Raw genomic sequence first — 55089 nt, 5'->3', positions numbered from 1 at the left:
CTGGCAGCGTGTTTTGTGCGGGCCGGTCACACCGTGGTAGAGGATCCGCCAGGCGGCCTCCGGACCAGCTGCGGGCGGGCGTTCACCCTCGGGCTGGGCAGGCGGCACACTCACCACACGTCATCGTCGTCATCGTCCTGCGAAACCACCGGCGGAGCGTAGGGTCCGTATCCGCCGGAGCCCTCCTCCTTGCCCGCCATCGGCTTGGAGGCTGCCTTCACCGCCACGGTGGACGCCCATCGAATCGCTGCCGCCAGCGCCTTGGGGCTGTTGGCGTCCAACGGCTCAAGCTCAGGGTTGGCGAGGAACTCCTTGAGCACCGCCCGGTCGGCGTCCTCACCAATGGCGATGGCGACCCGGACCGCTCGCTGTCCCCAGGGTGTGGCGTCGATCGCCTTCAGCCCCGCACGCCAATCGTCGGTCGGCTGCCCGTCGGACACCAAGGCGAGTACCGGCTTCAACGCCCGCGAAGGCATCGGCGGGATTTCCAATTCGCGGGCGACCATCTTCAGCGCCTCGCCCAGGTTGGTCATGTTCTCGGTCCTGACGTCCGTCCAACGGAAGTCGTCGATCGGGACGGGCGTGGCCTGCTGCCACTTCGCACTCGACGAGAACGTCAACACCCGCACCAACAATGAGGCCGCCGGGTTGTCGTGCGCCACGGATTGCATGGCCGGAAGGGCCTCGCGGATGGCGAAGTTCAGCGACCCGATCTTCCCGTTGAACTCCATCGAGTACGAGCAGTCGAGAATCCAGAAGAAGTGGACCGGCCTGGTCGCCATCGGACCGCCGGGCATGTCGCTCATGGTGGTTCTTCCCCTCGAATGGCGTCTCCCCGACGCCGCAGGCCGGATTGGACGATCAGGTGACGCTGTGGGCGAGCAGCAGGCCCGCGACTGCCAGCACGCCCAGGGCGGCAACCGAAGCCGCGACCACGAACAGCACCAGGACGACTCTGCGTTGCCGCGCGATGTGCTCCGGTACGTCCACCGTGTCCTCCGTCCGCCCGCCCACGGTGCGACCTGCGCATCAGCCGGTCCGGGTGATCAGCGGTCTGAATCTACCGCACGGCGGGTGGGCCGTCAGAGACTTGCTCCAACTGGTCCGAACGGCCCGTCTACCGGCGTCATCTCGATCTGCTCCCGATCGGAACACGCGGCCGTCTCTCGCCACCGGCTCCCGGCGCCCCTCTGCCGTCCGGAACGAGCGGGCCGACCGGTAGCCCGGTGCGGGACAGCAGCCAGAGCACCGGGGCCGCGGCAGCCATCGCCTCGGCCTCGATTGCCTGAGGGCCGGTCGCGGCACGGGAACTGACAGCCCAGTACCTGGTCTCGCCGAAAGCCCGGCGCAGACCCCGGACCAGGCCCTCCAGCCCCACCTCGCAGAGCCACTCGCCCACCCCGGCCCCGACCGGCACCGGCCCGCAGCTCTCCAACCCGTCCAGCACGTCCCGTTTGGTCACCGCCACGGCCACCGGTGTGCGCGCCCGGCGCCCGGACATGGCCTGGATCTCTCCGGCGAGCCGGTCGAAGGTCACCGTCGGCTGCTCCCGCGCCGGCCGGGCCAGCGCCGTCTCGTCCTGCTCCCCGGCAGACAGCCTGCTGCGGAACTCCCGGTCCGCGAGCGCGTCGCAGACCAGCAGCAGCCCGTCCACATGGGCAAGGTAGCGTTGATCACGCAGCGAGTCGGTGTTTCTCAGCGTCTCACCCATCGGGTCGTACAGATACAGCAGCCGACGTCGGCGCCCCTTCGACACCCGGACCATGAAGGCCTGCGGCAGCGTCTCGGTGGTCGCCCAGACCCAGTCGCCAGATCGCAGCAGCTGATCGGCCCGCTCATAACGGTCCTCGTCGGCAGCGGTTCCAAAGTCGACCGCGAGCCCGGACCTGCGGGTTCCCGCCAGCAGCCCCGTCACCGCGGCCATCAGCAACATGGTCTTCCCCGCGGAATCGGCACCGATCAGCGGCAGGTGCACCAGTCGGGCCGAGCCGAGCCCCTCGGGCAGGACCCGACTGCAGTGCGGGCAGAGCGAGACCAACCGCCCTCGGCGTCCCGGCGAGAGTGTCGGCAGGCTCTGCCCGCACCGGCAGACCCGACGGAACATCCCGTACCTACCTGGCCGCAGCGCCGGGTGCCGCCGCGAACAGCCCCCGCACTGGTACACGGGCAGGTCGATGGCTTGCCAACACCCGGGGTACGGGCAGCGCATGCGAATCCCGCGTGCCCTGAGCCACACCCGCTCCAGACCACGCGCCACGAACGCCGCGGTTGCCAACGAAGCCACGGCCAGCGCGAGCTGCGCCGCGAACAGCAGAAGCAGGGCGACCACGACTATGGCGGCCATCACCGCGCCCACCACCGCACCCACCGCGACGCCCAGACCAACCAGCCTGGCCAGCTTGCGGACGGCCCAGTTGTCGATTGTCCGCCCCGCCCGATTGAGCCCCTGCATCCGGCGCCAGCCGCGGTCGTTCAACCATGCGTCGACGAGCCGGCGCCACCAGGCCAGAGCTCCAGACCGGGCGGCAGTGCCGCCGTCGACCCAGACCTGCCGCCACCAGTACGACGCGTACGCGGGTTCGGTGCCGGAGCCCGGTGGCACAATTCGACGGTCCGGGCGGCCGGCCCGCCAGGGGCCCAGGCGTCGCCCGGCGGTCTGGGCGAAAGTGCCGTAGAACTCGGGTGCGCTGACCACGGCAGTCACACCGCCGATCACGGCGACCACGGTCAGCAGCGCCAGCGCCGCATCCCGCAACACCAGCCAGAGGGTGGGGTTCATCGTCCGTCCTCCCGGTCCGTGCCACGGCGAGGCGGTGGGGCCAGGTCAGGTGAGGGCCGATGGCCCGGCGGCCCGGCGGCGCGCCCCGGACCGCGGCGCAGCCCGAAGCGCTCCGCGAGGCCCGGGCGGTACCACCCCTTCCACCGCTCGGTCCACGATCCGCCGCGGGGGACCACGAAGGGGGCCCGCCCCACCAGCCGCCCGATCTCGGCCAGCTCGTCCGGCGAGAACCTGCGCAGCAGCGGCTTCAGGACCTCGGCCAGCAGCCCTTCCCTGGTCCGGTCCCACAGCTGCGAGGCGCCGGGCATGGACTGCCACGCAACGAAGCAAGCGGCCGGATAGCGCAGGTCCGACCGCATCCGGTCCAACATCGAGCGCCCGCCCGCCAGCCGCTGGTACGCCGATAGCAGCCCCTCGTCTCCGCTGTTGGCCAGGGTGGCCAAGTCCTCGGCAGACAGCACCTCGGTAACGCCGGGCCCAGCCGGTACGGACGGACCGAAGCCCACCAGCACCCGGTGTGCCACCGCGTCGTCGAGGCGTCGGGCGATGGCCGGTTCGAGCGGCCAGGCCCGGTGCGCCAGTGCCAGCGCCCTACCGGTGAAACCTGGCCCGACCTCACCGGAACGCACCTGGGCGGCGTACAGCAGCACGTCGAGTGCCGCGGCTTCCCGGCCCTCGGTCATCCCCCCGGCAAGCAGGGCTGCCGCGAGGACCGGGGCGTGGACGTCGTCCGGCGGGCTGCCGAGTGCCACGGCCACCAAGTCGCGCTGCAGGCCGGCCGAGCACAGCAGATCGGGGCCGATCACGGCCAGCAGGTCGCGAGCGTCGACGGCGCCCGGCGGCACGGTCGGCCAAGCCAGTCGGTAGACCGTCCGCAGCAGAGAAGGATCCTCGGACACAAGGCCGACGACGGGCGAGTTCAGCAGATGACGCAGCAGCGGCAGCCCGCCTCGGCCAGAGGGCGCCGCCAGTACCGTCTGCAGATGCGGATATTCGCTGAAGTCAGCCCATGAGATGCAGATATGACGATCCGCCAAGGCGGCCGAGACGGCCCACGGATCGCCTTCCAGGGCCATGTCGTTGAGCCGGTCCAGCACCGGGGAGCGCAGCGGAACGCCGTACGCCCGGTCCAGCAGGGCAGCCGCGCGCTCCGCCGACCGGCCGTCGGAGCCGACCAGAGCCGCCGCCAGGTGGCCAGCCACCCGGCCCGACTCCGGACCGAGCTCGACGCCCAGGCGGTCCGCGAGTTCGAGCAGCATCAGAACGCGGTCGAACGACGCGACGCCGTCCGACACCGCTGCTCGGAGCGCGGCCCCGATCTCGGCCTCAAGCACCATGGTCGCCACCGCGCTCCGCCGAAGCAGCAGCGGGTCGATGGTGACGGTTGACGAAGGGTCGCGCAGCACGACACGGACCGCTGCGGCGGCGACCGGGTCGGCGACGCCGTCCGACCACCCGGCGGCGCGCAGCGCGATGCCGAGTCGTGCGAACTCCGTTGCCGGCTGTGGCTCTTCGCCGGCCGCGGCAGCCACCAGGCCTTCGACGAAGGTGCGCCAGAAGTCCTCGTCGTGCTCCCGGGCGTGGCCGCAGGCCCAATCGACCGCCGCATGCAGCCCGTCCACCGCCAGGCTGATGCCCGCGCCCAACGCCAGCGCCGCCAGTCGGCCCGTGCCGAACTCGTCCGAACGGTCGGCTGTTCCGTGCTCCCGCTGCCCGGCCGCAGCCCGCTGGAAGAGGTCGGGCCGCCCGGCCAACCAGACCCGGGCCGCGATCCGGGCCCAGAGACTGGACCGATCTGGGCTCGACGGGCCGCCCGCTCCATGGTGCACGCGATACTGGTGGTTGAGTTCGGCCGGGCTGAAACCGAACTCGGCGTCCTGCCGTACTCCCACCACCATGTGCTTGGAGCGATAGGGGCGTCGGGTGTAGGTGATGAACGTGAGCTCGGCCGCGTACCGGGCGGGCAGCGCACCGCACGCGAGCGCGACCCATCGCGCGACGCTCGCCGGCTCCTGTTCGACCAGCACCAGTTGGGGGCCGGCCTGCTCGGCGAAGAGCTCCTGCACATCCGCCAGGAAGACAGCCAGCCGGTCCGCTCGCTCCCGGGCGAAGCGGGTCAGCACCTCCCGGCCGAAGGTGCCACCGGCCGCGAACTCCGTCAGCGGTTCGGCGTTCGACCTCCCCGGGTCGGTGGACTGCCAGGACGGCGATCCCCATGCCTCCACCGGAAGCAGCCGGCCGGGCAGCATGGCACCGCGGGGCAAGTGGACGGCGTGGGCATGGAAGTTGCCGTAGCGCCCCGTGTAGTCGGCACCGGTGTAGACCGTCCGGCTGAGCAGGCTGCTGCCGTCCACCAGCCGGGTGAAAGCCAACGTCACCGGGAAGGACGCCAGTTCGGCATCATCGGGTCGAGCGGGGGCGTCGCGCGGCGGCTCGTACCCCAGGACCGGCTCGGCCTGCCGGAGGATCTCGGGACCGATCCCCGCCGACACCGCGGTAAACCGGAACCCCGAACCGTCCGAACCGGGCGGCGCAGAGGTGTAGTGCAGCTGCTCCAGTGCCACCGTCATCCCCTTTCGTACGACCATTGCGTGTCGGCCCGTCCGAGCCGCAGGCGCGGGCGCCGTCCGCCCTGGGTCACTTCGTCCGCCTGACCGGGAGCAGCCCACGCAGACCGAGTAGCCAGAACAGGGGATCCTCCACCCGAACCGGCTGCGGTCCCTGCTTGGGTGCGTCAGCGGGTGCACCGGCAGGCGGCGGCGCCCCCAGGGCGGAGAGCGCGAACAGCGAGAAGGTCTGGAAGTCCCGGTCGAGTTGCCGATACAGCGCCCCGCCGTCCCAGTCCTCCAGGAGTGCCCGTACCTCATGGTGGACGCCGAGCCGGTCCGCTTCATCCAGCTTGCCGCCCATATGGGTGGCGTTGGTGGCCACTGGTGAGCCGGGCGGCAGGACCGTACGGAGCTCGTCACTCTTGGTCAGCGCCACGGCCAGCGGCGTCGACACCCGGCCCTGGGAGTTGCCGCGCCGGTGACCGCGCAGCTGCTCGGCCAGGTCGGCCACGATCTGGACCGGCGACGCCTCGATGTCGGGCAGCCGGCTGCCCTGTCCGGCGAGCAGGTCACGGACCGCCCGCAGCTGAAGCGGATCCACCATCAGAATGATCCCGTCGGCGGCGGCCAGGTAGGCGGTGTAGCGGTCCATCGCCTCGGCGCTGGCTAGGTTCTCCCCGGCGGCGTCGAAGAACACCAGCGAGGTGTGCCGACTCCCGTTCCCCCGCAGGCCGGCCCGCGGCAGGCTCAGCCGGAACATCAGCGGGTCGTTGAAGCTCATCGCGGCACTCTGGGTAGGGGCGGGCAGCCGCAGGCCGTCGTACAGGTCCTCCTCCATCTCCTGGAACCGGGCCTGCGTCGATGCCCCCATCGCGGGCAGCGCCGCGCCGAAGGGACGGCCCGCTCGGCCGCGCAGCTCGTGGACCAGCACCGTGGTGGCCGTGCTCTTGCCCGCCGTCTTCGGGCCGACCAACGCGATGATCCGGCTCTCCTGGTCGCAGTAGTCGGCGGGCAGGTCGCTGTGGCAGGTCCGGCAGACTCGGACCGGCGTGGTGACACCGCAGCTCGGGCAGGCGGCGCGCCCCTTCCTCGCGCTAAGCCGCCCCGGCGGATCGAACAGCGGCCCCCGCAGCGCGGCCCGCTGGCTGCCCCCACTCGCGGCCCGTCCGGTGAAGGTGGCCCACACCTCGTCCGGCTCGGGCCCGCACGGGTTGCTGCCCCGTACTCCCACCGATGACATCAGGCAGCGGTACTGCAGCTGGGAGGCGTTGTCCCGGCTGAAGCAGTAGGGGCAGACCACATCGGTCATCTCAGCGAACCACCAAAGCATCGAGTGGAGGGTCCTGCAGTCGGGCACCGGCGGCGTGTGGGCCGGTCAGAAAGGCTCGCAGGACGGAGGGACGGGACAGCTCCCGCAGGTCGAGGCGGGTAACGAACGGCGCGGCGGACGTCAGCTCCTCCCCCGAGACGTGCAGCAGTTCAACGCCCTGCTCCGGCCGGAGCGGGCGAATGGGGCCGGCCAGCGCGACCAGCCGGAAATCCGGACAGTGCGACTCTTCGTCCGTGCCCGGTCGGCTGGCCCGGATCTCGACCGGCAGCAACGCCGGGGCACGCCGGCGGGACCGGCCCAGTGTCCAGGAGACCTGGACGCAGGCCGGCAGTACGAGGTCGGTCGAGTCCGTGATGACCAGGTCGGCGGCCTCACTGCTGACCGGGGACACCGTCACCCGGCACAGCCGGTCGTCGACCGGCAGGGTCAGTCCGTCACGGAGGTAGCTGCTGCGCACGACCTTCTGTGCTTCGGTCCGTCCGCCCTGGGTCCAGCTGACGACGACCTGCTGCGCCGAGTCGGGCCAGGCGAACGAGACCCGGGCCGTGCCGTCGGCGGAGCGCACCACTGCCAAGCCGTCGACGGCACCGCGGGTATCGAGCAGAAGCGTCGGCCCCGCGACGCTCCGCCGCCCCAGCGTCGTGATCGCGGTGAGCCGGGTGAGCACTCCGGGTACCAGGTCGAGCTCAACAGCCTTGCGTTGCGACGGCACTGAGCGACCGGCCAGCGGCGCCAAGCCGTCGGTACGGTGCGTGAGGTCCTCACCGGCGGCCGGCGGCAGCGCATCGGGCCACCAGACCAGCCGCACCTCGCCACGTTCCGGCACGGCCCACTCCAGCCGGACCGCCCCCTCCGTCGTCGCCCGGCTGGCCGACAACGCCTCCAACTCGTCCGGCCACTCCTCCACGAGCACCCGGGCAGACACCCCGTCGGACCAGACAAACTCACCGTCGGGGGACGGGTAACCGCAGCGCACGGTGTACACGTAGCCGCCCGGTGTCACCCCCTCGTCGACGAATCCCTCGTGCTCGCAGCCGACCCACGAGGGCGGCTCTAACCCGTCCGCACCGGGCTCGGCCTGCCGCAGTACCTGCACGGCTGCCGCCGCCCGTGGCACCTGCCATCCTCCCACCACCCGCCGACGTCCCGGGCTCAGATCGAGCCCGGACACCTCGGGTGTGACCGGGCACGGTTCACCGACCAACGCCCGGCCCACTACCTGCCCGTCCACCACCGGCAGCACGGCGTAGCGCACCGTACTTCCGAACTCCGGTCTGATGTCCAGAAGTTCGGCCTGGCCACCGACGCCGATCTCGACTGCACGGCCCGGCTCACCCGCCGAATACCGCAGCACCCTGTACGACACCGCCGGGCTGCCCGGGGAGCGCGACACGGCATCCTCCCAAGTCAACCGGACCCCCTGGACGGTGGGAACCGAGCGGATCTCGGGCGAACCGGTCGCCGACGACAGCCGGCCGGAGGCCCGGACCAGGGCGGACACGGCGGCCGGTTCATCGGCGCCGAGGCGTACCGCCCGCAGGCAGCAGGCGACCGCCTCCCCGAAGCGGTCGCCCCGTTCCAGTGCTGCTGCCTCGTCGAGCAGGGCGCTCAACTCCGCCCGGTCGGCCGCGATCCGATGCCGAAGCTGTTCGAGCAGATGATCGCCGGACGCCGCGGGCAGCCGGTCGGCGAAGGCAGCCGCCTGCCGCAGCCGTCGGGACCGCCAAGCGTCCAGCAGCCCCTCCGCCGCCTCCCGGTCCGCGCCCCGCCAGGCAACGGCCGCCGCCACCTCCGCAGCCTCCTCCGGATGCACGCCCAACTCCTGGGCAGCGTCGGCCCCGATACCCTGCGGATGCTCCCGGAGCAGAACAAACAGCTGATAGAGCGCCAGCCGCCGAAGACCCATCCGGTCGGACTCCAGGACCGCATGCACCCGGCCCAGGACAGCGGCTGCGGCATCGCTCCGCGGATCCCCCGACGCCCGCCACCCGTCCGCAATCTCCCGTACGTACGCCTGGTCGGCCAGCCGCCACCGCCTGGCCCGGCCGGGAAACCACAAACCGTCCAGCACCCGGAATCCGGGCCTGGCCTCACTGATCGGGCCCGGCCCTGGAAGCACCAGAACCTGCACGACATGCCGGGCCCCGAGCACGCGAAGGTCGTCGGCCAGCCCCGCGTAGTCCACCACCGCGGGAAACGCCGGCAACCCCACCCCCGGTCCCCTGCTCGCCCCCGCCACCAACCGTGCCCCGCCTCCGCGCCCCGGCAGGCCCGGCCCCGGCATCGAAGCCGCACAGCCCCTGCCCGCATCAACTGACTCCGCCACGCCGACCTGAGCGATGACTCTGCCACACCGACCCGACCGAGCCCCCATCACAGCAGATGTTCAGCCCCGACGCCCCCTCTTTCACCCCATCGATGAGATCCCGCGAGCCGACGGAGGCCGGGCCATGCCGCCGGTCCTCCGTACGCCGTGGAGTCCGCGTCCGAGCCCGAGACAAGCCGTCGGCTTGTGAGTCCGCCCTAACGATCCGAACCGATCACGCCGCTCGTGTGTCGGCCTGGGCCAGATCACGGAACCCCCCAACCGGCCAGTCGTGCAGCCAGCCTCCCGACCATCCCGTCGATTGCTTCGTCGAAGGCGGCATCGCCGGGCTCAGACTCAGAACCACACGCGGACGGGATGGCAGGCACCCGGCCGGGCGATAAGCCCTGACCGCCGGTGCGGCTGCCCCTGGTGGCGCATGGCGCGATCCCGGTAGTAATGGACCAGGCAATAGTGAAGCCGCAGGTCGCTGACCTGCGGCTTTCCTTATGGAGCGGGCGACGAGAATCGAACTCGCGCTCTAAGCTTGGGAATCTTTGGGCTTCCGGGCCGAAAAATGCCCCTGCCCTGCAGTGATGCCAGCGCATTGGACTCTTCGGAGACCCGACACAGACCGCTGCTACCCGGCGTTCACCACCCGTTCTGGCACGGATCTGGCACGACGCAGCTCGGCCCGTTCGGCTGCCGTTGCAGCCTGCCTGCAGCTGCGTTCCGCCTTGCGCCCCCAGCCACCAGCGCCAAGGCCCGCTGCTGACGGAGCCACCGACTTGCCAGCTGATGATGGGATCCCGACATCTCACGCCCATCTTCGCTGACAGATTTTGTGATCTCTATGCGCCGAACGGGTGACGGAAGGTAGTGTCAGGGTTGCTCAGGCCCAAGGGTGTACTGGCCTGCAACTGCACTGGTACTACATGATCAGAGGCATGAGCGTTTCCACGAGCTACCCGATCCAGGACCTTCCGCTGCAGTGGCGCTCTGCCCCCCGGCGGTGGGGTCATTCCTTGCATAGCCTGTGCAGCTACTTTGCCATGTTCCCACCGCAGTTGGCGCACTTCTTCATCGACTGGCTCACTCAGCCAGGCGAGTCCGTCTATGACCCGTTCTCCGGCCGGGGAACTGTGCCGCTCGAAGCCGTGCTCCAGGGCCGCCGCGGATACGGCAGTGACGCCAACCCGCTGGCTGTCGTCCTCTCGCAGGCCAAGACGCGGGTACCGAGCAAGCGCACCCTGCTTAAGCGTCTCGCCGACCTCGAGGCCGGCTTTTCACCACGTGCAGTGTCGATCGCCAACGAGCCTGCCAACATCTCCATGCTCTATAGCGACAAGACGTTGCGGCAGCTGGTTTGGCTCAAGGAGCGGCTGGACCGGACGAACGACACCGACTGCTTCTGGATCGCCACGATCCTGGGGATGCTCCACGCAAACCACAACAAGTCCGGCCCCCAAGGCTTCTCGATCAGCATGCCGAACACATTCGCGATGGCCCCGGGCTACGTGGCGAAGTACATCCAGGAGCACGGCCTCGTGCGGCCCGAGGTTGATGTCTTCGCGATGCTGAGGACCCGGCTGGAGCGCCTAGAGCTCCCAACTGCCAAGCGGGAGGGCGGCAAGAGTTGGGTCCACGATGCCACGACCGCAGCACCATCATGGCTCGTCCAGCGTCGCCCCAAGTTGATCTTCACGTCCCCTCCGTACCTGCAGGTGATCAAGTACGGCAAGTACAACTGGGTCCGGCTCTGGTTCCTGGGCGAGACATCCTCCGAGGTCGACCAGCGGCTAATGGCCTCGGCCTCGCTCACCCGCTATCTGGAGTTCATGAAGTCGGTCTCGGCGAACCTCCAGCAGGTCGTCGCCGAAGACGGCTACGTGTGCTTCGTCATCGGGGACGTCCGCCGCGGCGACGAAGACCTCAACCTCGCCCAGGCCGTCTGGGACGAAGTACTGCAAGACCAGGGCTGGCACCTGCACGGGATCATTGCCGACGAGATCCCCCAGGACCGCAAGGTCAGTCGCATCTGGAAGAACAACAGCGGCCGGGCCACCAAGGTCGACCGGCTTCTGCTGCTCAGCCCCACACCTCAGAAACTCCCGGACGTCGTCCCGCCGTCCTGGGCACAGAAGCTGTCATTCGCGAACGCGCGCAGCTAGGACCTCTCAAGAGGGGGAACCGCACCATGACCATGCTCGAGGAGCTCAAGCAGCTCGCCAGCGTCGATCTTTTCGCGGAGAGCCGCAAGGAAGACGCCTTCGTCGGCCGGCCCTTCTACCTCGACTTCGACCGTCTGCGCCTGATGAGCAACGACAAGTGGAAGCAGAGCGTCGGCGGAGTCCCAGCTGGCGCCTTCCTCCTCGCGCTCTACAACGGAGAAGCCGGCATCGACGAGGCCATCTTGCTGCGGGTACTGCGCCCCACCAAGCTGCCGACCGACGACGACATGGTGATGGCCATGGTCGACCACTACAAGGAAGCCCCCCGGGACGACAGCGGCACCCCTCTCGACTCCTACACCCGTGCCGAGTTCCAGTTCTCGGGCCTCGAGTGCCGCGTGATTGGCACCTTCTACCGGGACGAGACCCGCACCACCCGTTTCGCCGGCGACCTGGACAACTTCTACGCCCCGCACAACTACCGCGTCGTCAAGCCCAGCGGCAAGATCCTTGAATACCTCGTCAACTTCCGTGAGCAGGGCATCCCTGGCGGCAAGGGCGACGAGCGGATCGGACGGGTCCGTTACAGCTCCAGCCTCAGGCACCACACCGGCGACGAGGTCCCGGTCTACGTTTCCGCCCTGGACTTCCTCGGCAAGCGGACTGCCCTGTTCGGCATGACCCGCACCGGCAAGTCCAACTCCGTCAAGAAGATCATCCAGGCCACCGTGGGGATCTCCGGCTCCGGCGTGAAGATTAAGGACGAGGAGATCCTCCCCGTCGGCCAGATCATCTTCGACATCAACGGTGAGTACGCCAACGCCAACCAGCAGGACGATGGCACCGCGATCTTCCAGCAGTACCCGAACGACGTCACCCGCTACAGCGTTCTCGACAAGCCCGGCTTCAGGGTTATGAAGCTCAACTTCCACAACTCGATCGTCGAAGGGCACGGACTGCTGTCCAGCCTCCTCGACGACGACAAGAGCACCTACACCAAGGCGTTCTGCGCGATCGACTGGACCGCGCCCGACCCCAGCGACTTCTCGGCCAACACTCGCTACGCCGTCAAGAAGGCCGCCTACCAGGCGTGTCTGAAGGCTGCCGGGTTCAGCAACGGCGGCAAGAAGATCTACTTCAAGGTCAGGCAGCAAATCAGGGAAAGCGGCATCCCAGGGTTGGCCGGCGTCGACCCGAGCCAGGGCATCTCCCTCGATGACGCCATCGCATGGTTCGAGGCCGCGTGGGAGCACTACGACGACGCCAACGGTCCCTTCCAGGCGTACAAGGCCAAGGAGGGCCGGGACTGGGCTGACGAGGACACCCAGACCCTGATGCGCTTCCTCACGCGCCGCTCGAAGCCCGGCGGATCCGCCAACGAGGCTGGCTTCCGCAAGCTGATCAAGCACCGCCAGCTGCACACCGACAAGGCCACGAACCCGTTCGAGGAAGAGATCGTGGGCCTCCTGCGCGCCGGGAAGATCGTGATCCTGGACCTGTCGCAAGGCAACCCCGATATCCAGCGCACCTACTCCGACCGTGTCTCGCGCGCGATCTTCAACGAGGCGATGGACCGGTTCATCAACAACGGCCTCACGAACTTCATCCAGATGTACTTCGAGGAGGCCCACAACCTCTTCCCCCGCAAGGACGACAAGGACCTCACCCAGATCTACAACCGCATCGCGAAGGAGGGTCAGAAGCTCCGGCTCGGCCTGTGCTACGCGACTCAGGAGGTCAGCTCGATCTCCGGGAGTATCCTGAAGAACACTCAGAACTGGTTCGTCTCGCACCTGAACAACCGCGATGAGCTGCGGGAGTTGGACAAGTTCTACGACTTCGAGGACTTCACGGAGAGCCTGCGGCGCACCACTGATAAGGGCTTCATCCGGCTCAAGACCGACTCGAATACGTTCATCGTGCCGATTCAGGTCGACCCGTTCAAGGTCGCGGGGGTCTGAGCATGGCCTACTCCAGCTTGCATGGGCGCAAGCCCATGGAACGTGCCAGCAAGATCTCCCACACCAACATCATCGCCTCGCAGGAGGTCAAGGACCTCCTCTCCGAGTGCACCATCCCGCGGCCTGCTGACACTGAGACCGTCCAGGGGCTCCTCGCCCGGGTACCTCTGCCGACGACCCAGACCATCAAGCACGTCATCGCGGTGGACGGCAGCTTTCGCGAGGCACTGGTCCGCGACGAGTTCCCCTCGGCTACCGTCACATTCTTCGCGTTCGGCCCACTGATCTTCAAGCTCGACGACCTGCGGCAACTCGACCGTGAAACGTTCATCGCGCCCGAGGACCTCGCCAAGCTCAAGAAGATCCAGCGCTACCAGCTCGCTCTTCCCACGCGCAACATCTCCCGCAACGGGCTCGGACTCCAGGACTCGATCCGCCTGACGCTCCACGAGTTCCTCGCCCGTCCGGTCGACGGCGACAAGTCCCTCTACGACACCCTGCGCTGGCTGCTGTTCCGTCGCTGGACGACCACCCCGGATGCCCGTCGAACGCTCCGCCACTGCCCGAACGAGAGCGTCAACGGGTGCAACCGGGAGGAGATCGTGCTCACCCCGGACACCCCTTACCGCTCCGAGTGCACGAACTGCGGCGGCCCCATCTTCCTCGCCGATGTTCTGCGCCTGCACGAGCTCGTCGACGACGAGCAGGGCGCCAGTCGGATCACGTCCTACCTGCTCTCAGCGCTGGAGACCCTCGCGCTGGTCCACGTGATCCACGCGCTGTGGGAGATGAAGCCGATCCTGCTGCGGGAGTTCTTGTTCATCAAGGACGGCCCGCTCGCTCTCTTCGGCCAGGTCTTCACGCTGGCCGATCCCCTGCGCGACTTGGCAACCTTCCTTGCCACGTACCGTGATCCATCCGACCCGAGCAGGATCCTGCCGCTCCTCAACGTGGTAGGCCTCGAGAAGAGCGGCTCCTTCGTGGAGCACGCGATGCACATCGAGAAGAGTCTCGAGAAGGCGCTCGCGGAGGCTAAAGCCGAGGGGGACTTCGCCGGCGTCGTCTTTCCCCTGTCGAACGAGTACATCTACAAGTACGTCGTACCCGGCGATCCCGGCGGCACGATCTCGTACGGACAGAACACGTACTGGGGCGGAAAGATGATCTTCAAGGCGAAGGACGGCAGCACCTACGTGGCAACTGTCCCGACCCTCGGCGGGCACAAGTCCGACCCAAAGTTCGAGGACTATATAAACCTCGCTGATGTGCTTGCGGGCGTCTCGGAGCTTCGCTGCTCGATGTACGACAACGCGTTGATTCCCGTCGCACTTGCGAACCGGCTCGTTTCCCTCTCGGAAGTTCCGAGCAGTCGCATCCTGGAGAGTTTCGCCCGCAGCACCATCCGCGGGTAGTCAGCAAATTCCCGGCCAAGGCTGGCCGAGGCCCGATAGGAACCTCGGCCGGCCTGCACAAGGCAAGGGGCACCTTGCCATAGCGCCAGGCGTCGGTTCGATCCTGATTCCGCTGTCATCGACCGCATACCGCAAGTCGACCCCTCTTCCCCAGTCGCTTCCATCAGGCAGGGCAGGCAAGCAACCCGTGTGGATCTGGCCCGTTCCATCACTCGCTAGAACAGTGAGGGCTGCGGATCAATATCAGATGTGACGGCCTCATTATTTAGGTCGAGTGTCAGCTGGCCGTTCAACTCGATGCGCTGCAGGCTGCCCGAGCAACTCACCAGATCGCGATGGAGATCGCGATCACCGGGGTCATGCCGCACGACAGTGTGGCTGGTCGGGTGGACGGCCACTGAGCGGTGGCAGACCGGGCAGTTTGTCTTGGGGTACTTCACGTCTCCAGAATGCTTCCCGCGACTGACAGTTGGGGAAGCGACCTCACTGTAGAACGCCAGTGCTCGAATCCGACCCGGTGGTCGCCCTCCATCAGTCAGTACGGTGCGGGTTACGGAAGCGACTCATGCCACGCCAAGCGACGCTCACATGCTCCATATTGTGAAGAGTGGGTGGCTCCTGTGCCTACGGGCGAGTCGCTCCGTGCTCCAGGTAGACGGTCGCGGACTGCGTCCTGGCGACGCAGGCGGCGTGGACGCGGCGGGCGAGGCGGGGGATGAGAAGTTCGTTGAGCTGGTCGGTGGTGTGGAAGGCGTAGTCGCCGATCTCGACCTGGTCGACGGTGATGTTGTCGAGATCGTCGGCGGGGAGGACGCCGCCATCGAAGACGAAGAGGAGCTTGTCGCCCTCGGTGGGGTGGGGTGCCCAGTCGGCGACGAGAAGGCGGCCGATCGGCGGGGTGATGCCGAGCTCTTCCTTGACCTCACGCGCCGCGCCCTCGCTCGGGGTCTCGCCGGCGTGCAGGTAGCCGCCGGGGATCTCCCAGCCGGGCTTGTAGGTCGGCTTCACGAGGAGGACGCGGTCGTCCTCGTCGAAGAAGAGCACGCCGGCGGCGGTGCGGGGCTGGGCCACGACCTCGTGGAACTGGGAGTCGCTCATGGCGACGACTGTAGCTGCCCAGCCGCGTCACGCGACGATCTGGAGCCGCTGCGCGACGCCTGCCAGCAAGTAGCTGGGTTTGCCACGCTGTTGGCGGACCCAGTTGGTCACCAGGTGTCGGGGGATGAAGTGGTAGCGGACTTGCTCGGGGGCCAGCTCCTCGGCGTCCAGCACGAGGGCGAGGGCCTCGTCCATGCGGTTCTGCGCGCTGTAGGCGCGGGCGATTTCGAGCGAGTGCCGCACTCGGCGTTCGAGCGGCAGGGCCGAGGAATCCACGCGCGGCCCTTGATCGAGGGCGATCTGGACGTCGCCGAGCTCCATGGCGGTCGAGATCCGGTGGATGGCCACGTTGGTGGGCCCGAAGGCCGTCCACATGTGGTTGGCGTCGTGGCCGAGGCGCTGGGCTGCCCGGTCCGCCTCGGCGAGGAAGTCGCGCACCGTGCTCCGGTCCTCGATCCTCGCAGCGGCCATCGACCCGACGAGGAACAGGGTGCCGTAGATCGACAGGTAGGTCGGGGTACCGTCCTCCAAGCCGGCCTCCAGGAACGAGGCCGAGTTCATGACCAAGTCCCTGGCGGCGGTGAGGCGTCCGTTGCTGAGCAGGCAGTGGGAGACCGAGCGGAACAGCGAGCCGGTGACGACGATGTTGCCCGACTCCTGGGCCGCTGTGAGGCCGCGGTCGGCCGACATCCAGGCGAGGTCGGCTTCGCCTATCTTCGTCAGGACCATCGCGGCGCCTTGGTAGGCCATAGCGAGCAACGCCTTGGCCTGCTGCTGTTGATCGCCCTCGTACATGCGCACCGCGCGCTGGGCCTGGGAGAGGATGTCCGGGATGAGTCTGGTCGCGCGGGAGTATCTGGCGTCCTGGTAGGCGGACCAGGCGGAGCCCACCTCGGCGCGCAGGATGTCGAGGTCGGGCGGCTGTTCGGCGTCGTCGGCCGCCAGGAACGGCGACAGCTGCTTGTAGTCCATGAGCGCTTCGCGCAGCTTCGAGATGGCTCCGCCCTGGGCATCGCCGGGCCAGTCGAGGAGTGACGGCTCCGCCAGCAGGTCGCCGAGCCGGATGTCGAGGGCATCGGCCAGCGCCCTGATGACCGAAAGCCGATCGAGCTCGATACGGCCGTTCTCGACCTTGCTCAGCCAGTCGGCCGTCCGCCCGACGAGGCCGGCCAGAACCTCCTGGGGCATGCCCCGTCGACGGCGGTACCAGGCGACGCGCTCGCCGATGCTCAGCGTCTCACTCATTCCAGGCATGCTCCCAGCCTGAGGGCGTCCCCGCTGCCTACCCCGGAAGGATTTTCCGGGTTCCCCACCATCCATCCTCCTAGCGTTCTGACTCGCCCTCAAGCAGCTCTGCCTGACGGGTGATTGGGTAACTAGGAGGGTTGATCGCGGTGGCACGTCAGGACCTTCGAGCAAAGGAAGCCATCGAGGTGGCCGGCTGCCTGTCGGTGCAGATGAGCTTCCTGCACGCTCACGCCTCCGTGCCCTTGGCCCGGGCGCTGATCAGGGGGGTCGTCGGCGCATGGGAGTTCGACAGGCCACTCGTCCAGGACATCGAGCTGGTCGCATCCGAGCTCTGCACCAACGCCGTTCTTCACGGCGCGGCGTCGTGCCTCGGCTGCTTCGACGTCCGCCTGGCACCTCAGCCGCGCGGTCTGCGAATCGAGGTCATGAACGCGGGGCCTGGGCCCGTCGACCGGCCCGCCCCGTCCGCCCTGGCCGAGAACGGCCGGGGGCTCCTCCTCGTGAGCCGGATGTGCGAGAGCTGGGGCGTCGACGCGACGAGCGACGGCACCGTGGTCTGGGCCGAGCTCAGGACCGATGCGGCATGACCAACTACCAGCCGCACGAAGACATCTACCGCGCTGCTCACCGGGATCCCGTCGAAGCCGTACTCACCTGGCTCTGGGCGCTCGGCCACCTCATCGTCCTCGCCCTGCTCGGAGTGGCAGCCGACCACCAGCTCAGCTCCGATCACTTCGGCCCCGTCCTGGCGGCCGACCACGAGCCCGACCGCGACCTTGAGCAGCACCCCGCGGTCGAACCCGAGGCATGACAACGGAGTCACGCCTCGTCGCCACACGCACCACCGAGCGAGAAGGGAACACCGCCATGTCGTCCATCGCGCGCCTGCAGGCGCCCCAGCCGCCGCCGCCTCCGCCCCCGCCGCCGCCGGCACCGCCGACCCCGCAGCCGCCGTACCCCGGCCGCTGAGCGAAGGAACCGTGTGGGCCTGCCGGACGGACACCGGCAGGCCCACACGGGCTCATCCTCCCCGACCAGTGGAGGGGAGCGAGGCAGATCCAGCAGAGAACGACGACCAGGGCAGCGAAGCCCGGTCCAGCCAGTGACGGAGAGTGGATCATGAAAACAGCGCTCGGCAGCAAACCCGCAGCGGTCCTCACGCTTCCGGCCGTCAGGGGCATGGCGGAGCGCTACGGCGTGCCGGTGGAGGACGCCCTGCTCATCGCGATCAACCTGTTCGGGATCTCCTCCGCCCACGGCCGTCATCGCGCCCGGATCTCGGTTCGTCTCACGACCCGGCCGGACGTCGCCTGGATGGTGATCGTCCCGCTCAACGCAAAGGCTTCGCCGTTCCACTTGGCCGGCGACGAGCTGTCGCTGGGCGGCGTAGTAGTCGGCTCCATCGACCGCGTCGCCGCCGACGAGGCGGTCGGCGGGTACTTCAGGGACGACGGGCGGGCCGCGACGCTCAACCCCAACGCCCGCAGCCGCTGTGTGGGGTGCTCGTTCTGCCCGAACACCCTGGAGGCCGCCGCCGATCCTCGTCTCTCCGAGGAGCGGGAGCTGGCCGAACTGCTGGCCGCGATGGTCGAGCAGCACCCCCGCCACAACCTGGCCGAACTCCGTGAGGTCACCGTGTCGACCGGCTGCTTCGCGCGGGAGCGGGCGGCCGTCGACCATCTGATAGGACTGCGTGACGTGCTCGCCGCCCACGGCATCGGCGCCAGGATCGGGTTCCTCACCTCGGTCATCCGCACGAGGGGGGCGTTCGCGGAACTGGCGGAGCGCGTCGCCCCGTTCGTGCTGCGGCTTACCGCGGAATGCTTCAGCCGGAGGGACCTGCTCCTCAAAGCGAGCAAGGCGACGCTCACCACCGAGGAGATGCCCAGGGTCCTGCAGCGGGCGATGGGCGCCGGCCACGCGACCTCGTTCACCTACATCGTCGGCCTGGACCGGCTCGCCGACCTCCGGACCGGTGTGGCCGAGCTGATGCCGTTCGTCACCGAGTTCCCCAACTTCCAGGTGTACCAGGCGCACAACGCCATCATGGCGGGCCTTCGTGCCAGCGGCTCCGACTCCCTGGAGTACTACCTCCAGGCCCGCCGGGAGATCGAGGACATCGTCTGGCCGACCGGCCTCCGCCCGGCGGCATGGGAGTGCTACCGGCCGCTGTGGTACTTCACATTCGGCGAGGAGCAGTTGGTGCCGCCATGCTGAACCGGGCCGATGTGCTGTGGAGGGCCGCCACCTATGTCGCGGTGGCGGTGCTGCACCTCGACGACAACCAACTGCTGACCGAGCCGCTCCAGGCCGGCCACGTCAAGCTTCGCCCCGCCGGTCACTGGGGAACCGTCCCCGGAACGGCGTGGGCCCTCGCCCACACGGTTCTCGCTGCTGGCGAGCTGGGGCCCGGCCGTGAGCTGGTCCCGGTGATCGGCGCCGGCCACGCGGGGGTGGTCCAGCTCGCCTACGCCTGGCTCACCGGCGAGCTGGCAGCCGTTCGCCCTCAGTACTCCCGTGACGCAACCGGGCTCAGGCGGTTGGCCCGGAACTTCCCTGACGTCGACGGCCTCGGTGCGGAAACCCATCCGCTGCTGCCGGCGGGAGCGGCACCCGGCGGGTGCCTCGGTGGCGCGCTCGCGTTCAGCCATGGCATGGCGCTCGACGTGCCCGGGCGGGTCGTGGTGCCCATCGTCGGCGACGGGGAGTGCGAGACCCCCACGACGGCGGCGTCGTGGCTTGCGGCCCGGGCTCTGCAGGGGAGCGCTGTCCTGCCAGTGGTCCACGTCAACGGGTTCCGTATGGGTGACCGGTCGTTGCTGGGGGCAATGAGCGACGCCGAGCTCGTTGCGTACGCGGCCGGCCTCGGGTGGCGAGGCCGGGTAGTGCACGTGGCGGCGGCCAGCGTCGATGAGCACCAGGCGTTCCGGGACGCCCTCGCCGTATCCGCTCGTGAGGTCGCTGACGGCTCACGGACGGCTGTGTTTCTCCGCTGTGTGAAGGGCTGGAGCGGGCCGGAGGCGGTCGACGGGCGGCAGGTGCTCGGGACGGCCGCAGCCCACAAGACGCCACTTGACGGAGCCCGCCAGAATGAAGCCCAGCGCGGCCAGCTGGAAAGGTGGTTGGCGTCGTACCAGCCCGCGGAGCTCTTCGACCACGACGGCCAGCCGATCGGCGCTCTGGCCGAGGTCCTGGGGTCTGCCGCGTGGCACTCTGCGGTCGGCCCTGGACGCCCGACCCGTGAGGGGTCGAAGCCGGTCGTTCTCCGCAGGGCCGCCCGCTTCGGTGAGGCAGTAGGCAGTGTTCTCCGCAGGCATGCCACGGCCGGGGGCTTCCGGGTCTTCAGCCCGGACGAGCTGTCCTCGAACCGCCTCGGCGCACTGCGGGACGAGCCCTGGGTGTCCGAGGTACTGGCCGAGGAGGTGCTCCTCGGCTGGCTGTCCGGTTGGATCAGCAGCGGTCGACGCGGCGTCCTGGTGTCCTACGAGGCATTCGCCCCGCTCCTCACCGCCGGGATCGTCGGTCACCTCAAGCACCGTCGCCTCGCCGAGGAGAAGGCGTCCCCGAGCCTCAATCTGCTGCTGACCTCGTACGGGTGGCACAACGTCTTCACCCATGGCGATCCGTCGCTCGCCACGGCCCTGCTCGCGACGGAGGACCCTGCGGTGACCGTGCTGGTTCCGGCCGACACGCAGCGGACGGCCGCCGCGCTCGACGCGGCGCTGAACTCGACGGGCCGCGTCAACGTCCTGGTCGCGGGCAAGCACACCGAACTGCGGCTCCCGCTTGAGACCGCCGAGGAGGAACTGGCACGCGGGCTCGCGATCTGGCCGCACCTGAGCGACGAGGAGGATCCTGACCTCACCATCGTCGTGGCGGGAGACCTGCCGGCCGAAGCCGTCACGACGGCAGAGCCGGTACTCCGCGACCGACTGGGCTGCCGAATCCGCGTCGTGGGCGTTCTCGACCTCACCGTTCTCGGCGATCCTGGGCGTTGGCCCAAGGGCCTGACCGACGCCGAGGTCGATCACTACTTGGGCGAGCGCTCCGCTGTCCTGGTCGTCACGCTCGGGCACCCGGCAGCCGTGTGGGGGTTACTGGCGGGGCGCCAGCGGCGGCCGGTTGAGGTGATCGGCTGGCGCGAGCCGCCGGGACCGATGTCGCAGGACGCCCTCGCGCGCGAGCTCGGCCTGGACACCGCCGGATTGCTCCGGGCTGCTGGTCGGCTGGTCACCAGGCTGGAGGCCGCCCGATGACGGAGCCGCTCATCGACAAGGTGGAGACCGTGCCGGTAGGCGTGGCGGAGTCCGGGGACGACAGCGTCTTCGTCGCGGTCCACGGCGCCGGGCAGACCGGCTGGTACGGGCCCGTGAGCACGTCGGTCGGCCGAGCAGTGGAGGCGATCGCCCCCGCAGTCGTCGGTGCCTCGCTGCTCGATCACGACGGCCTCCGACCGCGCATACGGACAGCCGCACCAGAGGTCTCGGACTGGGCAGTCGGAGCGATCGACTGCGCGGTGTGGGACCTCCACGGCCGCCTGGTCGGCAAACCGGTGGCCGATCTCCTGGCACCAGGACGGAGGACGCAGGCCGTACCGGCGTACGCCTCCTGGCTCCGTCTGGATCTCAGCGGCCCCGCCAGCCACGGTGCGGTGACCCAGGTTCTCGAAGAGGGCTGGGCCTTCACCAAGTGGGGACTCCGTCGGCGCCCAGGGACGAGCGTCGCCGCCGAGGCCAGGAATCTGGTCGCGGCACTGGCCGATGCTGCGGCGGTCATCAGCGAGCCCTTCGCCGTCGACGCGGTGGGCACGTGGAGTCCGCAGCTCGCTGCTGCCGTCGCCGGCCGCCTTGATCAGCCGATGCTGGCCTGGCTGGAGGACCCGCTGCCGGAGCACTACCTGCGCGTCTACGGCCAGCTGGCCGCTGCCGGCGTGCCGATTGCGGTCGGTGAGCGCCTGCGACCCGACGAGGACCTGGACGCCCTCCTGGACTTCACTCGGCCCACCGCGCTGACCATCGACGTGGTCGGCTGTGGCGGCCTCACCCGTGCGGTCGAGATCACCACGAGCGTTCGCGAGGCCGGTGTCCCCGTCTACCCACATGGCCGCTCGATGGTGCCCGGCATCCACCTCGCCGCCGCCTTCCCCGACGACGTCCCGGCCGTCGAGTACCGACGCCAGTGGGAACCGCGCCGCCAACTCCTCTACGCCGAGCCCTGGATACCCAAGAACGGCCTGCTTCCCGCCCCCGAAGCCCCCGGACTCGGAACCCAACCCCGGAGACTGCGATGACCCGAACCATCGGCACCTTCCCTGTCCAAGGAACAACCCGTCACGACGAACACGGCCTGCTCCTCGTCCTGGACCGACGACTCGACGGACACGACACCTTCCTCTCCGGCATCCTTGACCTCGGCCAAGGGGCGGCCGCCGTACGGATCTTCACCCTCGACGACGTCACCGTGCTCCGACCGCTGGAAACGATCGAGGCGCCCAGCCCGGTCTGGGCCGGAATCCTCCACCTCCCGCACGGACTTCGCCCGCGCGTGGTCCCCGCTGACCTGGCGAACGCTGTCCAGGCCGGCAGCCGCGATCTGGACGCGCTCGACGCGGCCGAGCTGCGGTACGCGCTGACCTTCCTCGGCGAGGCCACCACCGCCCAGATCCGTACGGCGCGGATCGCCGCCATCGTCTCCGCCCTGCCCCCGGTCGGGGGTGACGCCGCATGAGTGGAGCAGTCAGTCGGCTGGTCAGCCTGGACATCGGGGGAACCCTCGGAAACGCGCAGGGCCCCGGCCTGGCGGCCAGGCTCGCCGCCGTCTCCCCGCTCGGCCCGAAGCAGGCCAGGCGCGTGATGCGGGACGTCCTGCACACCGCCCCGGAGATCACCGACGCCGTGATCACACAGGTCTGCGCGAAACTGGACATCAAGCAGTCGGACTTCCCAACAGATCTGCCCGTCTCCCCGCTCGTCCTCTTCCCCGGAGTCGTCGAGGCCCTTCAGCAACTCAGCGACAGCGCCACCGTGGTCACGCTCTCGAACGTGACCTGCACCGAGGCCGACCCCGACCGGCTCCTCGCGCTCCTCTCCCCGTGGGTCAGCGCCCACTTCCCGTCCTGCCGCACCGGGTTCGCCAAGCCCGACTGCCGCGCGTTCTGGACCGTCGCCGACACCCACCAGGTATCAGCCAGGACCATGGTCCATGTCGGCGACGACTGGGAATGCGACATTCGCGGTGCCACGGCCGCCGGACTCGCCGCCGTCTGGCTCTCCCACGGCCGCACGGTCCCCGACGAGCACGTCCTCGTTGAACACGACGTGCTCGTCGCCCACGATCTCGCCGACGCAGTCCAGCACGTTCGCCAGCTACTCGATCTGAGGAACCCATGAGCCTGTTCACCGGCACCGCCAGCTACTACCGCCAGTACCGCCCGGGTATCCCGGAGGAGGTCGCGACCGTCCTCGACCAAGCCGCCGCCCCCGGCAAGCCCCGCCGGCTCCTCGACGTCGGCACCGGCACTGGCCTGGTCGCCGAAGCCCTCCTCGGCCGGTTCGACGACATCATCGCCATCGACAACGACGCCGACATGCTCAAGGCCGCCGAGGAGGCACTCCGGCCCCGGCTCCCTGACGGGGCGAGCCTGTCGCTCATCGAGTCGACGGCCGAGGGCTTCAAGCCCCCGACCGGCTGGCGGGCCGACCTCGTCACGATCTGCCGGGCCTTCCACTGGCTCGACCAGGCCACCGTGCTCGCCCTCCTCGACGACCAGGTGGCCCCCGGCGGTGCCGTCGCCATCTTCGGCGACAACAGCTTCTGGGCTGCCGACAGCCCCTGGAAGCAGTCCGTGCGCGCGGTCGTCCAGAGCTTCCTCGGCGAGGAACGACGCGCCGGCAACAGCACCTTCAAGCACCACAACCGGCCCTACAGCGAAATCATGGAGGAGTCGCCCTTCAACCGGGTCGAGGAGATCCGGGTGCCCGTCCATCGGACGTGGAGCACCAACAGCATCCTCGGTTACCTATACTCCACGAGCTTCGCCGCACCGCACCTCTTCGGAGGCCGCCTCGACGAGTTCGAGGCGGCCGTGGAGACCGCCCTCGCTCAGCACAGCACCGAGGACGTCTTCCCCGAGGACAACGAGTTCCTCATCCGTATCGGTCGGCGGGGCACCGAGTGATACGAGCAGACGGTCCAGCCGCCCGCCAGTACGGGCGGCTGGCCGCACCCGCGGTCCTGACCGAGCTCACCACCGAATCCGTGCTCTGCCTCCCCATCGGCTCCCACGAGCAGCACGGTCCCCACCTGCCGCTCAATACGGACACCGTGATCGCGGAGCGGTTCACCGGTCTGCTGGTCCAGCGGTACGGCGGACAGCACGACCTGTGGGCGTTGCCGGCCATCCCGTACGGGCTTTCGCTCGAACACGCCTGGTCGCCGGGAACGGTGTCACTACGGATCGCGAGCTTCATGTCCCTGCTCGACACCGTGGTCACGGAGCACCTGCGGGCGACCCCTGCGCGAAGGCTCCTGATCATCAACGGCCACGGTGGCAACCGAGGAATCCTGGAGCCTGCCCTCCACGAGCTGAGGCGCGCGCACGCCTTCTCCGTCTGCGTCATCCACCCGGGCTCGCTGTCCGCCGTCCAGGCCGGCGGCGAGACCGTCCCGGAGATCCACGCTGGCATCCGCGAGACCGCCATGATGCTCGAACTCGCGCCCGAGGACGTCCATCTTGACCTCCTCCCAGCGGACTTCACCGCCAACGGCACCGAGGCGAAGCGGCTCGTCCTGGACCGCGGCACGACCTGGCCGTGGACCTCCGGCGACACCACCATCGCCACCTGCGGCGTCATCGGAGGCGACCCGCGCCGGGCAACCGCCGATGCCGGCCGAGCCATTCTCAACAGCGCCCTCGATGCGGCCGACCACGCGCTCACCCACCTCACCAACCACAGCCCGTAACCGCCCCACGCCCTCCAGGAGATTCCGTGGCCCTCACCGCTGCAGAGAAGCACGCCTTCATGCGCCACGGCCTGCTCGTCAGGCGCGGCGCCGTCCCCGACGACCAGATCGTCCGAGCCCGTGAACTGGTCACCGACTGGTACCGCGAGTCGATGAACCCCGAGCTCATCAACGCCTACACGCAGCGGACCTTCGCGCCGGAGCTCGGAAGCCACCCCGACCTGCTTGCGCTCTTCTCGGCGTCCCCGGCCGCCGAGTTCGCCCAAGACCTGCTCGGCACCGTTCGCCCCGTCTCCACCGTGCAACTCCAGATTCGCATCCCCGAGGGCCAGCTCGAACAGCCCCAGTCGGAGAAGGCGATGCACGTGGACGGCGTCGCCTGCCCGCACCTCGACCCGGACGAGCTTCGAACCTTCTCGCTGCTTGTCGGTGTCGTGCTGTCCGACATCACCGACCCGCAAGGCGGGGCCTTGCGCTACCAACCGGGCGGGCACCTGGCCATGGCGGAGTGGTTCCGGACCGAGTGGTCGCTCGGCATCACCGAGCAGGTCCCACCCGACATCGACGCCCATGCCGGCATCCCGTTCCTCGGCCAGCCCGGCGACCTGCTGCTGATGCACCACCTCGTCCCCCACGCCGTTGGCCGCAACCTCAGCCCGGAGCCACGGATCATGGCGTACTTCCGCGTTGAGCACCCCGACCACGCTCGACGGCGGCTGCAGGCACTGCAAGACCCGTGGCTCGACTACCCAGGGCTGTCACAGCCCGCGTGAACTCCAGCCAGGGCCGGGAGCGAGCCCGGCCTGTCCACTGACTCCGAGACAGAGGGATACCTGTGCGACCGATCCCAGCAGGACAACTCATCGCCGCCGCCCGTGCCCTGGAGGCCGGCGAACTTATCATCGTGCCCACCGAGCGCTGGTACATGATCTGCGCCGACGCCACGAATCTGGCTGCCTGCAACAGCATCTTCGACGGCAAGCAGCGGCCACGCGCCAAGTCCCTCGTACTCGTCACCCTCTCCCTGGAGGCGTGCGAGAAGCAGTTCGTCATCCACCCGGAGGCCAGGCAATTGGCCGCCGCCTTCTGGCCCGGCGACCTCGCCATGCTCCTTCCCTGGCAGAGCGCGGACGTCGGGGCACAGCACCCCGCAGTCGGGTCGCCGGCCCTCACCACCAACTCGTCGGGCCCCCTCGGCGCCCTCGCGGCGGCGGCCCGAACGCCAGTGGCGGCGACGACCGTCAACATCTCGGGCGACGCGGGAGTCGACGCGCCCGGCCCTGCGATCACGGTCGGGGAAGTCCAGCGCTTCATGGACTCCACCGGCGTCAAGGCGACCGTCATCCTCGACGGAGGAGTCTCGCCGGCCGCCAACCACCTCACCATCGTCGACTGCTCGACACCGGCCGTCCGTCTCGTCCGCACCGGACTTGTCCACCAGCGCGCGATCTCCGCTGCGCTCGGTCGAGAAGTGGAATGACCAAGTCCCCACTCGAAAGCCGCCCGCCGCTGGGTTATGGCACTGATAGGGCTGAGGCTGGCCTGACCTTGGCAAGGTAGCCCGCACATGGCTGGTTGAAGGTGCTGTTTCGTCGATCTGACCACAGTGAACAGGTTTTCACGGCATCCTGGATGCAAAGCCGTAGAAGGGAGCCTGATGGCAAAGCAGTTGACTGTCCACAACGCTACGATCAACACCGCGGCGGTGGAGCTGAAGACCTTAACCATCTCCGGAAAGCAGGTCACTCTCGCCGTATTTCGTCAGCTCCGCAACGAGCAGCTTATTGCTGACGACGGGACTCTCAACGGCCAGCCCTGGGGATTCGTGAATTACCACCCCGACAAGTGCGATGGCGATCGAGCGCACAAGCACTACGTCTGGCAGCGTGGAGACGAACTTCTGCGGAGCAGGGTGTACCACGCACCCGAGTTCGATCCGGATGGAAGCTCGCGCGGAACGCCTGCTGACTTCAAACCTGACGAGGCTGACCGCTTTCTCACCGGCTTGGTTCGGGAGTGGATCCGCGGCACTGTTGATGAGATGCCGCTCCTTCGTGAGGGATACAGCTCTCGGCTCAAGAGCGAACGCCACCTCGGGCAGATGTTCGGATTTCAAGTGGTGGCCTATGCCTCCGATGCTGCGGTAGAGGCAGTGGACAAGAAGCTCCAAGCAGATGAGCGGCGAAAGCGGCTTGAAGAGAAGCTAAGCAAGGCATCGGAGCCCCTTAGGAGCTACGAAACTACGGAGTCACGCGACCTGGAACTCAGCGAGCAGCGGACGTCAGTTGAGAGGGCCGACTCCGAGCTCGCTGTGGCGGTTGCCAGCCTCGATGCCGAGCTGGACGCTTGGGGCCTGACGTACGACGCGTTGAAGGATGAGTTGACAGCGGCAGCCCAGGCTGAAGCTGACCGGCGACAGCGGCACCGAGACATTCGGACCGAACTCAATCAATTGCCACAGCTGTTCATCGCCGTCTGATGATCAGCCCGAATCAGATGGCCCCTGCGTTCAGCTTCAGGGGCACTGAGGCGACGACGCAGGCACATGTCAGGGGCGGGTACAGGAGAGTGCCTCCCACACCCGCCGTCGTCCGAGGCTGGTTACCGCTTGGGGCGGTAGGGCCCAGGTGCCAGCGGCGCCGCAGGTAGGGGCGGTGGAGTGACGGCTCCTGTCGCAGTGGTGGTGCGGCTGGTGGCGCTCCTGAACAGGGCCGCCTTGGTGCGCAGTTCATCCTGGGTGGCGCGCGGCGCGGGGACGGGGAGGCCCGCGTCGCGACGGATGCGCCAGGTGATCGCTGCGGCGGGTGAGTCGGCGGTGGCCAGCTCGCGCCGCCCAGCGGCGTGGGCAAGCAGGACGGCCGGGTCGTGGCCGGCCGCTTCGGCCTGGGCGAGGGTGGCGGCGAGGGCTGCCCAGTTGTCCTCGTCGAGCAGGCGGGCGGCCTGGTCGGCGGGCAGGGCGCGGCGGACGGCCTCGGCCTGCCGGTCTCGGTCCGGCGTGGCCATGATCCGGCCTTCGAGGGCCAGGTGCGCCATTGGCTTGGCTGCGTGCCGGGTGTAGGCGGCGCGCAGGTGGCCGGCCGCCTTGCGGGCGGCGTCGGCCTGGTGATGGTGGCCTTGGGCGGCGTGCCACTTGGCGATCACGATGGCGAGCAGCACGACGCTGGTCAGGATCGTTGCTGCGGCTGTACCGTCCTCGCCCCGGCTGTTGGCGGGTCCGGCGTAGAGGAGTTCTCGGGCGGCGGAGCGCATCGCGCGTAGGTCGGCGCCGGCGGCGCGGGTGTGGGCGGTGCGGGTGTATTCCAGGGCCCGTGCGGCCTGGTGGAGTTCCTTCCTGCTGAGGGGTGGGCTGGTGTCGGCGAGCGCGTCGAGGACTTCGAGGCCGCCCCGGATGACCGCCTCCGCGCGGGCGGCGTCCTGCCCGTTGTCGAAGGCCGGGTAGGCGAGTTCGACGGTGGTGCTGGACTGGTGGCGGCTGGCGGCGGGCCAGGTGTGCGGGTCTGGTGTGGGGTAGGCGGGCTGGTCGATGCCGAGGTCGAAGCGTGCTCGGATCTGGGGCTGGGTGAGGTCGGAGGCAAGCTTGCTGCCGGAGAACCAGACCGGTCCGCTCTCGTCGTCGGTGGGGAGGGCGAACTTGTAGCCGGTCACGTCGCCGGAGGGCGCGCGGCGTACGCCGAGGAGCACGCCCTGGGCGGTGAGCCGGGCGGTGAACTCCTCCTCGCTCGCGGCTCCGGTGAGTGCCTGGCGTACGGCGGTGCGCAGGCGGTCGCGGTCGGTGCCGTCCCGGCCGAGACGCTGGGCCTTGTACAGTTCCTTCCCCTTGGCGCGCTTGGGGATCGCATCCCGGTATTCGCGAGTGCGAGTGTCGGAGAGGTCCTTGAGGCCGTACTGGCGCTCGATCTTGGTGAGTTCGGCTTCGACGCGGTACTGGTCGCCGCGCAGGCGGGCCTGCGTGAGGTCGGCCCGGACGACGGTGGCGAGGATGTGGACATGGTCGTCGGCGTGGCGTACGGCGACCCACCGGCAGCCGTCGTCGTCGCCGTCCGGGGCGATGCCGGCGGCGGCAATGACGCGGCTGGTGATGGCTGCCCAGTCGTCGTCGCTGAGGATGCGGTCATCCGGGTCGGCTCGGATCATGCGGTGGTAGACGTGATTGTTGATCTTCCTTCCGTACTGGACGACGTGCAGGTCGAGGGCATCCCGGAGCTGTTCGAGGGTGGCGGACGGGTCGCGGCCGGGGTCGGGGGCGAAACCGTCCCAGGAGGCGACGATGTGGGGGTCGGTGTGCTCGTTCGCCTTGCCGGGTCCGAACAGGTAGCGGAGCGCTCCGAGGGTGTTGTTGCCGTGGACAGCCTTGCTGATCAACCGCGCTTCGCCTTCGCCAGCTGCATCGACACGCGGTCGATCTCGGCGATCGCCAGGCGGCCTTCCTTGAACCCGTTGTGCACGGCGGCGGCGGCGTCCTGAACCTCGGCGGGCAGGAGGTCGATGCCGCAGTGGTAGTCGCGGCCGAGCTGGTTGAGGTTGTTGGTCGCGCCGGCGTACTGGCGACGAGTGGCGCGGAGTTCGTCGACGGCCGCATCCAGGCTCGCGTCCCGCCCGCCCAGACCGACGCCGTCGTCGGAGAAGACTTTGCGGAATAGGTAGTGCGCGACGGAGAGTTCCGCGGCCTTCGCCCGGCTCTCGATCTCGGCCTTCTCTTCGGGGCTGACACGGAGGGAGACCTTGAGGTCCTTGGGGTTCTCGTCGTCACGGCGGCGGCGCTTGGGCTTACGGCGCGCGTCGGCTCGATCGGTGCGGGTGCGGGCGGTCGGTGCGGCGGGCGGCAGCTCGTCGGCGACGGACTCGTCGACGAGGTTGGTGGGCTTCTCCTGGAGTGCCGCGCCCTCGCAGTGCTCCTGCGGTGTTGCCGTGCGCGCCCTCGCGCTCGGCAGCACCGCCTCGCCCGCGCCCTCCTGGGCGGGGGCGTTCGCGTCCGGGCCCCGATCAGGGGTCCGGATGCACTCGCTTGCTCCCGTCGGGGTGCTCTGCGGGTCACCTTCGTAGCGGCGGAGGAGGCCTACAAACTTCCCGGCCCGGTCGTTCGCGCTCTGGCGGGTGGTCTTCACGGTGGTGCTCCAGGGGGCGGCGGACGGGTGTGGTGGTGTGGGTGGGCAGTTTCCTGGCGGGTGCCGGTTTGGTCGTGCCGGGCTTCGCAGGTATGTGCGCCGGATCGGGCCGGGCGTTCCGGGAGGGCCCTGCCGCGGGGACGGGCCGGTGCGCGGCGGAGGTCGAGTTCCGCCGAGCGGGGTGACCGGCGGCGGTGGACTTCCGCCGACTGCGGCTGCGAGTCTCCAGAAGTCGGTGACCGGCCGACCGCAGCGGGTCGGCCGGTCACGGCGACGGTCAGCGAGCGGTGGTGCCCTGACCGTCCTGTTCGCCGTTCCGCTCGCGACGGAGCTGCTTCATCAGCTCGGTCAGGCGGGTACTGCCGAGCGGAAGTCCGGCCTCGCGGACGGCTTGCTCTACGATCGCGCGGGTGAGTCGGCCGTGGGCGGCGACCGCCGCGCGGCCGACCTCCATCAGCTGTTCCATCGACGCGCCCGGCGGTCGCCCGATCGGCTTGCCCTGCACGGTGGCGGTGGGGTCGTCGACGTGGGACTCGTCCGCTGTTCCAGCGGCTTCCGCCCACTCGTCGACGGAGGTGTCCGGGACGCCAGTCGGCTGGTCATCGACTTCTGCCGACCGGAGACCAGGCACCGCGTCGCTCCACTCGGTGGGCAGAAGGCCGGCGGCGGACAGCAGCGTCGGCAGGGCCGTCTCGTCGTTACGGTCGTCCGTCTCCCGCAGCCGGACGGAATCGGCAGAAGTCTCGGATCGCGATCCGCCGCCTCGGGGCGTGGTGTCCTGACCGTGGCGGGCGACGAGGATGTACAGGTGGACGGCGCCGCCGAGGGCGAGCGGCGCGAGGGTGGACAGGGCTCCGACGACGGAGTCGCTGAGCCGCAGCTCGCCACCCGCGCCGGTCAGTTGGTTGAGGCGGACGGCGTGCAGGGCATTGGCCCAGACGCTGGTGGCGGTTGCGCAGCCGAAGAGCGTCCAGGCGTAGGCGCGGGCCGGCCAGCGGGCGTCGCGCAGGACGACCAGGGCGCGGACGCCGTAGGCGATGAACCCGTCGATGATCAGTGGGAACAGGTAGGCCAGCTGGGCGCGTACGTGGATCGCGGCGGCCATCTGCCGCAGCGCGTCGTAGGACAGGACGAAGCCGGCGGCTGCGAGAAGAGCGATCGCCAGGCGGTCCCAGCCGGTGACGCGCGTACTCCTGCCGGGGATGGCGGCTGCCGAGGCGTTGGTCATGAGGAGGTCTCCGAAGTGGCCCACCGCATGTCGCGGCAATGACGGAGCGGCGGGCAGGGTGGATCGGACCGCACGGCCGTGTGCACGGTGCCGGGCGGCTGAGACGTCGTGGCCGCAGTCACGCGGAGGTGTGCCTCCGGTGGTCGGGGCCGGTCAGGATGACGCGGTCGCACATCTCCGCCAGCCGGGACGCGGTGCGGTCGCCGAGGGCGGCGCGGATGTCGCCGAGCGGCAGGTTGGTGGTGAAGATCGTCGGGAGCATGTGCTCGTAGCGGTGGTTGACCAGCCGCAGGGTGAGCGCCTCGGTCCACTCGGTCGTCTTCGCGGCGCCGAGGTCGTCGACGATCAGCAGCGGGCAGGCCATCAGTTCGCGCATCTCCCGCTCGCCGTCGAAGCCCTGGCGGGGCCGCTGGGCCGCGTACAGCTCCTCGGCGGTGGTCTTGGTCCACCGCAGGCGCACACCGGCCGCGAGCAGGCTGCGAACGGCGCCGTACGCCTGGTGCGTCTTGCCCGACCCGGTCGAGCCGGTGATCAGCAGCGACGGGCCCTGACCGATGCCCGGCGCACCCGCCGGTCCTCGGCGGCAGGCCAAGGTGACCTGCTGGACCCAGGTGGCGACCTCGGGGTGGTCGGCGACGGCGAGCCGGTAGCGCGGCGGGATCCGGCGGTCGGCCAGCTCCAGGACGGTCGACGGCTGGTCGGCCTCACGCTCGGCGGCGGTGGGCGGGGTGGCCCGGATGCGGGCGAAGCGTTCGCGCCAGCCTTCGCCGATGGGCTTGGGATCACGGTCGGCGACACGGCGGACGGCCGGGCTGGTGGTGGTCACAGCTCGCCTCCGTAGTAGGCCAGGGCGTCCTCGGGGTTGGTGAAGGGCCGGTGCTGGGCCTGGGTAGCCGTCTGCCGAGCCGCTGCGGGCTGGGCGTTGACGGCCTCGTTGACCATGTCGGGCAGCAGGCTGGGGCTCAACGGTTTGGCCCGGTACCGCTCTAGTCCGGCCCGGATCTCGTCCGCGGTGAAGCCCTCGATCAGCAGACCGGAGAGGACCTTGGCGAGGTGGCCGCGCACCTTGGCGGGCGGGGTCTTGCGGCAGCCGCGCACGTACTCGGCGAGCAGGTCGTGCGCGGTCGCGCTCCGCTCGGCCGCCAGCGCCACGACGGGCTGCGGCTCGTCCCGGTGAGGGGCGCGTGAGGGTGTCGGGGTGGGCGCGGCGAAGCCGCCCCCGTTAGGGGTAGATCCAGGATCCATGGTCCTAGGTCCAGGCACGAGAGCTTCCGGAGCCCTCCGGAGGGATTCCGGAGAAGTGTCCTGACCTGCGGATTCATCGACAGCCGCCGACTGGTTGCCGGGTACCGCCCCATTCGGGACCGGCGGAGTGGCCTCGGGCGGCACGGTGTCGCTGGCAGGTGCCGAAACCGTGCCGGGGAAGGTCTCCGGAATCCTCCGGAGGTCCTCCGGAGCCGGGCGTGCGCAGCGATCCTCCTTGCACTTTCCGCACTGCCGCTCGCGCTCGTGGACGGGGCACGAGGGCAGCCGGGAGGGACTGGGGTGGGAGATCTTCTGGTGCTCGTGCCACTTGGCGATGTGCAGGTACTGGCGCCCGTCGCAGCCGGTGTACCGGCAGAGCAGCCCGGCTGTGGCCAGCTGCTGCAGGTCGTCCGCGCAGTGGACCGGTGTGTGCTCGGGCCGCAGCGCCCACAGGACGCCGTTGATGATCGCGGCGTGGTCGATGTGGCGGCCCTCGTCGTCGACCTGGGTGAGCAGGCAGACGAAGGTCCGCTCAGCAGTCAGCGACACCTCGGCGAGGCTGAGCGACTGGGTGATCTCGGGCTTGATGGTGCGGATGCGCGCCACAGCTACCGCCCCGCCTTCGAGGGCAGGCCGCAGCCGGCGGCTGCGGAACGCACCGCCGGGGTCGTACTCTTGGGCATGGCTTCCTCCCCGAGGCGCCTCTTGGCCGTGACGGGCCGGTGCCTCGGTTGATCGCTGTGGTAGGTGGTCGGTTCAGGGAGTTACTTCGGCCCTCGGTGCGCCAACACCGGGGGCCGCTCCCGCTTTCGGGGCGCTCGCGCGGTCCTCTCCGCGCCGCCCGCTCATCCCCTCCTTCGTGCCGGTCGGCGGCTCTCCGCCGTACTCGCCGCCTGGACGGTCGGCACCGACAGGGACGTTCCATCTTGGAGCGCACCGTCGGGGAGGCAGCGTGGGCGCCGTCCTCCCGGCGAGTCGCTGGTCCAAGGACTACCAGCAAAGTTCGGCCGCACCAAACAGCACGTCAACGACCACGTGGTGGTGGACGGCCCGGCATGCGCGCGGACGGAACAGCACGATCCGAGCGGCTCTCGCGCACCACTTGGAGCGGCCGAAGATCCATGCTTACATCCCGTCATGGCAACACGACCTGTCGAGATCGGCCCGACCGGTCTGCAGACCGCGCGGAACATCGAGCGGCTGCGGACCGGGCTCGGCATGAGCCAGCGCCGACTCGCCCAGATCCTCACCGACCTGGGCCGCCCCACGCCCACGACCGCGCTCAGCAAGATCGAGCGCGGAGAGCGGCGCGTGGACGTGGACGACCTCGTCGCCATCGCCGTCGCCCTCGGGGTCTCCCCGACCACCCTGCTCCTACCGCCCGTCGCTGACGCGAGCCGGACCACCGTCACCGGTGCCGGCAGCGTAACGACGGAGGCGGCCTGGGACTGGGCCGACGGCATCCGCCCTCTGCTGCCCTTCCCCGTCGACGAGCCCGACCAGGCCGGCGAGGACGGCCCGCTCGCGCACGCCCTGCGCGCGCGGCCGGAGGGCAGACGAACCCGGCACCTTCCACCGCTCCCGGCGGCCGACCGGACAGCCGAGGCCGGACCGCTGAGTCAGTTCACCCGGTCCGAGCTCATCCAGCTCCTCGACAACCTGAAGGCCGCACTCGACCGCGACTGAACCAGGCTTCGGCCCGAACCCACCCGCGCGTGCTCCGGTGTTGGCGCACCGGAATGCGGCGTCCATCCACAACCCGACCACCTACCACAGCGATCAACCGCAGCGACGGCCCGTCACAGCCACGCGCGCCGCGGGGAGAGAAGCCATGCCCGAGAACAGCAACCGCCGCTCCGCCAAAGCCCCCGAGCAGTACCTGACTGTCGGCCAGGTCGCCGAGCGCCTCGGCACCAGCGAGCGGTTCCCCCGCCGACTCATCGCGGAGCGACGCATCGCCTTCGTGAAGGTGGGCACCCACGTCCGCATCGCCGAGAGCGTGCTCACCGCCTACATCGAGGCCAACACCGTCGCACCGATCCGCGCCAACCGCCGCTTCGGGCGGGCCGCCTGATGGGGAACAACTCCGGCCGTCGGCGCCGCTGGGGCTCCGTCCGCAAGCTCCCCTCCGGCCGCTTCCAGGCCCGCTACCCGGGCCCCGACGGCCTCCTGCGCAACGCCGACCAGACCTTCGACACCAAGGGCGACGCCGAGGCCTGGCTCGTCGAGACCGAAGCCGACATACGCCGCGAGGAGTGGCGTGACCCCAACGCGGGCGCGGTCAACTTCCTTCTCTACGCAACCGCCTGGATCGACGAGCGCGACCTCGCGCCCCTCACCGAGGAGCTGTACCGCCGTCTCCTGCGTCTGCACCTGGAACCCGCGTTCGGAGAGTCCGACCTGAAGGAGATCACCGCTCCCCAGGTCCGGGCCTGGCGGGCCGCCCTGGTCAAGGAGGGCAAGAAGACCACCGCCGCCAAGACGTACCGCCTCCTGAAGGCAGTCCTGGAGACCGCCGTCGACGACGAGCTCATCCGCCGCAACCCCTGCCGCATCAAGGGCGGCGGCAAGGAGGAGGCAGAGGAACGACCCATCGCCACGGTCGAGCAGGTCCTCCAGCTCGCCGACCTCATGGGCCCGCGCTGGCAACTCATGGTGTTCATGGGCGCCTTCATGGCCCTGCGCCCCGAGGAACTGGCCGAGGTCCGCCGATCCGACGTCGACCTGGTCAAGCGCGTCGTGTGGATCCGGCGCGCGGCCCCCGAACTGACCACCGGCAAGCGGGCCCTGGGCGACCCGAAGTCCAAGGCCGGCAGGCGGCCGGTCGGCATCCCGCCGGAGATCGTCCCCGACTTCGAGCAGCACCTGCGCTGGTACGCGGCGAAGGAGGACGACGGGCTGCTGTTCGTCGGCGAGCGCGGAGCCCCGTTCCGCCGCTCAACGTTCGGCCGCAAGTGGCGCAAGGCCCGCGCGAAGCTCGGCATGGACGGCTTCCGCTTCTACGACCTCCGCCACACCGGCAACGTCCTCGCCGCCGGCACCGGCGCCAGCCTCAAGGACCTCATGACCCACATGGGCCACTCCTCCGTCCGCGCCGCGCTGATCTACCAGCACGCCACTGCCGAACAGCAGACCAAGATCTCCAACGGCATCAGCGCCGCTGTCGTCGACATCCGCACCCGCCGCCGACAGCTGCCCTCCGATACCAAGACGGAGGCCCTTGAGGCATAAAGGCACTTCACCTGGGGATGGCCAGTGGGTCACTGGCCGTCCCCCTACCTGCGGATCCCGCTATTCACCACCGCTGTCCGCTGCCCATGAAGTGGAGTTGGCCCTTTCAGCGTGCCGCCCATGCCCCGACGGAAGCCACCAGGCTTTCCCGCTCCCGTTCGAACTGCTGTTTCCGATGTCCGTTCCCACCAGAGGGATGTGGAAAGCCCACCAGGCACCTCGCGGCTGCCACCTTGCCGGACTCGATGCTCAGCTGCACCGCTTCGGTCGCTGCCTTGCCGAACGGGACCACCAACGCATCCGGGGCGCCCTGCAACTGGGCACCGAGCACTCGGATGGCGAAGTCCCGGAAGATCGGCCTCTTGGTGATCCCGTCGCCGCTGTAGTTCTTCCCGTTGACGAACACCGCGTGGCAGATTGCCGAGGTGGTGGCACACATCCCCGCGTGCTCGCCGAACAGGGTGGACGTGGTGGTGATCCCGAGAGCCTCGGCCAAACCGATGGCATCCAGCATGGCCACGGCGTTCTTGCGCATCGGCCCGGCGAAACTCGCCGTCCGGCCCGCCCGCCGAACCGCCTCCTCCGGGGATCGGCCCGCTGCCAGCGCGGCCTGGGCCGCCTGCACAGCAAGATGGAGCTGTTGGCGCCCTGGCGTGACACCGACCAGGATGACTTTCACATCGGGATCGATGCTGCGATCAAACGGCGTGTAGTAGATCTGAAAGTGCTTCGATCGGACGGTCTCCTCATGGATAAGGAGCTCGGGCCGCGCGATGTCGGCCGCGGCGAGATCCGGTAGCCCGGCAACGACTGGTGCGAACTGCTCGATGCACCAGGCGGCCGATATGAGACCACCGGACGCGGTCTTGATCGCACATGCATGTCCGGCTGCTGTCTGACCCATCGGTACTCCCGGTCGTTCCTCGTGGTCTGCCAGGGCGGCGGAAGACATATGACATAGCAGCATATGCAAGTGAACTGACGTGTCGTCAGTGATGCTGGTCAGCGCGATCTCGCCCGCCAAAAAGACGACCGAGACGAGCCCTCGCGTACCGACCCCACCCCGACCACCCGCGGTCCGCCAGGGCTGACCTCCTGACGACGCGGAGATGCGGCACCCACATCCATGACGACGGCGCCCGGCAACCACCGGGCGCCGTCGTCATGCGTCCTACTTGAACCAGACCCGAACGCCCTTGTGGCCGGAGCAGGTGCCAGAGCCGTCGTCGCCGGCGAACGAGACGTAGCCGTCCTTGCACGTGGCCGTTTCGCCCGGCTGCTCTGGAGTCTCGCCCCGGTCCCAGCCGCAGTAGGCCACCGTGTGCGCCTTGCACGACCCTGCCGGCTCTGGGGCTGGTGTTGTCGGTGCCACCGCAGACGTTGGCGGCGGGCTGTAGGTATCGGCCGGTGCCTCCGTGGTGGCCACCGGAACCGGGACGTGGGTGGAGGGTGCCGTGGTCGGCGCCAGGGTGGCTGTCGACGCCTGAGCCGAAGGCACGCCCGCCGGGGCAGAGGGGGCGGTTGGCGCCGGCGCGGGCGAGGCCCCCGGGCAGTTCTCCTCGTTCTTCACTACGGACAGCTTCACCGTCATGTTCTTCACCGACGGCGAGCCCGCAGCGGGCGCCTGCGCACAGACTTTCCAGTTGCTCTTTATGATCACGACGCGGGCGGACGTCTCACCGGCCTTCACGTCCTGGAAGGTAATGTCCTTCGCTATGTACGCGTTCGGCTGCTGCAAGGCGTCCTCCGCCTTATCGCCCTGCATCCCAACGACGTTGGGCACCGGCGTCCCGGCCGCAGCCGGCTTGCACCCTGCCACCCATAGCACCGCCGCCACCGCGGCGACGCCTACCGCGACCTTCCTCCTGACGGAGATAGGCAACCGGCGATTGTTGGACGTCCGTTCACTCCTCACGAGGGATGAAACTACTGTCGTACGGAACCCCGCGCTGGCTGAACGGTCGAACTCACGACCGTCTCAGCTGCTGGTCACCGGGCCGATGGCTGTCACCTCGGGCTGACAGCATGCACCCGTGCTGATCACCGGACACGAGAACGAACCCCTGATCCCGGGCGAGGAACTGCTCGCCCTGCCCGGCTTCTGGGCCGCGTACCTGCTGTTGCTCGCCGAGGGCGAGGAGTTCGAGCCTGAGCCCACCCTGTTCGGTGCCGACGGGGCGGACGCGGATGCCGCCTACGAGCGGCTCTCCGACCCGGCCGCCTGGCCCGTCATCCGGCTGCCCATGCAACACGGCCACAGCATCCTGATCGTCCACCGCAACTTCACCGAGGACGAAGGGATCGACTACTACCTGGCCCACCCCGACTGGGACCGGCCACGCTCACTGGCCAGCATCGAGGGCCACTTTGCCGGCCCTGGCCTCGCCTGGCGGGAACTGATCCACGTCGCCCGGAACCCCGGCGACGGGCCGGGAATCACCGACCCGCAGGCCCGCCTGCTGCTCCTGCTGCCCACTCTCGGCGACGCCGACCTGCCGACGGACGCCATCGCAAGCATCGCCAGCGCCCTCGCCGCCATCGGCACTTCGTCCGAGGCCGCGGCCGCCCTCGCTGAGGCCCTGCTCGATCACCCCTTCTGGGACGGCGAGATCTGGTACTTCGAAGGAGACGCCCCTCTCAGCGGTGCTGCCACCGCCACCCACGCCAGCCGCGTTCTGCTCTGCGGCGGCGCCTACAGCCCCCGCGCCATCCGTTTCGGCCTCTCGCCCGACCAGGACGCCCACCTCGCCGAAGCCCTCGGCACCGCCGGCTGAGGACGGCCGCCGACAGTCCCGCCGGACACAGCGGGTCTGCTGTCAGGAACGCATCGACTTGGGGGACTCACGCCGTCGGCGGCCAGGGTCCGACAAGGAGGGCCCTGGCTTCGTCGATGATCCGTTGTTTGAAGACGTCGCGGGGCGTGTCCCAGTCGTCCTTCCAGTCGTCGCACTCGCTGGTCCAGGCGACGAACGGGCGGAGGGATTCGTGGCCGTCGAGCGGTCCCCACGCCTCGTACGAGATCAGGTTGCCGCCCTCGATCGCGTTCATGCTCCCGTTGGCGATGAGCTGCAGCCACCAGCGCACCAAGGCCCAGTGTGCCTCCGTGCCATCGGCGGGGATCCGCGCCGTGAGGCCGAGTTCCTCGATGACCTGCGCGAAGAGCTCGCGGGCCTGGGACTCCTCGCGGCGGGTCAGACCGGCGAGGTCACGGAGGGCTGGGGTGTCGATGTCGAGGACGATCGCGACCAAGGCGGCCTGGATGAGTGTGTCCGCTCCGACGTGGCGGCCGATCCGCTGTTCGATCGCGAGCATGAGCAGGTGGTCGACGGCTTCGTCCGCAGTGACCGAGTAGGGGTCGTGCGGGGTGCTGGTGATGATCTCCCGCAACTCGTCACCGCCGAGGAAGTACGACCAGAAGGGCACGCTGGCCCGCGCGCTGCCGAGGTCGGAGGTGGGACCGCCGAACTCGCGGCGAAGGTAGTCCGCGAGGTCGTTGCCGTAATAGATGATGTCGGTCTGGTGGACCGAGAGCACCGGGTGTCCGCTCTGGTCGGCGGTGCCGGGCAAATAGCGGTGCGAGTACACGGGCACCAGTTGCGGCACATCGAGAAGACGGGCCTCCGCGAGCCGGAGTGCCTCCTGGCGGTCCTCGGGCTTCTCGCCCCAACCCGGGTACCAGAAGCCGTGCTCGACGTCGAACAGCACGCCGTTCCTCGGCCAGTCCAGGCGACCGCGCAGCTCGTCGGCGTCCCCGGTGCGCCAGTCCGGCCAGCCCTGGCCCAGCGGCAGCCCTGTCTGCAGGAAGATCCGGTGGTCCGCCGCGAAGCTGAACCCGAAGCGATCTTGCACGGCCTCGACCTCGGCATCACTGAGACCGGGAGCGATGGCCACCGGAAGCGCCGCCAGCAGGGCGAGCGCCCGATCACGGGTCATGGGTTCGGATGGTTCGAGAGCCACGGGCCAGCAGCATAGCCAGAAGCCTCGCGGCCCGAACTCTTGTGGGATACCGCTACATCAGGGGCGCCGATCACGCTCTCGGCGACTCGGCAATGCGGGTGGCGCAGATCACAGAAGATGCATCTCGCCATTCGGGAGCATTTCGCCGCTGGTAAGGGCACCCCGGCGCCAATCGAGCGCCCCCGACTGCCCGCCCGCTCCTTCTGGCACGGATCTGGCACGGCGGACCCGAATTGGCCCAGACAGCGCGAAAGCCGCAGGTCGCTGACCTGCGGCTTTCGGTATGGAGCGGGCGACGAGAATCGAACTCGCGCTCTAAGCTTGGGAAGCTCCCTAACGAACAAGGCATAAAAGGCTTCTGACGTGCAGTTATGCATCTCGTTGCCCGACGAGCACGTGCCCGGCATTGCCCGTGATTTACCGCCCGTCTCCGCCTCTTGGGGCATGGATGGGGCACGGCGGGGCACGGGTGCACGCGGGCGGTGGAGCGGTTTTGGCCGGTGTCCTGTCCGGTCTGGGGTCGAGCATGATCGGGGGGCCGTAAGCTGTTGCGACTCGGTCAGGGCTTTTGGGCCTGACCGCAATTTGGCCGAGTGGCCCCCCGGTCTTGCTCGACGCGGGTCCCGGTCCGGAGAGGTGGGTAAAACCGCTCCACCGCCCGCCCCCAGCCCCGGCGGAGTTCTGGGCTCAGCCTTCGTCTGGCGTCTAGCCGCCGACGCGGCCGGCCGCCGCCGGAGCGGGGCGAAGACAGGAGCGACGGCGAGCGGCTAGGCCGCGCGGCGGGGCGCGCCGTGCGCGCCCTTGATGAAGTAGCGAAACTCGTAACAGCCCTCCTCCTCGACCCTCCCGCCGGTCGGGGTGGGCTTGACTGATCGCGTTCTTGTCAGGCTCCCAGTGCACGTGGTGATCTCGTGTTAGGACCAGCGAGGGGGCAGTATGGAGGAGCTAACCGTCAATCCGTGGCGTCGGCCGGGCAAGGATCGCTTGTACGTCAATCTGGCTGGACCCCGTGGCCGGGCGGTGGCATGGCTGGATTGCCTGACTGGCGCCATCACGATCAACGATGACGCTTACAAGGAAGCAGCCTTGGAGAGGATCCGGGACTGGTGCCAGACGTCCGGCCGATCGATCCCGCCACCGACCGTTGCAACCGGTGTGCCAGTCCGTCCCTCGTCGCCCCCGCCAGTACCACCGGCTTCGATTCCTGCCCTACCGCCGTTCACCAGCGACGATGACCTTGTTGGGAATCGGCCTGGCGCTGGGGTTCAGGGCATGATCCAGGCTGATCAAGGCAAGCGGAAGTGGCTGGTACGCGTGGCCGCCCGGATTGCTCGGGATGACCTCACTCGCCCTGAACTGTCCAAAGGGCTGGATGGTGAGGTGCTCGTTGGTCGGCTTCTCGACAAGCTCAAGAGCTCTGGCTGGTACGTGCTGCACGGCGTTCCGCTGCCGAGTGGCTCCGACATCGATCGTGTGGTGATAGGTCCACCGGGGGTGTTTACCGTGAACACCAAGCACCACCCGGACGCTTCGGTCTGGGTCGAGGACAAACGGGTGACCGTCAACAGGAACAGCTTCCCCTACATCGAGAACTCGGAGTTCGAGGGTCGACGGACTGCCGTTCTGCTGAAGCGCTGGTGCGGTTTCGAGGTGCCGGTTCAACCGGTGATCGCCGTCGTCGGCGCACGGACGCTCACGCACAAGGCAGAAGAGCCGGCTGTCACCGTTCTCGACGGCGAGCAGATTGTTCCCACGCTTTCCGCTCGACCGCCGCTCCTGGCACCGAGCCAAGTCGACGCAGTGTTCGCCGTGGCCCGTCGCAGGAGCGTCTGGGCCCAGATCGGGCAGCGCTCGTCGGCTCGCTGATTCAGCTGGCAGCGGCCTCGCCGAGCCAGTGCCGGCCGTCGTGCGTGCGGATGCTCGGGGCCGCCTCCTCCCGAAGGGCGTCGAGCATCCGTACCGCGTAGACCTCGGCCATCCGGTCCGAGACCTCCGCAGGCGTGAGCCAGTCGACAGCCGTCGACTCGTCCGATAGCTGCTCTTCCCCGCCCTCCGGATGGCATCGGAAGACCAGAGCAACCACGCCGCGGGTCACGTTCTTGTAGACGCCGGTCAGTCGCTCGACGCTGACCTTGAGCCCGGTCTCCTCGTAGATCTCGCGGCGCACGCCGTCCTCGACGGTCTCGGTCAGCTCCAGCACGCCACCCGGCGGTTCCCAGGTGCCATTGTCGGCCCTGCGGATCGCGAGTACCCGCCCGTCTTCGCGCACAACAGCCCCCGCCACGGACACGGAGTGGAGCGGCGTTGACGGGGCCTTCTCGGCGCTGTTACTCATGTACAGGAGAATAGGAGCCCAGAAGGACTATGGCGAGTGGTGACGTGGCCTCGTCGGCCAAGGCGAAGTATCTGCAGATCGCGGATGACCTCGCCGCACAGATCAAGTCGGGTGCGCTGGCTCCTGGCTCGGCAGTCCCCAGTGAAGCCGAGCTGATGCAGCGGTACGGGGTCGCCTCCGGCACAGTGCGCAAGGCGATTGCCGAGCTGCGAACTTCCCAGCTCATCGAGACGCACCACGGCAAGGGCTCCTTCGTACGGTCCCGCCCTCCGGTGCAACGGAAGTCATCGGACCGGTTCCGCCGCGCTCACCGCAACGCCGGTAAGGCCGCGTACCTTGCTGAGGCGGAGGTGTCCGGCGGTACGCCATCGGTGACGGTGCTCTTCGTCGGCCCGACGGAAGCACGCTCGGAGATCGCCGAGCGGCTGAGCATTCCCGCCGGCACCCAGGTGCTCGCCCGCAAGCGCAGGTACTTCAGGGACGGGATCCCGACCGAGGAGGCCACGTCGTACCTGCCGTGGGACGTGGTCAAGGACATTCCCGAGATGTTCGCCGAGAACCCCGGCCCCGGCGGGATCTACGCGCGACTGGAGGAACACCGCCATCAGCTCGCAGAGTTCACAGAGACCGTGCGGGCTCGATTGGCGACCAAGCCGGAGACCGCCGCACTGGCCCTGAGCCCGGGCTCACCCGTGATCCATCTCGTCCGGGACGCGATCACCACGGACGGCCGCGTGGTGGAGGTCTGCGACACCGTCATGGCGGCTGACCAGTTCGTTCTTGACTACCGCTTCCCCGCCCGAGACTGACCTTCAGTCAACTTCCCCAACCCGTCGCAAGATTCTTTCTCGCGGCGGGTTGACTCATGTACAGGAGTCGGGCACTCTTTTAGACATCACTCCTGTACATGAGTGCAGGAGCAAGCCTCATCTAGAGGAGATAGCTCCATGGCTGTGTTCAAGGTCGACACCTCGACGGCGTTCGTGTTCGTGGCGGTGCCCCCGGCGCCGAAGCTGGTGAACAAGCAGACCGGTGAGATCGCGATCGACCGGGAGACCGGCGCCAAGATGATGACGATCGGGCTGACGATCGCAGATGAGGGCGAGGCGAGCCTCTACACCGTCTCGGTCCCGGAGACCGGCCTGTCGGAGGGGCTGACCGTGGGTATGCCGGTAGCGGTGACCGGACTCAAGGCCCGCGACTGGGAGAACGAGTTCAACGGCCAGAAACGGCACGGGATCTCGTTCCGGGCGGCGCTCGTCACCTCCCTCGTTCCGGCTCAGGGCTGACGCCATGTCGGGGGCGCTGACACTGGTTGAGTTAGGCGGACCTCTAGCCGCTGCTGCTGGCGGCGCCGCGTTCGCCCGGGCGAAGGCTCCGGCGATCTACTGGTCGGCGATTGGCCTGCCGGTTACGACAGCTCGGTTCGCCGCTACCTACGGCAGCACGATGGACGCGTGCGGGTTGACGGTGACGCCGTCCCGGCTGCGGGTCCTGATGCTGCGGGCCACCACTCGGCGGGAGATTCGGCCGGTACCACCGAGGATCCGCCGACTGCGGCCGACGACCACCGGCCTTTCTGTCCGGCTTCGGCTCGCTCCCGGACAGGAGCCAGCGGACGTGGCTGCCTCGGCGGAACGTCTCCGCCACGCGTGGGGCGTTCACGGAGTCCACGTCTCGGTGGTCAAACCCGGTGTGGTCGAGCTTCGGATGGTTGGCTTCGATGTGCTGCGCAAGGTGCGGATGCCGCGCCGGCTGCCGTCCGGCCCGATGGTGGTGCCGGTGGCGCTCCGGGAAGACGGGACCGCGTTCGTCCGTGACTATCGGGCTATCCCGCACGCCTTGACGCTGGGCGCCACGCAGTCGGGCAAGTCCGTCTACATCCGCAACCTGATCAAGGGTCTTGCCCCGCATCGGGTCGCGCTGGTGGGGATCGACTGCAAGAAGGGTGTGGAGCTGTCCCCTTTCGCGGCACGGCTGTCCGCCCTGGCAATCGACCCTGAGCAGGCGGCCGAACTGCTGGATGCCCTGGTCACGGAGATGGAAGAGCGCTACGACCTGATCCGCGATCAGCAGGGCATTGGCAAGGGCACCCCGAATGAGGAGATCACGTCCGACATCTGGGGCCTGCCCGCCAAGCTGCGACCGGTGCCGCTGGTCTTTCTGGTGGACGAAGTGGCTGAGCTGTTCCTGGTGGCCACCTCGGCGGACGAGAAACGGCGGGACCGCATGGTCACCCAGCTGATCCGGCTCGCTCAGCTCGGCCGTGCGGCGGGAATCTACCTGGAGGCATGCGGCCAGAGGTTCGGCTCCGAGCTGGGCAAGGGCGCGACGATGCTGCGGGCTCAGCTCTCCGGCCGCGTCGTGCACCGGGTAAACGACCGCCAGACCGCAGAAATGGGCCTCGGAGACATCGCCCCCGAAGCCATGGCTGCCGCTACATCGATCCCGCCGGAAACGCCGGGGATAGCGGTCGCGGGGGACTCCTCCGGTGGCTGGTGCCGCATCCGCACCCCCGAACTCTCCCTTGCCGACGCGGCGCGGGCCTGCCGTGAATCGGCCCACCTGGTCCCCGACCTGCCGACGCTGGCCAGCTTTCGCCCTTACGTCCCGCTGGCGACCGTCCCGGTCGACGCCACGCCACTGACCAAGCCCCGCCCGGCCACCGGCTGATCCACCTCTCCCCGGTCGGCGCGACCGCCTTCGCGCCAGCTCCCTACCCCCGCCATGCCCGAAACGGGCCGACAACCACGAAGGAGATCCCTGTGTTCTGCGAGCACTGCGGCGACACCGACGGCGCCGAGACCGGCATCGACCACGACGAACGCGACTGCCCCTGGTACGGCGACAACGACACCTACGAGGAGTGATCGCATGACCGCCGCCATGTCCTTCACCGTCGAAGGCAAGACCTGGGTGACCTGCCACGAGTACAGCGACCAGCGCGCTCCGATCTTGTCCCTGTGGTCCGACTCCGTGACCCTGACGATCACCGGCCACGACAAGCTCCCGCTGGCCGACCACCTCGCCTTCGCCAGGGAGCTGGCTGCCGAGACCGCCGGCTACCTCGCCGCCCTGGAGCGCTACGCCGCCGCCCAGACCGACAAGGAAGCGTGAGCCATGGCCGCCACCGCCCGCAAGACCAAGACCATCGCCCCGGCCAAGTGCCCGGCCTGTGCCGGTGAGGGCTGGGTCAACGAGACCCACATCGTCGGTCGGGGCAAGAAGGCCCACCCAGTCGGTGAGGTCCAGGTGCTCTGCCCGACCTGCCTCGGCACCGGCACGGCCTCCAAGTAGCCACCAAGACCGCCGGGACCGGGCGGCAGGCAACTCCCAAGCCCCGCCCGGCCCCGGCCTCAACACCCGGAAGGAGACCGACCGATGCGCCTGCCCCGCCCTGATGCGGTGATCGTGCAAGCCGTCATCGCCGGTGCCCTGTCCTTCGCCCACCTCCACGACCTCGCCCAAGCCGCCGGACAGCACGGCTGGAAGGCCTGGGCCTACCCCATCTCCGTCGATCTGCTCCTGGTCGCCGCCTGGCACCGCATGCGCACCTTGCGGGCCAACGGCCAACCGGCCCGGTCTGCCTGGTCCTGGTTCGCCATCGCTCTGGCCGCCTCCCTCGGTGCGAACATCGCCACGGCGGGACTGCTCGACCTCGCACAGGTCCCGGCCTGGCTGCGGATCCTCGTCGCCGGATGGCCCGCACTCGCCTTCTTCGGCGGCACTCTCCTCGCCCATAGTTCCACCCCGCCGCCGGCCACCGAGTCCGAGCACACGGAACCCGAACTCTCGCTCTACGAGGAGCCCGAGGAGCCTGCCGACATCCCGGTGACGGAACCCGAACCGACAGCCGTCGAGCCCGCCACCAGCGCGCCCGCGCTGCCCGGACCGCCCCCGACCCCTGTTCCGCCGGTCGCCGTGCCCGCCGCCCTGGTCGACCACGCCCGCAAGGTCGCCGCCGACCACCACGCCCGCACCGGCCAAGCCATCGACGCCGAAACCCTCCGCGCCCGCCTCGGTGTCCCGCCGCACTTCGCCGCCGCCATTGCCTCCCAACTCTCCTGACACAGAGAGGAGTTCTGCAATGCCCCGTCCGATCCGGCCGCGCAACCTGATCCGCATCGGCCCCGTCCAGGTCGCCACCTACTACGACGGCCACGGTCGCGAGAAGCACACCGCCGCCTGTACCGCCCCGCGCTGCGGCTTCTCCGCCGACTACGACTCCCGGGCCGCCGCCGAGATTGCTGCCCGCACCCACCGCTGCACCGTCCGCTAGGAGACCACCGTGCACATCACCCTGCCCCTCGTGTTCGTCCTCGGCGTGGCGACCTGGGCCACGGTCAAGTTCCTCGGCGTCCGCCTGTGGATCGTCGTCATGGTCGCCCTGTTCGGCTTCTACCTCGCCCACACCTTCATCGCCCCCGCCATCGACGGCACGACCAAGTCCGGGGTCGACATCGTCAACAACACCCAGAAGTGACCGGGGGACGACATGACCACCGCCCTCGCACTGACCCCCGAAAGGCTCCTGCTTACCCCGGAAGGTGCCGCCCTCGTCGCCGAGATCGAGGCCTACCTTGCCTCCCTCCCGGCCCCGGCCCGGCCCACTGCCCCGTACGTCTGCCCGCTCGGCAGCACCGTGCAGCCCTGGAACACCGGCTACCCGCTACCCCGGCCGACCCTCCTCGACCGGCTAACTCATCGCCTGGCCCGGCCGGTGCCGGTGAGCGTCGCCGACCACCTCGCACTGACCTCCCGGTACATCACCCACCACGGCTGGCTCCAGGGCGCCATGTGGGACACCGCCGGCCGGGTCTGCCTCCTCGGCGCACAGGCCGCCGTCCTCGCCCACGGCTACGGCACGCCCACCACCGTCCTGCGGGCCCGCGTCCAGGTGATGGAAGTCCTCCACGCCACTGGGCACCCCGTCAGCTCGCCGGACGAGTACAACGACGCCCCCACCACCCGACAGGCCGACATCCACCACCTCCTGCACCACGCCACCGCCCGCGCAACCAACTTGGGGATCTGACCATGGCCGAACCGCAGTACTACACCACCGCCGAGAAGGCCCGCCTGACCTACATCGTCGGCAAGGCCCCTCGCCGCCACCCGCGGCAAGAACCTCGCCAAGTACGACGCCCAGATCGACCGGATCAAGCAGGCCGCCATCGAACGCGAGCAGGCCGAGCGGACCGCCAACGAGCAGACCGCCAAGAAGTCCGCCAACCGCTGGACCTGACCAGACCAGACCACCGGGACGACAAAAGCCGCCAAGCATCCCACCGCCCCGGAGACCGCAACCCAGTCCCAGGAATCTGAAGGAGCAGCCATGTTCAAGAAGAACCACCAGCAGCCGTCCGAGACGTTCGCCGCCGAGGAACAGCACCGCGCAGACGGACTCGCGCGCAAGATCGGCGAGATCTCCGCCCGGCCGGACAGTCCGCTGACCAACAGCCTCCCGCTGTACCGGATGGCCTACCAGGACGCCTCCGCCAACGCCGCTTCCCACACCGCCCAGCCCCAGAAGCCGGGTCGCCGCTGAAGCCGGAAGTAGCCACCGGCCGGCCGGTATCCCGGCTAATCGCCGACGCGCCACCACCAGCCTCCGGGGCGGCAAAAGCCGCCAAGCATCCCGCCGCCCCGGAGACCGCAACCCCTCCCAGAGACAAGGCCCAGAAGGAGACCACCATCATGCCCCAGCACACCCACGCCCCGAGGCGGATCTGCCCCGACTGCGACGGCTTCGCCCAGGCCGCCATCGACACCGGCACCCGCCGCCCGGACGGCACCCGCGCCACCGCCCACGCCTGGTGCCCCACCTGCCACGGCACCGGCACCGTCCCCACCCGCACCGCCGCCCTCACCACCGCCCGGGGCTGATCGCCATGGCCGCCCTCTTCGACTGGCGTGACTCCCGGCACTGGGACAACAAGGCCGAGCCCTGCGGCATCTGCGACGAGCCGACCAACCTCCGTTCCGACCGAGGCAAGCCCGTGCACAAGGTCTGCGCCGAGACCTGGACCGACCAGCACACCAAGCCCAGCCCCGACAAGTCCTAACCACACCGCCCCGGGACCGTGCGTCCACCGGCCCCGGGGCCTCCCCACCGGAGGTGATCCCGTGTTCCAGCTCCCCGCCCGCCCCGCGAACGGTCTTCGCGTCCTCGATCTCTGCTGCTGCGCCGGCGGTGCCGCGATGGGCTACCACCAGGCAGGGTTCGAGGTGGTCGGTGTCGACGTGGACCCCCAACCCAGCTACCCCTTCGAGTTCATCCGAGCCGACGCCGTCAAGTACGCCGCGGCGAATGCCCACCTCTTCGACTTCGTGCACGCCTCGCCGCCCTGCCAGTCCCACTCCGCTCTGACCAAGGGCACCAACAAGGGCCGCAGCTACCCCGACATCCTCGGCCCGCTGCGGGACGTGCTCACCGCCTCGGGGGTCCCCTTCGTCCTGGAGAACGTCCAAGGATCCCCGCTGCGCCGGGACCTGACGCTCTGTGGCGAGATGTTCGGCCTCCGGGTGATCCGCCACCGCTATTTCGAAGTCCACGGCTTCACCGCGACCGCCCCCGCCCACCGACCGCACCGGGGTCGCGTCGCCGGCATGCGCCACGGCCAGTGGTTCGAGGGACCGTACTTCGCGGTCTACGGCGAAGGCGGCGGCAAAGGCACCGTGCCCCAGTGGCAGGACGCCATGGGCATCCACTGGACCGACGTACGCCGCGAGATCGCCGAAGCCATCCCTCCGGCCTACACCACCTACGTGGCCGCCCAGTTCCTCACCTCCACCCGACCGAAGGCAGCCGTGTGAAAGCCACCAGAATCCTCCCGGATGAAGCCGACCGCCTCGTCCTCGCAGACCTCGCCCGCCTGGCCGGCCGTGGAGACCTCCCCAGGCTCACCGAGCAGATCCGCCGAACCGGCGGCTGCGCGAACCCGATCCACCTCAAGGGCTTCCGCACCCTGATGCATGCCCCGACCGGCGCCGTCTGGCACCGCTACTCGACCGAGCACGAGCCCGGTCACCGGCTCAAGGTCGCCTGCGGCAACCGCCGGGCCTCCCGCTGCCCGGCCTGCGCCCGCACCTACTCGGCGGATACCTTCCACCTGATCCGCGCCGGACTCGCCGGCGACGAAACCAAGGGCGTAGCCACCTCGGTCCGCTCGCACCCCCGGGTGTTCGCCACGCTCACCGCACCGAGCTTCGGCGCGGTCCACAACCGCCCTGACAAGGGCTCGTGCCGCTGCGGCACCGCCCATTCTGCCGGTTCCCCGCTGCTGGGCACCCCGTTGGATCCGGAGCGCTACAACTACGCGCACGCCGTGCTCTGGAACAACCACGCCCCCGACCTGTGGCGCCGCTTCACCATCTACCTGTTCCGCACGATGGCCAAGATGGCCGGGCTCTACCAACGGGAGTTCAAGGAACAGGCGAAGATCTCGTTCGGCAAGGTGGCGGAATACCAGCGCCGCGGCGCGGTGCACTTCCACGCCGTGATCCGCATCGACGGTCCCGAGGGTACCGACACCCCGCCTCCGGCCTGGGCAACCGTGGCCCTGCTGGACGCCTCGATCCGGGCCGCCGCTCGCCGTGCCGGCGTCCCGGTCGCGGCTGCCGGTGACCTCCCGGCCCGGGTGCTGCGCTGGGGTGAGCAGGTCGACGTACGCCCGATCGGCGCCTTCGGTTCCGGCGAGATCTCCGAACAGGCCGTCGCCTCCTACGTGGCCAAATACGCCACCAAAAGCGCCGAGACCACCGAAACCGTGGACCGTCGCATCCTCGAACGCCACGAACTCGACCGGCACGACTTGCCCGAGCACACCCGCCGCCTGATCGAGACCTGTTGGGACCTCGACCCCCTCTACCCGGACCGGCTGCTCGCGCACTGGTCCCACATGCTCGGCTTCCGGGGCCATTTCTCCAGCAAGTCCCCTAGCTACTCGACCACCCTCGGTGCTCTGCGTCAGGTCCGGGCCGACTTCCGCGCCGAACAGGCACGCCGGGACCTGCGTGACCGCCTGCTGTCCGCCGGCCTGCCGGACCTGGACGACCTGCCCGAGGCAGAGACCTTGGTCGTCGCTCACTGGAGCTTCGCCGGGGCAGGCCACTCCCCCGGTGAGTCGATGCTCGCCGCGTCCATCGCCCGCGAGCTGCACGAGAACCGCATCACCGCCCGAGAGGAGCTGACCGCGTTGATCGCGCGAGAAGAGGAGGCACTGGGATGGATCGTCTGATGACGGTCAAGGAGGTGGCCGAACACCTCGGCACCTGGGAAACCAGCGGGGAACGCTTCCCCCGCCGCCTGGTCGCCGAACGGCGTATCGCGTTCGTCAAGGTCGGCCGCCACGTGCGCATCTCGGCTGATGCCCTGGCCGCGTACATCGAGGCCAACACCGTGCAGCCCATCACTCGGCGGCGCCGTCTGCGGGCGGTGGCCTGATGCCTCCGAAGCGCAAGAAGCGGCGCCAGTTCGGCCGAATCCGCAAGCTCCCGTCCGGCCGCTACCAGGCCCGCTACCCCGACCCGAACGGCGTCCTTCGGCCAGCGCCGGAGACGTTTGCGACCGTTGCGGACGCCGATGACTGGCTGGCCGAGATGCAGACCACGATCCGCCAGAAGAACTGGCGCGACCCGGAAGCCGGGGCGGTCAACTTCAAGGAGTACGCCGAGGCTTGGATCAAGGAGCGTGACCTTGAGCCGCTTACGGTGGAGCTGTACGAGAGGCTCCTCCGGCTTCATCTCGCACCGACGTTCGGGGAGTTGAACCTCGATGAGATCACAGCTCCCCGGGTCCGCGCCTGGCGGGCAGAGATGATCGCCACCGGCAAGCGCACGACCACCGCCAAGGCGTACCGGCTGCTCAAGGCGATCTTCGCCACGACCGTGGATGACGAGCTGGTAGTCCGGAACCCCTGCCGGATCAAGGGTGCAGGAAAGGAATCGGCTCCGGAACGCGAGATCGCCACGATTGAGCAGGTGTATGAGCTGGCCGAACTGGTCGGTGCTCGGTGGCGCGCGATGGTGCTCCTCGCCGCTTTCACCACGCTCAGGCCCGAGGAACTCGCCGAGCTGCGACGCTCGGACGTGGATCTCGTCGCCGGTACGGTCCGGGTCCGCAAGGCAGCGCCAGAGCTGAACACCGGCCGGCGCGTCGTGGGTGATCCCAAGACCGAGGCGGGCAAGCGCAAGGTCACCATCCCCGCCGCCGCGCTCCCGGACGTGCGGATGCACCTGGAGCTGTTCGCCGAAAAGGGAGACGACGGCCTGCTGTTCGTCGGCGAGAAGGGTGCGCCGTTCCGTCGCAGCTCCTTCGGCCGGATCTGGCGCAAGGCCCGCGCCAAGGTGACCGGCCTGCCGAAGAACTTCACGTTCTACGACCTGCGCCACACCGGCAACACCCTGGCGGCCAGCACCGGCGCAAGCCTGAAGGACCTCATGGCCCGCATGGGGCACGCGTCCGTCCGGGCCGCATTGATCTACCAGCACGCCACCAGCGAGCAGGACAAGAAGATCGCCAACGCGATGGATGCAGAGATCAACCGGAAGCTGGGCAAGTGCACGGCGGATCTGGACGAGACCGCCGCCTGATCCAAAGGGCACGCCGGGGGCACGGAGCACACAACAGAATCGAAAACGCGAAAGGCCCAGATCCGGGATCATGTCCCTGACCTGGGCCTTTACCATTGGAGCGGGCGACGAGAATCGAACTCGCGCTCTAAGCTTGGGAAGCTCATGTTCTACCATTAAACTACGCCCGCCTGACGAGCCGTCAGTGACCGCTCGACTGCTTCACACTCTACCCCATCCGAGGGGGTACTCGGGCCTGGCGTGAACGCGGCGTCGGGTCGATGCGCGCGAGTGGGGTGAGGCGTACTGTGTGGGCCGCCCCGCTGGGATGGGCGGGGCGGCGAGCCGCTGCGCGGAATGTCCGGAACATCCCCTAATGTGTCGCTGTCCTGGGCGAGGGGCCCGTGTGGACACCGGCCACGGGTACGGCAGTTCCGCAGGAACGGGCGTTCCATGAGGACGACCGATCCGCCGGGACGGCTGTCTCCTGGGGGATGGCAGCTTCGCAGGACCACGGTTCCGCAGGGGGCCGCGGCCGTGGGGTGCTGCCGCCGCAGTGGCGCGAGTACGGGGAAGAATGGGAAGGGGATCGATGGAGCAGCGCACCGTCGTTCGTTGTGCCGAGGGGCACCTGTTCAGCACCAGCACGTTCCCGATGCAGCAGCTCGGCCCCGGCCGACTCGGTCCCGGCCGACTGATCCGCTGTCCGCGGTGCGGACGGCTGCGCAGTTCGGTTCCGGCCGATGTGAGCGAGCTGTCGGCGCCGCAACTGGCGCGTGCGATGCGGCTGGAGGCGGCTCAGTTCCTGGCCTGAGTGGCGGGGAACCGGGCTGCCACAGGGCAGGACGGACGACGTGGGCCCCGGCCGGATTCGGCCGGGGCCCACGTGTGCACGTACTCTCGAAGCGTGCTGCTCTCTGACAAGGACATCCGTACCGAGATCGACAAGGGTCGGGTCGTGATCGACCCGTTCGACCCTGCGATGGTCCAGCCCTCCAGCATCGACGTCCGGCTGGACCGTTTCTTCCGGGTGTTCGAGAACCACCGCTACCCGCACATCGACCCCTCCGAGGAGCAGCCGGACCTGACGCGGCTGGTCGAGCCGGAGGGCGATGACGCGTTCATCCTGCACCCGGGCGAGTTCGTGCTGGCCTCGACGTACGAAGTGATCACGCTGCCGGACGACGTGGCCTCCCGACTGGAGGGCAAGTCCAGCCTCGGCCGACTCGGGCTGCTGACGCACTCCACCGCGGGCTTCATCGACCCGGGCTTCAGCGGGCACGTCACGCTGGAGCTGTCGAACGTGGCCACCCTGCCGATCAAGCTCTACCCGGGCATGAAGATCGGCCAGCTCTGCCTGTTCCGGCTCTCCTCGCCGTCCGAGCACCCGTACGGCTCCGAGCGGTACGGCTCGCGCTACCAGGGCCAGCGCGGCCCGACGCCGTCGCGCTCGCACGTGAACTTCCACCGCACCCAGGTGTGACGTCAGACGACAGAGGGGGCGTACGGACAGATCCGTACGCCCCCTCCGCCGTGCTCAGGCCCGCTTCGGGCGGGTGACCGCGACCAGCTCGCTGCCGTCCTCGGAGAGCAGCAGTTCGGTGCGCAGCTCGGCCAGTTCGCCGAGGTGGTGCAGGTGGGTGCCGCCGCAGAAGATCTCGGCGGGGCCGGCCGGGAGTTCGCAGTGCCAGCGACGGCGGGCGGTCAGCTCGGGGCCCGGCACCTCGATGCGGACCGCCGCGTCTGCCGCGACCCAGGCGGCGAGCTGGGCGTTGACGGCCTCGGTGAGCTCGGGGAGGGCGTCCGCCAGCGCGGGGTACTCCTCGGTGGCCTCCGTGGTGAAGCCCTTCTTGCGCAGGGACTTGCCGAGCCGGTAGGTGTCGGTGCTTGCCTCGGTGTCCATCACCGAGGAGGCCATGGCGAGGCTGTCGAAGTCGGGGTTGCCGAAGGCGTCGGCGCGGCCCGGGTCCTTGCGCCAGCGCGGGGCGAGGGCGGCGTTCAGGGCCAGGGCGAGCAGGTGGCAGCCGCTGTGCGCGGCGGAGAGCAGGGCCCGGCGGTCCGCGTCCACGCGCAGCTCGGCGAGCTGCCCGACCGCGTCGGTCGGCTCCGTCTCGACCACGTGCAGCACCAGCCAGGACCACTCCTCGTCGCCCCGTCGCACCGGGATCCCGGCGCCCACCAGCAGCTCGCCGCCCTCGGGGCCGACGGCGCCGGTCACGCAGTCCACCACGGGGTAGTCGACGCCGCCGACGGTGAGCTCGCCGAGGTCGGCGGGCTGGTCGGGCCAGGTGTGGTCGAGCGGGTGGAACGGGGTCGCCTCGGTGACCACGGCGTACCGGCCGTCGGCCAGCGCGTGCACGGCGAGCACGGTCGACTCGCCGCTCACCTCCCCGGCCGGGAAGCTGACGTGGGTGGTGGGGAGGAGGGTCATTCGTTGGCTCCGTGCACGGGAAGAGGGTGGAGAGGCACCGTCGAAGGAAGCGGGGCAGCCCCCACCCTAGCTCCGCCGTACCCGCACCGACCCGGCTCGGCTCGGCATCCACGACACCGGCCTCGGCGCTGCGACCACCGCCCGCCGGCCCCGGCGCTCCCGGCTCAGCCCAGCGTCGGCAGTTTGATCAGTACCAGCAGTGCCACCAGCTGCAGCGCCGCCGCGCCCGCCGCCTTGCCCCAGGGCAGGTCGTGCAGTCGGCGCACCATGCTGGTCAGCAGGAAGGCGCAGAACAACCAGGTCCCCCAGCCGAGCACCTGCACCACGACGTTGCTCGCGGGCAGGAAGAGGGCGAACAGCAGCCGCGGTGCGTCCGTGGTCCAGCCGATCAGTACGGCCAGGCCGATCGTCGACTGCCAGGGCCCGTCCCCGCCGAGCTGCCTCGCCAGCGCGTACGTCACCGCACCGAGCATCCCGCCGGCCAGGGTGAAGCCGACCGCCGCCGCGACGATCGCCCAGAGCGCCACCGAGAAGGTGGAGTTGACCACGTCGTTGTGGGTGGCGCCGATGCCGAGCACGGCGAGCACGCCGTAGATCAGCGAGACGGACAGTGCGGGCAGCCACACCTGGTGGTCCCGCATCCGGTCGAAGGTCCTGACCGGCTCCCGGTACATGCCCACCAGCAGTTGCTTCCAGGGCAGCCGCGGCCCGCCGACGTGCGGCGAGGACTGGCCGCCGGCCCGGTAGACCGCGACGTTGTCCTGGCCGGGGTAGCCCTGCGGCTCGTCGTAACCCGGGCCGTAGCCCTGCGGCTGCCCCTGGTACTGCCCCTGGTCCGGGTAGCCCTGCTGTCCGAACTGCTGCCCGTAAGGCTCGTACGACTGCTGGTTCGGCGGCTCACCGTACGGGTAAGGCTGCTCGCCGATGGCGAAGGCCCGGGTGTGACCGGGTTCGTCCGCCGATGGTCCTCCCGGCTGCGCCGCCGGCCCGCCCCCGTGCGCCCCCGCCCCGCCCGGATACACCTCGTGCGGCGCGGTGAAGAACTCGGGCTGACCGGACGCGTACGGCGGCTCGTCCTGCTGCCCGCGCCCGTACTGCCCGGCCTGCGTGCGCGCACCCGAAGGCCCACCGGGCGCCGCCGGCCAGCCCAGCCGGGGGTCTGCGGCGCC

Annotated in this window: 59 protein-coding genes and 1 tRNA gene (2 of these 60 only partly in view); 38 read left to right on the top strand and 22 right to left on the bottom strand. The window is 69.3% G+C overall.

Features of this window, described 5'->3' with window-relative positions; genetic code table 11:
• From ACZ5ON_RS24055 to ACZ5ON_RS24025, 7 genes are all read right to left on the bottom strand, one after another.
• Positions 1–114 carry the 5' end (the start) of a protein phosphatase 2C domain-containing protein gene (locus ACZ5ON_RS24055; protein ID WP_465596272.1) on the bottom strand. The gene continues 864 nt to the left of window position 1, outside the view, so the window shows 114 of its 978 coding nt (coding positions 1–114); its start codon is at positions 112–114; its stop codon lies beyond the left edge, outside the window.
• Complete coding sequence (locus ACZ5ON_RS24050; protein WP_465596294.1) at positions 111–782, bottom strand: vWA domain-containing protein; 672 nt, start codon at positions 780–782, stop codon at positions 111–113. Before ACZ5ON_RS24050 ends, ACZ5ON_RS24055 begins: the two co-directional genes overlap by 4 nt.
• A 79-nt stretch (positions 783–861) precedes the next feature.
• A complete protein-coding gene (locus ACZ5ON_RS24045; protein WP_465596269.1) occupies positions 862–990 on the bottom strand; it encodes a hypothetical protein in 129 nt (42 codons plus the stop codon).
• A gap of 136 nt (positions 991–1126) precedes the next feature.
• On the bottom strand, positions 1127–2779 hold the full coding sequence (locus ACZ5ON_RS24040; RefSeq protein ID WP_465596266.1) for a TRAFAC clade GTPase domain-containing protein: 1653 nt from the start codon (positions 2777–2779) through the stop codon (positions 1127–1129).
• On the bottom strand, positions 2776–5343 hold the full coding sequence (locus ACZ5ON_RS24035; protein ID WP_465596263.1) for a GTPase-associated protein 1-related protein: 2568 nt from the start codon (positions 5341–5343) through the stop codon (positions 2776–2778). The genes ACZ5ON_RS24040 and ACZ5ON_RS24035 overlap by 4 nt, the downstream gene beginning before the upstream one ends.
• A gap of 73 nt (positions 5344–5416) precedes the next feature.
• Positions 5417–6637: a TRAFAC clade GTPase domain-containing protein gene (locus ACZ5ON_RS24030; RefSeq protein WP_465596260.1), complete on the bottom strand. Its 1221-nt coding sequence runs from the start codon at positions 6635–6637 to the stop codon at positions 5417–5419.
• Position 6638: 1 nt separating this feature from the next.
• Entirely contained in the window at positions 6639–8864 is a 2226-nt protein-coding gene (locus ACZ5ON_RS24025; RefSeq protein WP_465596257.1) for a SaeA-related protein, read from the bottom strand.
• 1046 nt (positions 8865–9910) lie between these two features.
• Here ACZ5ON_RS24025 and ACZ5ON_RS24020 point away from each other — a divergent pair.
• The 3 genes from ACZ5ON_RS24020 to ACZ5ON_RS24010 are packed head-to-tail and all read left to right on the top strand — an operon-like array spanning position 9911 to position 14507.
• Entirely contained in the window at positions 9911–11134 is a 1224-nt protein-coding gene (locus ACZ5ON_RS24020) for a DNA methyltransferase (protein ID WP_465596254.1), read from the top strand.
• A gap of 26 nt (positions 11135–11160) precedes the next feature.
• Entirely contained in the window at positions 11161–13095 is a 1935-nt protein-coding gene (locus tag ACZ5ON_RS24015) for an ATP-binding protein (protein WP_465596251.1), read from the top strand.
• 2 nt (positions 13096–13097) lie between these two features.
• Positions 13098–14507 carry a hypothetical protein gene (locus ACZ5ON_RS24010; RefSeq protein WP_465596248.1) on the top strand — a complete coding sequence of 470 codons (1410 nt, stop codon included), beginning with the start codon at positions 13098–13100 and terminating at the stop codon, positions 14505–14507.
• 215 nt (positions 14508–14722) lie between these two features.
• Here ACZ5ON_RS24010 and ACZ5ON_RS24005 read toward each other — a convergent pair whose 3' ends face one another.
• From ACZ5ON_RS24005 to ACZ5ON_RS23995, 3 genes are all read right to left on the bottom strand, one after another.
• Positions 14723–14947 (bottom strand): hypothetical protein, encoded by a 225-nt coding sequence (locus tag ACZ5ON_RS24005; RefSeq protein WP_465596245.1) that lies wholly within the window; start codon positions 14945–14947, stop codon positions 14723–14725.
• A gap of 184 nt (positions 14948–15131) precedes the next feature.
• A complete protein-coding gene (locus ACZ5ON_RS24000) occupies positions 15132–15605 on the bottom strand; it encodes an NUDIX domain-containing protein (RefSeq protein WP_465596242.1) in 474 nt (157 codons plus the stop codon).
• 27 nt (positions 15606–15632) lie between these two features.
• On the bottom strand, positions 15633–16850 hold the full coding sequence (locus tag ACZ5ON_RS23995) for a helix-turn-helix domain-containing protein (RefSeq protein ID WP_465596239.1): 1218 nt from the start codon (positions 16848–16850) through the stop codon (positions 15633–15635).
• A 149-nt stretch (positions 16851–16999) separates the two neighbouring features.
• Here ACZ5ON_RS23995 and ACZ5ON_RS23990 point away from each other — a divergent pair, with 149 nt between their 5' ends.
• The 12 genes from ACZ5ON_RS23990 to ACZ5ON_RS23935 all read left to right on the top strand — a co-directional run bounded on the left by ACZ5ON_RS23990 (position 17000) and on the right by ACZ5ON_RS23935 (position 27294).
• Complete coding sequence (locus ACZ5ON_RS23990) at positions 17000–17440, top strand: ATP-binding protein (protein ID WP_465596236.1); 441 nt, start codon at positions 17000–17002, stop codon at positions 17438–17440.
• Positions 17437–17664 (top strand): hypothetical protein, encoded by a 228-nt coding sequence (locus tag ACZ5ON_RS23985; protein ID WP_465596233.1) that lies wholly within the window; start codon positions 17437–17439, stop codon positions 17662–17664. The genes ACZ5ON_RS23990 and ACZ5ON_RS23985 overlap by 4 nt, the downstream gene beginning before the upstream one ends.
• A gap of 308 nt (positions 17665–17972) precedes the next feature.
• Positions 17973–19070, top strand: coding sequence for a hypothetical protein (locus tag ACZ5ON_RS23980; RefSeq protein WP_465596230.1), 1098 nt, complete (start codon positions 17973–17975; stop codon positions 19068–19070).
• Positions 19064–21109, top strand: a complete 2046-nt coding sequence (locus ACZ5ON_RS23975) for a phosphoketolase family protein (RefSeq protein ID WP_465596227.1) — start codon at positions 19064–19066, stop codon at positions 21107–21109. The genes ACZ5ON_RS23980 and ACZ5ON_RS23975 overlap by 7 nt, the downstream gene beginning before the upstream one ends.
• Positions 21106–22143 (top strand): enolase C-terminal domain-like protein, encoded by a 1038-nt coding sequence (locus ACZ5ON_RS23970; protein WP_465596224.1) that lies wholly within the window; start codon positions 21106–21108, stop codon positions 22141–22143. The genes ACZ5ON_RS23975 and ACZ5ON_RS23970 overlap by 4 nt, the downstream gene beginning before the upstream one ends.
• On the top strand, positions 22140–22580 hold the full coding sequence (locus ACZ5ON_RS23965; RefSeq protein ID WP_465596222.1) for a hypothetical protein: 441 nt from the start codon (positions 22140–22142) through the stop codon (positions 22578–22580). Before ACZ5ON_RS23970 ends, ACZ5ON_RS23965 begins: the two co-directional genes overlap by 4 nt.
• Positions 22577–23242: an HAD family hydrolase gene (locus ACZ5ON_RS23960; protein ID WP_465596219.1), complete on the top strand. Its 666-nt coding sequence runs from the start codon at positions 22577–22579 to the stop codon at positions 23240–23242. Before ACZ5ON_RS23965 ends, ACZ5ON_RS23960 begins: the two co-directional genes overlap by 4 nt.
• Positions 23239–24030, top strand: coding sequence for a class I SAM-dependent methyltransferase (locus ACZ5ON_RS23955; RefSeq protein WP_465596216.1), 792 nt, complete (start codon positions 23239–23241; stop codon positions 24028–24030). The genes ACZ5ON_RS23960 and ACZ5ON_RS23955 overlap by 4 nt, the downstream gene beginning before the upstream one ends.
• Positions 24027–24815 carry a creatininase family protein gene (locus ACZ5ON_RS23950; RefSeq protein ID WP_465596213.1) on the top strand — a complete coding sequence of 263 codons (789 nt, stop codon included), beginning with the start codon at positions 24027–24029 and terminating at the stop codon, positions 24813–24815. The genes ACZ5ON_RS23955 and ACZ5ON_RS23950 overlap by 4 nt, the downstream gene beginning before the upstream one ends.
• 26 nt (positions 24816–24841) lie before the next feature.
• Positions 24842–25588 (top strand): phytanoyl-CoA dioxygenase family protein, encoded by a 747-nt coding sequence (locus ACZ5ON_RS23945; protein WP_465596210.1) that lies wholly within the window; start codon positions 24842–24844, stop codon positions 25586–25588.
• 62 nt (positions 25589–25650) lie between these two features.
• On the top strand, positions 25651–26295 hold the full coding sequence (locus ACZ5ON_RS23940) for an L-threonylcarbamoyladenylate synthase (RefSeq protein ID WP_465596206.1): 645 nt from the start codon (positions 25651–25653) through the stop codon (positions 26293–26295).
• A gap of 177 nt (positions 26296–26472) precedes the next feature.
• Positions 26473–27294 (top strand): hypothetical protein, encoded by an 822-nt coding sequence (locus ACZ5ON_RS23935; RefSeq protein ID WP_465596203.1) that lies wholly within the window; start codon positions 26473–26475, stop codon positions 27292–27294.
• A 122-nt stretch (positions 27295–27416) separates the two neighbouring features.
• Here the strand turns inward: ACZ5ON_RS23935 and ACZ5ON_RS23930 are convergent, their stop codons facing one another.
• The 5 genes from ACZ5ON_RS23930 to ACZ5ON_RS23910 all read right to left on the bottom strand — a co-directional run bounded on the left by ACZ5ON_RS23930 (position 27417) and on the right by ACZ5ON_RS23910 (position 32999).
• Entirely contained in the window at positions 27417–29177 is a 1761-nt protein-coding gene (locus ACZ5ON_RS23930) for a relaxase/mobilization nuclease domain-containing protein (protein WP_465596200.1), read from the bottom strand.
• Positions 29174–29920 carry a plasmid mobilization protein gene (locus ACZ5ON_RS23925; protein ID WP_465596197.1) on the bottom strand — a complete coding sequence of 249 codons (747 nt, stop codon included), beginning with the start codon at positions 29918–29920 and terminating at the stop codon, positions 29174–29176. Before ACZ5ON_RS23925 ends, ACZ5ON_RS23930 begins: the two co-directional genes overlap by 4 nt.
• 277 nt (positions 29921–30197) lie before the next feature.
• The gene (locus ACZ5ON_RS23920; protein WP_465596194.1) at positions 30198–31148 is read right to left on the bottom strand and encodes a DUF2637 domain-containing protein; all 951 of its coding nucleotides are present in this window, start codon (positions 31146–31148) and stop codon (positions 30198–30200) included.
• A gap of 118 nt (positions 31149–31266) precedes the next feature.
• Positions 31267–31974 (bottom strand): ATP-binding protein, encoded by a 708-nt coding sequence (locus ACZ5ON_RS23915; protein ID WP_465596191.1) that lies wholly within the window; start codon positions 31972–31974, stop codon positions 31267–31269.
• On the bottom strand, positions 31971–32999 hold the full coding sequence (locus ACZ5ON_RS23910; protein ID WP_465596188.1) for a hypothetical protein: 1029 nt from the start codon (positions 32997–32999) through the stop codon (positions 31971–31973). The genes ACZ5ON_RS23915 and ACZ5ON_RS23910 overlap by 4 nt, the downstream gene beginning before the upstream one ends.
• 531 nt (positions 33000–33530) lie before the next feature.
• Between ACZ5ON_RS23910 and ACZ5ON_RS23905 the strand changes: the two genes are divergently transcribed.
• The 3 genes from ACZ5ON_RS23905 to ACZ5ON_RS23895 all read left to right on the top strand — a co-directional run bounded on the left by ACZ5ON_RS23905 (position 33531) and on the right by ACZ5ON_RS23895 (position 35624).
• Positions 33531–34079 carry a helix-turn-helix domain-containing protein gene (locus ACZ5ON_RS23905; RefSeq protein ID WP_465596185.1) on the top strand — a complete coding sequence of 183 codons (549 nt, stop codon included), beginning with the start codon at positions 33531–33533 and terminating at the stop codon, positions 34077–34079.
• A 145-nt stretch (positions 34080–34224) separates the two neighbouring features.
• Positions 34225–34467: an excisionase family DNA-binding protein gene (locus ACZ5ON_RS23900; protein WP_465596182.1), complete on the top strand. Its 243-nt coding sequence runs from the start codon at positions 34225–34227 to the stop codon at positions 34465–34467.
• On the top strand, positions 34467–35624 hold the full coding sequence (locus ACZ5ON_RS23895) for a tyrosine-type recombinase/integrase (protein ID WP_465596179.1): 1158 nt from the start codon (positions 34467–34469) through the stop codon (positions 35622–35624). Before ACZ5ON_RS23900 ends, ACZ5ON_RS23895 begins: the two co-directional genes overlap by 1 nt.
• A gap of 106 nt (positions 35625–35730) precedes the next feature.
• On the opposite strand, the gene ACZ5ON_RS23890 is transcribed toward ACZ5ON_RS23895, so the two are convergent.
• Both ACZ5ON_RS23890 and ACZ5ON_RS23885 read right to left on the bottom strand, forming a co-directional pair.
• Positions 35731–36528 (bottom strand): hypothetical protein, encoded by a 798-nt coding sequence (locus tag ACZ5ON_RS23890; RefSeq protein WP_465596176.1) that lies wholly within the window; start codon positions 36526–36528, stop codon positions 35731–35733.
• 267 nt (positions 36529–36795) lie between these two features.
• Positions 36796–37506: a hypothetical protein gene (locus ACZ5ON_RS23885; RefSeq protein ID WP_465596173.1), complete on the bottom strand. Its 711-nt coding sequence runs from the start codon at positions 37504–37506 to the stop codon at positions 36796–36798.
• A 151-nt stretch (positions 37507–37657) separates the two neighbouring features.
• On the opposite strand from ACZ5ON_RS23885, the gene ACZ5ON_RS23880 reads away from it, so the two are divergent.
• A complete protein-coding gene (locus tag ACZ5ON_RS23880) occupies positions 37658–38398 on the top strand; it encodes a hypothetical protein (protein ID WP_465596170.1) in 741 nt (246 codons plus the stop codon).
• A 67-nt stretch (positions 38399–38465) separates the two neighbouring features.
• Here the strand turns inward: ACZ5ON_RS23880 and ACZ5ON_RS23875 are convergent, their stop codons facing one another.
• Positions 38466–39557 carry a hypothetical protein gene (locus ACZ5ON_RS23875; protein WP_465596167.1) on the bottom strand — a complete coding sequence of 364 codons (1092 nt, stop codon included), beginning with the start codon at positions 39555–39557 and terminating at the stop codon, positions 38466–38468.
• A gap of 1296 nt (positions 39558–40853) precedes the next feature.
• Between ACZ5ON_RS23875 and ACZ5ON_RS23870 the strand changes: the two genes are divergently transcribed.
• Positions 40854–41447, top strand: coding sequence for a nuclease-related domain-containing protein (locus tag ACZ5ON_RS23870; protein ID WP_465596165.1), 594 nt, complete (start codon positions 40854–40856; stop codon positions 41445–41447).
• Position 41448: 1 nt separating this feature from the next.
• On the opposite strand, the gene ACZ5ON_RS23865 is transcribed toward ACZ5ON_RS23870, so the two are convergent.
• Positions 41449–41928, bottom strand: coding sequence for an NUDIX hydrolase (locus tag ACZ5ON_RS23865; protein ID WP_465596292.1), 480 nt, complete (start codon positions 41926–41928; stop codon positions 41449–41451).
• Between the two features lie 17 nt (positions 41929–41945).
• Here ACZ5ON_RS23865 and ACZ5ON_RS23860 point away from each other — a divergent pair, with 17 nt between their 5' ends.
• From ACZ5ON_RS23860 to ACZ5ON_RS23785, 16 genes are all read left to right on the top strand, one after another.
• Entirely contained in the window at positions 41946–42725 is a 780-nt protein-coding gene (locus tag ACZ5ON_RS23860) for a GntR family transcriptional regulator (protein ID WP_465596162.1), read from the top strand.
• 138 nt (positions 42726–42863) lie between these two features.
• Complete coding sequence (locus ACZ5ON_RS23855) at positions 42864–43205, top strand: SCO3933 family regulatory protein (RefSeq protein ID WP_465596159.1); 342 nt, start codon at positions 42864–42866, stop codon at positions 43203–43205.
• Between the two features lie 4 nt (positions 43206–43209).
• Positions 43210–44589, top strand: a complete 1380-nt coding sequence (locus ACZ5ON_RS23850) for an FtsK/SpoIIIE domain-containing protein (protein ID WP_465596156.1) — start codon at positions 43210–43212, stop codon at positions 44587–44589.
• A 201-nt stretch (positions 44590–44790) separates the two neighbouring features.
• Complete coding sequence (locus tag ACZ5ON_RS23845; protein WP_465596153.1) at positions 44791–45033, top strand: hypothetical protein; 243 nt, start codon at positions 44791–44793, stop codon at positions 45031–45033.
• A gap of 3 nt (positions 45034–45036) precedes the next feature.
• Complete coding sequence (locus ACZ5ON_RS23840; RefSeq protein WP_465596150.1) at positions 45037–45213, top strand: hypothetical protein; 177 nt, start codon at positions 45037–45039, stop codon at positions 45211–45213.
• Positions 45214–45297: 84 nt separating this feature from the next.
• On the top strand, positions 45298–45984 hold the full coding sequence (locus tag ACZ5ON_RS23835; RefSeq protein WP_465596147.1) for a DUF2637 domain-containing protein: 687 nt from the start codon (positions 45298–45300) through the stop codon (positions 45982–45984).
• A 19-nt stretch (positions 45985–46003) separates the two neighbouring features.
• Positions 46004–46195, top strand: coding sequence for a mobile element transfer protein (locus tag ACZ5ON_RS23830; RefSeq protein WP_465596144.1), 192 nt, complete (start codon positions 46004–46006; stop codon positions 46193–46195).
• A gap of 9 nt (positions 46196–46204) precedes the next feature.
• The gene (locus ACZ5ON_RS23825; RefSeq protein ID WP_465596141.1) at positions 46205–46399 is read left to right on the top strand and encodes a hypothetical protein; all 195 of its coding nucleotides are present in this window, start codon (positions 46205–46207) and stop codon (positions 46397–46399) included.
• 12 nt (positions 46400–46411) lie between these two features.
• Entirely contained in the window at positions 46412–46951 is a 540-nt protein-coding gene (locus tag ACZ5ON_RS23820; protein WP_465596139.1) for a DUF6197 family protein, read from the top strand.
• 300 nt (positions 46952–47251) lie between these two features.
• On the top strand, positions 47252–47464 hold the full coding sequence (locus ACZ5ON_RS23815; protein ID WP_465596136.1) for a hypothetical protein: 213 nt from the start codon (positions 47252–47254) through the stop codon (positions 47462–47464).
• Positions 47465–47613: 149 nt separating this feature from the next.
• Entirely contained in the window at positions 47614–47802 is a 189-nt protein-coding gene (locus ACZ5ON_RS23810; RefSeq protein ID WP_465596134.1) for a hypothetical protein, read from the top strand.
• Between the two features lie 5 nt (positions 47803–47807).
• Complete coding sequence (locus ACZ5ON_RS23805; protein WP_465596131.1) at positions 47808–47981, top strand: hypothetical protein; 174 nt, start codon at positions 47808–47810, stop codon at positions 47979–47981.
• A gap of 61 nt (positions 47982–48042) precedes the next feature.
• Positions 48043–48732: a DNA cytosine methyltransferase gene (locus tag ACZ5ON_RS23800; protein ID WP_465596129.1), complete on the top strand. Its 690-nt coding sequence runs from the start codon at positions 48043–48045 to the stop codon at positions 48730–48732.
• A complete protein-coding gene (gene repSA / locus ACZ5ON_RS23795) occupies positions 48729–50156 on the top strand; it encodes a replication initiator protein RepSA (protein ID WP_465596126.1) in 1428 nt (475 codons plus the stop codon). Before ACZ5ON_RS23800 ends, repSA begins: the two co-directional genes overlap by 4 nt.
• A complete protein-coding gene (locus ACZ5ON_RS23790) occupies positions 50144–50362 on the top strand; it encodes an excisionase family DNA-binding protein (RefSeq protein ID WP_465596123.1) in 219 nt (72 codons plus the stop codon). Before repSA ends, ACZ5ON_RS23790 begins: the two co-directional genes overlap by 13 nt.
• Positions 50362–51510: a tyrosine-type recombinase/integrase gene (locus ACZ5ON_RS23785; protein WP_465596120.1), complete on the top strand. Its 1149-nt coding sequence runs from the start codon at positions 50362–50364 to the stop codon at positions 51508–51510. The genes ACZ5ON_RS23790 and ACZ5ON_RS23785 overlap by 1 nt, the downstream gene beginning before the upstream one ends.
• A gap of 96 nt (positions 51511–51606) precedes the next feature.
• On the opposite strand, the gene ACZ5ON_RS23780 is transcribed toward ACZ5ON_RS23785, so the two are convergent.
• Positions 51607–51680, bottom strand: a tRNA-Gly gene (locus ACZ5ON_RS23780).
• A 386-nt stretch (positions 51681–52066) separates the two neighbouring features.
• Here ACZ5ON_RS23780 and ACZ5ON_RS23775 point away from each other — a divergent pair.
• Positions 52067–52303, top strand: a complete 237-nt coding sequence (locus ACZ5ON_RS23775; RefSeq protein WP_344639217.1) for a hypothetical protein — start codon at positions 52067–52069, stop codon at positions 52301–52303.
• 93 nt (positions 52304–52396) lie between these two features.
• Complete coding sequence (gene dcd / locus ACZ5ON_RS23770) at positions 52397–52972, top strand: dCTP deaminase (RefSeq protein ID WP_344639216.1); 576 nt, start codon at positions 52397–52399, stop codon at positions 52970–52972.
• Between the two features lie 54 nt (positions 52973–53026).
• On the opposite strand, the gene ACZ5ON_RS23765 is transcribed toward dcd, so the two are convergent.
• Complete coding sequence (locus ACZ5ON_RS23765; RefSeq protein WP_465596116.1) at positions 53027–53920, bottom strand: alanyl-tRNA editing protein; 894 nt, start codon at positions 53918–53920, stop codon at positions 53027–53029.
• 164 nt (positions 53921–54084) lie between these two features.
• Positions 54085–55089 carry the 3' portion of a Yip1 family protein gene (locus tag ACZ5ON_RS23760; protein WP_465596113.1) on the bottom strand. It continues 30 nt past the right edge of the window, so the window shows 1005 of its 1035 coding nt (coding positions 31–1035); its start codon lies beyond the right edge, outside the window; its stop codon occupies positions 54085–54087.

The organism is Kitasatospora sp. NPDC032150 (genome assembly GCF_055579945.1).
The sequence above is the reverse complement of the archived record's forward strand: the minus strand, read 5'-3'. Positions and strand labels throughout refer to the sequence as shown.

Bases quoted from the DNA above. Each gene is read 5' to 3' on its own strand.
- ACZ5ON_RS24050 (WP_465596294.1), bottom strand. From the start codon at position 782: ATGGCGACCAGGCCGGTCCACTTCTTCTGGATTCTCGACTGCTCGTAC.
- ACZ5ON_RS24040 (WP_465596266.1), bottom strand. From the start codon at position 2,779: ATGAACCCCACCCTCTGGCTGGTGTTGCGGGATGCGGCGCTGGCGCTG.
- ACZ5ON_RS24030 (WP_465596260.1), bottom strand. From the start codon at position 6,637: ATGACCGATGTGGTCTGCCCCTACTGCTTCAGCCGGGACAACGCCTCC.
- ACZ5ON_RS24020 (WP_465596254.1), top strand. From the start codon at position 9,911: ATGAGCGTTTCCACGAGCTACCCGATCCAGGACCTTCCGCTGCAGTGG.
- ACZ5ON_RS24015 (WP_465596251.1), top strand. From the start codon at position 11,161: ATGACCATGCTCGAGGAGCTCAAGCAGCTCGCCAGCGTCGATCTTTTC.
- ACZ5ON_RS24010 (WP_465596248.1), top strand. From the start codon at position 13,098: ATGGCCTACTCCAGCTTGCATGGGCGCAAGCCCATGGAACGTGCCAGC.
- ACZ5ON_RS24000 (WP_465596242.1), bottom strand. From the start codon at position 15,605: ATGAGCGACTCCCAGTTCCACGAGGTCGTGGCCCAGCCCCGCACCGCC.
- ACZ5ON_RS23995 (WP_465596239.1), bottom strand. From the start codon at position 16,850: ATGAGTGAGACGCTGAGCATCGGCGAGCGCGTCGCCTGGTACCGCCGT.
- ACZ5ON_RS23985 (WP_465596233.1), top strand. From the start codon at position 17,437: ATGACCAACTACCAGCCGCACGAAGACATCTACCGCGCTGCTCACCGG.
- ACZ5ON_RS23980 (WP_465596230.1), top strand. From the start codon at position 17,973: ATGAAAACAGCGCTCGGCAGCAAACCCGCAGCGGTCCTCACGCTTCCG.
- ACZ5ON_RS23975 (WP_465596227.1), top strand. From the start codon at position 19,064: ATGCTGAACCGGGCCGATGTGCTGTGGAGGGCCGCCACCTATGTCGCG.
- ACZ5ON_RS23970 (WP_465596224.1), top strand. From the start codon at position 21,106: ATGACGGAGCCGCTCATCGACAAGGTGGAGACCGTGCCGGTAGGCGTG.
- ACZ5ON_RS23965 (WP_465596222.1), top strand. From the start codon at position 22,140: ATGACCCGAACCATCGGCACCTTCCCTGTCCAAGGAACAACCCGTCAC.
- ACZ5ON_RS23960 (WP_465596219.1), top strand. From the start codon at position 22,577: ATGAGTGGAGCAGTCAGTCGGCTGGTCAGCCTGGACATCGGGGGAACC.
- ACZ5ON_RS23955 (WP_465596216.1), top strand. From the start codon at position 23,239: ATGAGCCTGTTCACCGGCACCGCCAGCTACTACCGCCAGTACCGCCCG.
- ACZ5ON_RS23935 (WP_465596203.1), top strand. From the start codon at position 26,473: ATGGCAAAGCAGTTGACTGTCCACAACGCTACGATCAACACCGCGGCG.
- ACZ5ON_RS23920 (WP_465596194.1), bottom strand. From the start codon at position 31,148: ATGACCAACGCCTCGGCAGCCGCCATCCCCGGCAGGAGTACGCGCGTC.
- ACZ5ON_RS23905 (WP_465596185.1), top strand. From the start codon at position 33,531: ATGGCAACACGACCTGTCGAGATCGGCCCGACCGGTCTGCAGACCGCG.
- ACZ5ON_RS23900 (WP_465596182.1), top strand. From the start codon at position 34,225: ATGCCCGAGAACAGCAACCGCCGCTCCGCCAAAGCCCCCGAGCAGTAC.
- ACZ5ON_RS23895 (WP_465596179.1), top strand. From the start codon at position 34,467: ATGGGGAACAACTCCGGCCGTCGGCGCCGCTGGGGCTCCGTCCGCAAG.
- ACZ5ON_RS23890 (WP_465596176.1), bottom strand. From the start codon at position 36,528: ATGGGTCAGACAGCAGCCGGACATGCATGTGCGATCAAGACCGCGTCC.
- ACZ5ON_RS23875 (WP_465596167.1), bottom strand. From the start codon at position 39,557: ATGACCCGTGATCGGGCGCTCGCCCTGCTGGCGGCGCTTCCGGTGGCC.
- ACZ5ON_RS23870 (WP_465596165.1), top strand. From the start codon at position 40,854: ATGATCCAGGCTGATCAAGGCAAGCGGAAGTGGCTGGTACGCGTGGCC.
- ACZ5ON_RS23860 (WP_465596162.1), top strand. From the start codon at position 41,946: ATGGCGAGTGGTGACGTGGCCTCGTCGGCCAAGGCGAAGTATCTGCAG.
- ACZ5ON_RS23855 (WP_465596159.1), top strand. From the start codon at position 42,864: ATGGCTGTGTTCAAGGTCGACACCTCGACGGCGTTCGTGTTCGTGGCG.
- ACZ5ON_RS23850 (WP_465596156.1), top strand. From the start codon at position 43,210: ATGTCGGGGGCGCTGACACTGGTTGAGTTAGGCGGACCTCTAGCCGCT.
- ACZ5ON_RS23845 (WP_465596153.1), top strand. From the start codon at position 44,791: ATGACCGCCGCCATGTCCTTCACCGTCGAAGGCAAGACCTGGGTGACC.
- ACZ5ON_RS23840 (WP_465596150.1), top strand. From the start codon at position 45,037: ATGGCCGCCACCGCCCGCAAGACCAAGACCATCGCCCCGGCCAAGTGC.
- ACZ5ON_RS23835 (WP_465596147.1), top strand. From the start codon at position 45,298: ATGCGCCTGCCCCGCCCTGATGCGGTGATCGTGCAAGCCGTCATCGCC.
- ACZ5ON_RS23830 (WP_465596144.1), top strand. From the start codon at position 46,004: ATGCCCCGTCCGATCCGGCCGCGCAACCTGATCCGCATCGGCCCCGTC.
- ACZ5ON_RS23820 (WP_465596139.1), top strand. From the start codon at position 46,412: ATGACCACCGCCCTCGCACTGACCCCCGAAAGGCTCCTGCTTACCCCG.
- ACZ5ON_RS23815 (WP_465596136.1), top strand. From the start codon at position 47,252: ATGTTCAAGAAGAACCACCAGCAGCCGTCCGAGACGTTCGCCGCCGAG.
- ACZ5ON_RS23810 (WP_465596134.1), top strand. From the start codon at position 47,614: ATGCCCCAGCACACCCACGCCCCGAGGCGGATCTGCCCCGACTGCGAC.
- ACZ5ON_RS23805 (WP_465596131.1), top strand. From the start codon at position 47,808: ATGGCCGCCCTCTTCGACTGGCGTGACTCCCGGCACTGGGACAACAAG.
- ACZ5ON_RS23790 (WP_465596123.1), top strand. From the start codon at position 50,144: ATGGATCGTCTGATGACGGTCAAGGAGGTGGCCGAACACCTCGGCACC.
- ACZ5ON_RS23785 (WP_465596120.1), top strand. From the start codon at position 50,362: ATGCCTCCGAAGCGCAAGAAGCGGCGCCAGTTCGGCCGAATCCGCAAG.
- ACZ5ON_RS23775 (WP_344639217.1), top strand. From the start codon at position 52,067: ATGGGAAGGGGATCGATGGAGCAGCGCACCGTCGTTCGTTGTGCCGAG.
- ACZ5ON_RS23765 (WP_465596116.1), bottom strand. From the start codon at position 53,920: ATGACCCTCCTCCCCACCACCCACGTCAGCTTCCCGGCCGGGGAGGTG.